This window comes from Photorhabdus australis DSM 17609, assembly GCF_000711895.1.
Lineage (GTDB): Bacteria > Pseudomonadota > Gammaproteobacteria > Enterobacterales > Enterobacteriaceae > Photorhabdus > Photorhabdus australis.
The window spans coordinates 1-57671 of the sequence record NZ_JONO01000033.1; the positions used below are offsets into that span (position 1 = coordinate 1).

Annotated in this window: 15 protein-coding genes (1 of these 15 running past the window's edge); 6 read left to right on the plus strand and 9 right to left on the minus strand. The window is 46.7% G+C overall.

Going from position 1 to position 57671, the window contains the following annotated elements:
* Nucleotides 1-367: 367 nt before the first annotated feature.
* Together BO26_RS10855 and BO26_RS10865 are read right to left on the minus strand one after the other, a co-directional pair.
* Nucleotides 368-20770: a non-ribosomal peptide synthase/polyketide synthase gene (locus BO26_RS10855; protein WP_036771309.1), complete on the minus strand. Its 20403-nt coding sequence runs from the start codon at nt 20768-20770 to the stop codon at nt 368-370.
* Between the two features lie 1229 nt (nt 20771-21999).
* The gene (locus tag BO26_RS10865; RefSeq protein WP_036771311.1) at nt 22000-23016 is read right to left on the minus strand and encodes a formamidase; all 1017 of its coding nucleotides are present in this window, start codon (nt 23014-23016) and stop codon (nt 22000-22002) included.
* 449 nt (nt 23017-23465) lie between these two features.
* Here BO26_RS10865 and vapB point away from each other — a divergent pair, with 449 nt between their 5' ends.
* A complete protein-coding gene (gene vapB, locus BO26_RS10870; protein WP_036771313.1) occupies nt 23466-23708 on the plus strand; it encodes a type II toxin-antitoxin system VapB family antitoxin in 243 nt (80 codons plus the stop codon).
* A complete protein-coding gene (vapC, locus tag BO26_RS10875; protein WP_036771315.1) occupies nt 23701-24105 on the plus strand; it encodes a type II toxin-antitoxin system tRNA(fMet)-specific endonuclease VapC in 405 nt (134 codons plus the stop codon). Before vapB ends, vapC begins: the two co-directional genes overlap by 8 nt.
* A gap of 352 nt (nt 24106-24457) precedes the next feature.
* Here vapC and rtxA read toward each other — a convergent pair whose 3' ends face one another.
* A complete protein-coding gene (rtxA, locus tag BO26_RS10880) occupies nt 24458-35068 on the minus strand; it encodes an MARTX multifunctional-autoprocessing repeats-in-toxin holotoxin RtxA (protein ID WP_036771317.1) in 10611 nt (3536 codons plus the stop codon).
* 1298 nt (nt 35069-36366) lie between these two features.
* Entirely contained in the window at nt 36367-37047 is a 681-nt protein-coding gene (locus BO26_RS10885; protein WP_036771319.1) for a helix-turn-helix transcriptional regulator, read from the minus strand.
* A 740-nt stretch (nt 37048-37787) separates the two neighbouring features.
* Between BO26_RS10885 and BO26_RS10890 the strand changes: the two genes are divergently transcribed.
* The gene (locus tag BO26_RS10890; RefSeq protein WP_036771320.1) at nt 37788-38000 is read left to right on the plus strand and encodes a helix-turn-helix domain-containing protein; all 213 of its coding nucleotides are present in this window, start codon (nt 37788-37790) and stop codon (nt 37998-38000) included.
* A gap of 148 nt (nt 38001-38148) precedes the next feature.
* Here BO26_RS10890 and BO26_RS10895 read toward each other — a convergent pair whose 3' ends face one another.
* The 4 genes from BO26_RS10895 to BO26_RS10910 all read right to left on the minus strand — a co-directional run bounded on the left by BO26_RS10895 (nt 38149) and on the right by BO26_RS10910 (nt 42803).
* A complete protein-coding gene (locus tag BO26_RS10895) occupies nt 38149-39327 on the minus strand; it encodes a MalY/PatB family protein (RefSeq protein WP_036771321.1) in 1179 nt (392 codons plus the stop codon).
* Nucleotides 39314-40768, minus strand: a complete 1455-nt coding sequence (nhaC, locus tag BO26_RS10900) for a Na+/H+ antiporter NhaC (RefSeq protein WP_036771322.1) — start codon at nt 40766-40768, stop codon at nt 39314-39316. The genes BO26_RS10895 and nhaC overlap by 14 nt, the downstream gene beginning before the upstream one ends.
* Nucleotides 40769-40928: 160 nt before the next feature.
* On the minus strand, nt 40929-41927 hold the full coding sequence (locus BO26_RS10905) for a LacI family DNA-binding transcriptional regulator (protein WP_036771323.1): 999 nt from the start codon (nt 41925-41927) through the stop codon (nt 40929-40931).
* 204 nt (nt 41928-42131) lie between these two features.
* A complete protein-coding gene (locus tag BO26_RS10910) occupies nt 42132-42803 on the minus strand; it encodes a helix-turn-helix transcriptional regulator (protein WP_036771324.1) in 672 nt (223 codons plus the stop codon).
* Between the two features lie 756 nt (nt 42804-43559).
* Here BO26_RS10910 and BO26_RS10920 point away from each other — a divergent pair.
* The gene (locus tag BO26_RS10920) at nt 43560-43943 is read left to right on the plus strand and encodes a hypothetical protein (RefSeq protein WP_036771327.1); all 384 of its coding nucleotides are present in this window, start codon (nt 43560-43562) and stop codon (nt 43941-43943) included.
* An 8-nt stretch (nt 43944-43951) separates the two neighbouring features.
* Nucleotides 43952-46897 (plus strand): ADP-ribosyltransferase domain-containing protein, encoded by a 2946-nt coding sequence (locus tag BO26_RS10925; protein WP_236637431.1) that lies wholly within the window; start codon nt 43952-43954, stop codon nt 46895-46897.
* Nucleotides 46898-47197: 300 nt separating this feature from the next.
* Here BO26_RS10925 and BO26_RS10935 read toward each other — a convergent pair whose 3' ends face one another.
* On the minus strand, nt 47198-56008 hold the full coding sequence (locus BO26_RS10935; protein WP_036771337.1) for a TcdA/TcdB pore-forming domain-containing protein: 8811 nt from the start codon (nt 56006-56008) through the stop codon (nt 47198-47200).
* Nucleotides 56009-57456: 1448 nt separating this feature from the next.
* Here BO26_RS10935 and BO26_RS10940 point away from each other — a divergent pair.
* Nucleotides 57457-57671: the 5' end (the start) of a PAS domain-containing protein gene (locus BO26_RS10940; protein WP_036771331.1), read on the plus strand. The gene runs 475 nt beyond the window's last position; 215 of the gene's 690 nt are visible here — the first part of the coding sequence; it begins with the start codon at nt 57457-57459; its stop codon lies off the right edge, out of view.

Sequence of the window (57671 nt, forward strand, 5' to 3'; positions counted from 1 at the left end):
CGACCTTCCTGCTTATACCTGTCGGCTTTACGTCACAGCGTTCCGTGTAAGTATTGGGCTTTGACGATACTAGCCGCCTCACCCCACTGTGCCGCCTAAACCGCTTCCTGTTCGTCAGGCCAGCATTTTGCTTTCGGTTTCCTTCAGATCCGCAGTCACCCACGGCACCCTTACCGTTCAGCTAACACTTCCCCTTACCGGGTGTGTAGAGGACTTTCACCTCCAAGTCACCGGTTTGGTCACCACAACCAACCCGGTTGCGCTCACGCGCAACGCGCCATGCCCAGCGCACTAGAAAAAATCCGGCATAAACCATTTATGCCGGATTATAAAATAAACACAGTATCGTTCACCCTCAATTAAACCATCACTGAACCTCTCCATCACCACTGATTGTCAGTGCCATATTTAAAGCTCGAATTAAAACGACCTTATCCTCGCCATCTTCCAGCAAACTGAAATGGTTACCCGAAATAGGAATTAGCCGCAGCAAAGGAGCCGGTACCACCTGCGCCCAACCTAATGACGGCTCCACACTGAAAGGCCGTGTGTTGTCATCCGTAACCAAAGCAACCGGTGGGGAGGGGTCCATTGCATAGAACTGATGAAGCGTTACCGTTAATACTTGCGGTTCATAATCCCTGACAATTTGTGCATAATTTTCTATCTGTTCCCAACGCTTCGCGATCAAATTAGGACTCAGATTTAACGGATATAACGCCAATTCCTGCGCCGCTGCAATAAATTGAACCAAATTCAGTTCGTCGATTTTTCGGTACAATGCGGCAATCTCTTCAATGCGTTCTTCCCCTAAATGCCTTGCCAATTCAATAAAGAACTGGAGTTTTGGTGCTATTAGCTGTCTTCTGGAATAGTGCGGTGCGGGCGTATCAATCAACCCCAGGAAATCGATCATCTCACCGGCATCCAAAAGTTGTTGAGCAATGGCATAAGCCAGTATACCGCCAGAAGAGTAACCGCATATTCGATACGGGCCTTCCGGTTGAATAGCCTTCATTAAGATGATCATTCTTGTCGCCTGCTGCTCCATCGTTGACATGGGTTCTTCACTGATGGACGGCCAGGGCAGCGCATAAATCGGATAGCCTGATTGAATATGCTGAGCCAGCCCAAAAACATAGGAATAATCACCCATCCCACTGGGAACAAAGAACAATGGTAGCCCTGTTCCGTCAGGTCGCACAGGTATGGCATGACTCCGTGGCTGAGACAGCCAATCTGAGGTCATTTTTGCTGCCAGTTCCGTCAGCACCGGGAATTGAAACAAATCATTCAATGTGCACACCAAATCATGACTTGCGGCAAGGTTTATCATCCGCATGGCAAGCAGTGAGTGACCACCCAACGCAAAGAAGTTGTCATGTCGGCTGATCTGCTCAATACCCAATAACTCACGCCAGATAGCCGCCAAGGTGATTTCAATTTCCCCTTGCGGTGCTTCGTAAATCTGGCGGGCAAAATCCCCTTCGTTTGGAACCGGTAACGCCCGACGATCCAACTTACCGTTAGCGGTCAGCGGGAAGGCATCCAGACACACAAACGCTGTCGGCACCATATAGTCAGGCAAAATTGTACTCAGGTAAGTACGCAGACTATTAACTAGCCCGTCCTCCGCGTCGGCCACCACATAAGCAACCAACTGCTTATCTTGTCCATCACTCAACGCCAGCACAGCCGCTTCACGCACTGCAAAATGTTCCGTCAACCGGGCTTCGATTTCTCCCGGCTCAATACGGAAGCCACGAATTTTAACCTGCTGATCATTACGACCAAGGAATTCCAAATTACCGTCAGGCAAATAGCGAGCTAGATCCCCGGTTCGGTACATGCGCGCATTCTGCACACCACTAAACGGATCTGTCAGAAAGCGTTCAGCCGTCAGTTCCGGGCGATTGAGGTAACCACAAGCAACCCCATCACCGCCAACATAAATCTCACCGGATACCCCCAACGGCACCGGCTGACCATCATCATCCAGCAAGTAAACACGCGTATTGGCTATCGGTCGGCCAATGGGGATCCTTGTCGCTCCCGGTGGTAACGCGGTAATACAGTACATGGTAGTAAAGGTGGTGCCTTCACTCGGGCCATAAGCCTGCAATAATTGTTGTGGCGGATTGTTGTCCAAAACCTCAGCAATCACATGCAGATCGGGGATATCTCCCCCGAAAATCAGAATTTTTATCTGCGGAAGAACCGGCGACAACGCTACGACCAGCCGGTTAAATAATCCAATAGTTAGCCACAGAATCGTGACTCGATGATCCTGTAACACCTGAACAAACGCCTGCGGTGTTAACAAAGTGGCATGGTCAATCACCACCAGCCCCCCACCATTGAGTAAAGGCGCCCAGACTTCAAAGGTACTGGCATCAAAAGCCGGGTTAGCGGTAAAAGATACCCGGTCATCTTGCCTGATTTCCGCATAGCCATTGTTAATGACCAGCCGAACCACCGCACGGTGAGGCACTACTACACCTTTTGGCATACCGGTCGAGCCGGAGGTATACATAACATAAGCGGGGTCTGAACTGCGGCCAGACCAATCAAGATTGGCACCTTCTTCCCTATTTGTGTCTGCCTCATCAGTAAGACGCAATAACGGAACCGCAAGGCCAAGCGGAACATCAAGCCATTCATTAATCAGCAACAATTTGGCTGAACAATCGTTTATCAACCAATTTTTCCGCTCATCCGGCACACTGGGATCAATAGGAACATAAACGGCACCTATTTTGAGAATAGCCAACTGTGCCACCACCAGCTCAATCGAACGCTCTAATAGCAGCGCAACATGGTTATTCGGGCAAATCCCCTGTGCAATCAATTGGCGGGCTAGCCGGTTAGCTTGAGTATTCAGTTCAACATAGCTAAGGGTTTTATCTCCTGCGATCAGTGCCGTGGCCGCCGGAGTTTTCTCCACCTGTTGTTCAAATAACTGATGAATACACAGTTGATCGGGATAGATTGCTTCAGTGGCGTTCCAGGTTTCCAGCAACAACCTGCGTTCAATCTCCGGCAGAATGTCTGGCATCCGCACAGATATTTCCGGGGTCTGTTCAAGTGCTCGCACCAAACTTTCCAATGCTTGTTGCATATAACCGCATATACGTTTCGGATCAAACGGCTGAACAATTTGAGCCGTCAGCCCCAGTGCATCACCAAAATCTTCCACCGACATGACAAACGGATAATTAGTACGCTCCTGTCCACTTAAGGATTTAACACCGCTCAACGTTTCATTCAGGGTTCTCAGAGATGCGTTATGTCGATAATTCAACAAAGTATTAAAGAGTGGTGTTCCACTCTGCACACCACTACAACGCTGAGCTAACGCCAGAGAAGCATGCTCGTGCTCCAGCAATCCAGCTAGTCGGGTGTGTACTATCTGTACACTATCCCGTACTGGCGTATCATCCACATCCAGCCGCAATGGCAGTGTATTGATAAACAATCCCATCCCACTATCAACCCCCTCCCCCGCTTGCATACGTCCAAGCAATACAGTACCGAACACCACCTGTTTTTGTCCGCTGGTGCGCGACAACACTTGCGCCCAGGCAAGATGACACAAAGCGGCCAGGCTCACACTCAAACGCCGAGCTTGACCCCGTAAGCGGTCATTGAGTTCAGCTGATAGCATCTGGCGTGATTCTGTGACTTGCGAACCATCATGATGCACTTCTGTCAAGCCAAATGGTAACGCCGGCTCATTTACTCCAGCCAACATGTCGGTAAAGAAGCGGGTATGTTCTTCCTGACTTATCCCCAATCGGGCCTGAGCCACCAGATTGCGGAAGGGAACCGGAACCGGCAAGTTGTCCCCTTGTCCGGCAAGATACGCCTGAACTTCACGATTCATCACGCCCAATGTTGTATGGTCACCAATCAGGTGGTGCAACAATTGCAGCACTATCCAGCGGCCATCATGCTCCTGCGCCACCGCAAAGCGCAGTAATGGCGCCTGTCCCAAGTCAATACGATGCTGACGTGTATCAAAACGTCGCATCAATTGATCACCAACCGGACCATCGTCCGGGTGCAAGGTCAATTCAGCCACTGACAAAGGTGCTTGACGCCAAACCACCTGAACCGGAACCGATAACCCTTGCCAGATAAAAGCGGTACGCAGAATATCGTGACGATTAACCATTTGTTGAACTGCGGCCAGATAACGATCCAGTAAGGCGCGATTAGCAAAAGCCATTTGACTGGCCAGTAGGTACGGGTCACCTTTATTTGCCAGCAGATGATGGAACAAAATACCATCCTGCAACGGTGACAAAGCATAGATGTCCTGAATATTCGTTATCCCACCCTGCACCTGTCCAACGATACGGTCAATTTCCCGCTGAGTCAGATCAATCAGCGGCAACATCTCCGGTGTCAGCATCGTCGCTGCCGGTGTAATAACATTAGGCGGTACTACCACCGCCCGGTACTGTCCCAGCGTTTGGGCAAGTTCGGACAACACCGGAAATTGGAACAAGTCACGCACGGCCAACATCAATCCAAGATTACGCAAGCGTTCAACCATCCGCACAGCAAGCAGCGAATGTCCTCCCAGTGTAAAGAAGTTATCGTGCCGACTGATATGTTCAATTCCCAGCAATTCGCGCCAGATAGCTGCCAGTACGGTTTCTGTCTCCCCCTGAGGTGCCGCATAAACCTGACGAGCAAAATCTTCCTCGCCCGGAATCGGCAGCGCCCGGCGATCCAGTTTACCGTTAGGCGTCAGCGGAAATGCATCCAGACGCACAAACGCCGCCGGCACCATATAATCAGGCAAAATTATGCTCAAGTGGCTCCGCAAGTTATTAGCTAACCCGTCATCCGCTTGCGCTACAACATAGGCAATTAGCCGTTTATCCTGCCTGTCTCCGGCGACTAACACGAGTGCTTCACGTACCGCAGAATGCTCCATCAGCCGAGCTTCTATTTCCCCTAATTCAATACGGAAACCGCGAATTTTAACCTGCTGATCATTACGACCAACAAACACCAGATTGCCATCCGGCAAGTAACGCGCCAAATCCCCGGTTCGGTACATGCGTGCATTTGGGACATCACTAAACGGATCTGTCAGAAAGCGTTCAGCTGTCAGTTCTGGCTGGTTTAAATAACCACGTGCTACACCAATACCGCCAATATACAACTCACCTACCGTCCCCAGCGGCACCGGCTGACCATAAGTATCCAGCAAATAAACGCGTGTATTCGCTGTCGGACGACCAATCGATATCAACTCATCCGTATAGTCTGGCGGGCAATGCCAGACAGTGGCGCAAACAGTGATTTCCGTCGGGCCATAAGCATTGAACAGATTTACCCGGCCACTCAGCGCCTGAAGCAACGCTGCACTGGGCGCTTCACCCCCCAATATTAATGTCGGTCTTATTGTCATCACCGGTAAACCTACCCCTTCCCGGAGCATAGCCGGCGTCAAACAGGCATGCGTCACTGCCTGTTCTTCCAGATAATGCCAGAATCGATGTGGCTCCCGGCGAACCATGTCAACAGGAATATCCAAAGTGGCACCACCACATAGTGCCATCATGATTTCCCAAACACTGGCATCGAAACCAAATGAGGCAAACTGCAACATTCGGCTACCTGAATGAATATCAAACTGAATAATTTTTTCCTGAATAAGGTTAACTAACCCACGATGTTCAATCATCACTCCTTTCGGTGTGCCAGTAGAACCAGAGGTATAAATCACATAGGCCAGATGGCAGGAAGTTAATGAAGATACCAGAGGGTTGCTGTCCGGTTGGTCAGGTAATGAATTCGGATCAAGTAAGGTCAATCCGGTTAACGCTTTCTTGCCTAACGCGTCACACCCGGCACTATCCGCCAGCAAAATCGCAGGCGCGGCATCGGTCAAAATATGCATTAAACGCTCACCCGGATAAGCCGGATCCAGAGGTACATAAGCTCCACCCGCTTTTAGTACTGCTAACAGTCCTACTACCGTTGCTGGTGAACGTGTCACGCAAATGGCTACTCGCTGATCAGGTACCACACCCAATGCAATAAGCTGATGAGCTAGCCGGTTAGCACAGATATTTAATTCGGCATAACTTAAACTCAGCCCTTCATGTACCAACGCAATAGCATCAGGATGCTTTTCAACTTGTTGCTCAAATAACTGATGAATACACAATTGGTCAGGATATCGGGCTTCTGTCGCATTCCAGATTTCCAGTAATAGCCTGCGTTCTGCTGGCGCCAAAATATCAATTTTTCCGACTAACTGCTGAGGATTAACGGCCATCTCTTGCAATATCGTATGCAGATAACCGACATGTCGTTCGATTGTCTGCTGCTCAAACAATGCGGTTGCATAATTCAGATAACCCACAATCCGACCATCCACTTCGGACAGATTCAGCTCGAGATCGAACTTAACCACATCAAAAGCTTGCTCAACGGGTGAAATGGTCAACCCCGGTAATTTCAATTCCACATTCTCATTGTTCTGCCAGGCAAACATCACTTGAAACAACGGGGTATGTGCCAATCGACGCGGTGGTTGGACAATTTCTACCACCTGTTCGAATGGCAAATCCTGGTGCTCCTGTGCCGCCAACGCGGTTTGCCGCACACGCGTAAGTAACTCGGTAATGTTCGGCGAACCTGATAAGTCAATACGTAAAGCTAACGTATTGACAAAGAAACCGATCAGCGATTCCACCTCTTGAAGACCACGGCCCGCACTCGGCGTACCGATAACCAGATCTTCTTGACCTGACAAGCGCGACAGGACTATAGCCCAGGCTGACAATAAGGTCATAAATAGCGTGACACCCTGCCGTTCACTCAAATGTTTAAGGGATTTCGTTAACTCTGCATCCAAATTAACAGGCAATACATGTCCGACAAACGACTGGTGAGATGGACGTAGCCGATCAGTTGGCAAATCTAACAGGACCGGCGAGTCAGCTAGCGCAGCACGCCAATAATCAGATTGGATTTGGACACGTTCAGCTGAAAGCCATTGACGTTGCCACGCGGCATAATCAGGGTATTGAATCGCCAACGGTGGCAACGGATCGGGTTGTCCTAGCAAGAAAGACGAATAGAGGGCATTCAGCTCACGCATTAACACGCTAACAGACCAGCCGTCTGAAATAATGTGATGCTGGGTCAACAAGAATACATAATCATTGTCAGCCCGTTGTATCAGACAGGCACGGATCAACGGGCCACGGGTCAAATCGAATGACGTCTCAGCTTCCTGTATACACAAATGTTCAAGTTGTTGATCCACATCAGGCACTTTACGCAGATCGTATTTTTTCATTGGCAAGCCAAATTCCACTGACAACAGTTTAACTTGAGGCTGACCATCAACAGAGATGAATACAGAACGTAACGCTTCATGACGAGCAAACAGGCGATTAAGCGCCTGCTGCCAGACAGCAATATCAAGCGGCCCCTGCAAACGCAGTGCTATGGGAATATGATAGGTATCACTGACTCCCTTAAATTGAGCCAGGAACCACAAACGCCGTTGCGCAAATGACAGGGGTAACTCACCCTCACGAGATATTGGCATAATGGCGGGTAGCTTACCGCCTTGTTCAGTCAATCGCGCACTCATCACCTCAGCAAAAGCGGCTAAAGAAGGAGATTTAAACAACGTGGTCAGCGGTAATTCGATACCTAAAGCAGCTATTCGGTTCATCATCCGCACAGCCAATAGCGAATGACCGCCCAGCGCGAAAAAGTTGTCATGGCGGCTAATCTGTTCAACCCCCAATAACTCGCACCAAATTGCGGCCAAAGCCGTTTCCATCTCCCCTTGCGGCGCGGCATAAACCTGATAAGCAAACGCTTCTTCTCCCGGCACGGGTAATGCCTGACGGTTCAATTTACCGCCAGATGTCAGCGGGAAGGTATCCAAACGCACAAAAGCCACCGGCATCATATAATCAGGCAAAATCATACTCAGATGGGTACGCAAACAGTTAACCAACCCGTCATCCGCCTCTGCCACCACATAAGCAACCAGCCGCTTCTCCTGTCCGTCACCCAGAGCTAACACTGCAGCTTCACGCACCGCAAAATGTTCCGTTAACCGGGCTTCGATTTCCCCCGGTTCAACGCGGAAACCACGAATTTTAACCTGTTGGTCATTACGGCCAAGGAATTCCAGATTACCGTCCGGCAGGTAGCGGGCCAAATCCCCGGTTCGGTACATTCGTGCATTTGGGACATCACTAAACGGATCTGTCAGAAAACGTTCAGCCGTCAGTGCCGGGCGATTGAGATAACCGCAAGCCACCCCATCTCCGCCAACATAAATCTCACCAGCTACCCCCAACGGTACTGGCTTGCCATCATCATCCAGCAAGTAAACACGCGTATTGGCTATCGGTCGGCCAATAGGAACCCTCATCGCTCCCTGTGGTAACGCTGCAATACGGTACATAGTGGTAAAGGTAGTTCCTTCAGTCGGGCCATAAGCTTGCAATAATTGCTGTGGCGGACTGTTGGCCAAAACCTCAGCAATCACATGCAGATCAGGGATATCTCCCCCAAAAATCAAGATTTTTATCTGCGGAAGAATGGGTAACAGCTCTGCTACCAGCCGGTTAAATAATCCGATAGTCAGCCACAGAATCGTGACTCGATGAGTCTGTAACACCTGCACAAGCTCCCGCGGCGTCAGCAAAGTGGCATAGTCAATCACCACCAGCGCCCCTCCATTAAGTAAAGGCGCCCAAACTTCAAAGGTACTGGCATCAAAGGCCGGGTTAGCGGTGAAAGCAACCTTGTCATCCGGTCCGATTTCGGTATAGCCATTATGAATAACCAACCGGACTACCGCACGATGGGGCACCACTACGCCTTTTGGGATACCTGTCGAACCGGAGGTATACATGACACAGGCTGAATCTGAACTACGACAAGGTAAGCCAGGATTAGCGCAATCTGCCGCTCTGATTGTCCCCATTTCACCGGCAAGACGAAACAACGGAACCGCAAAATCAGTTGGGATATCAAATTGTGAATCAGTGATCAGTAACCGTGCTGAACAATCGTTTATCAGCCAACTTTTCCGCTCGTCCGGTACGCTGGGATCTATCGGCACGTATACCGCATTGACCTTGAGAATCGCCAACTGGACTACTACCAGTTCAATCGAACGCTCTAACAGGATGGCAACATGGTCATCCGGACAAACTCCTTGCTCAATCAATTGACGGGCCAGCCGATTAGCACGGGCATTCAGTTCTGAGTAACAAAGCGCTTTACCTCCCGCTATCAGCGCGATGGCACCTGGGGTTTTCTCCGCCTGTTGTTCAAATAACTGGTGGATACACAACTGATCAGGATACCGTGTTTCGGTTGCATTCCAGGTTTTCAACAACAGCGTGCGCTCCGTTTCAGGCAGAATATTCAATGCCCTTACGGGTGTGTCAGGAGCCTGTTCAAGCGCTTCTACCAGACTTTCCAGCGCTTGCTGCATATAACCACATACCCTTTCGGGATCAAACGGCTGGACTATCTGTGCCGTCAGTCCCAACGCATCACCAAAATCTTCCACCGACAGCACAAATGGATAGTTGGTCCGCTCCTGCGCACCAAGGAACTTAATACCGTTTATCATTTCATGCGAAACTGCCAACGGCGCATTATGCCGATAGTTCAACAGAGTACTAAAGAGTGGAATTCCACCCTGTACACTACTGCAACGCTGCGCCAAGGCGAGTGAAGCGTGTTCATGCTCCAGCAATTCAGCCAGCCGGTTATGTACTGCCTGTATGCTGTCTCGTACCGGGGTATCATCGATATCCAACCGTAGCGGCAAGGTATTGATAAACAGTCCCATGCCATTGTCAGCGCCTTCGCCCGCCTGCATACGCCCAAATAGCACCGTGCCGAACACCACTTTCTTCTGGCCGCTGGTACGAGACAACACTTGCGCCCAAGCCAAATGACACAATGTGGCTAAACTTACCCCCAGACGCCGTGCCTGATCACGTAAACGGTCATTTAAGTCAGTCGTCATCATCCGATGCGATTGTGTTACCTGTGAACCACCATGGTGTACCTCTATCAACCCAAACGGTAACGTCGGTTCCTCCACCTCTGCCAACATGTCGGTAAAGAAGCAAGTATGCTCAATCTGACCAACACCCAATTGAACCTGAGCAATCAAATGACGGAAAGGTACCGGAACCGGCAATCTGTTCTCCTGCCCGGTAAGATACGCCTGAACCTCACGGTTCATGACTTCCATCGTAGTATGATCACCAATCAGGTGATGCAACAGTTGCAACACCACCCAACGGCCATCAGTATCCCGTGCCACCGCAAAGCGCAACAATGGTGCTTGCCCCAAATTAATACGATATCGACGTGGGTCAAAATGTTGAGCCAGCTGATCACTAATCGACCCATTAGTTGGGTCAAGTGTTAGCTCAGTAACCCGCAATTGAGCCTGACGACAAACCACCTGCACAGGCACAGATAATCCCTGCCAGATAAAGGCGGTTCGCAGAATATCATGACGATCAATCACCTGCTGAACCGCCGCCAGATAACGGTTGAGCAAAGGCCGGTCAGCAAAAACCATTTGGCTCGCTAACAGATATGGATCGCCTTCGTTCGCCAGCAGATGATGGAACAAAATACCATCCTGCAACGGCGACAAAGCATAGATATCCTGAATATTGTTGATCCCGCCGGGCACCTGCTCGACGATGTGATCAATCTCTGACTGAGTTAGCGCAATCAACGGCAACATCTCCGGCGTCAATGCCGTGGTTACCGACGTAATGATATTAGGCGGCGCCACCGCGGCCCGATATTGTGCCAACGTTTGAGCCAGTTCAGACAACACCGGAGATTTAAATAGATCACGTACTGCCAACGTTAAACCCAGATTACGCAAACGCTCAACCATCTGCACAGCGAGCAACGAATGTCCTCCCAGCGTGAAGAAACTATCGTGCCGGCTAATCTGCTCAATTCCCAACAAATCACGCCAGATAGCGGCCAAAGCAACCTCAGTTTCTCCTTGTGGTGCTGCATAAATCTGACGAGCAAATGCTTCTCCGTCTGGCGCTGGCAACGCTCGGCGATCCAACTTACCGTTCGGTGTCAGCGGAAACGCATCCAGACACACAAAAGCTGCCGGAACCATGTAATCCGGCAAAATTGTCCCCAAATAAGTCCGTAAACGATTAACTAGTTCATCATTCGTGTCTGCCACCACATAGGCAACCAACCGCTTATCTTGCCCATCTCCCAACGCCAGTACAGCGGCTTCCCGTACCACCGGATATTCCATTAGCCGCGCTTCAATTTCCCGCGGTTCAATGCGGAAACCCCGAATTTTCACCTGTTGGTCATTACGGCCAAGGAACTCCAGATTACCGTCAGGCAAGAAGCGGGCCAGATCCCCGGTTCGATACATCCGCGCATTCGGTTGATCACTAAACGGATCTGTCAGAAAGCGTTCAGCCGTCAGTTCAGGCCGATTGAGGTAACCACAAGCCACCCCATCACCCCCCACATAAATCTCACCGATCACCCCCAGCGGTACCGGTTGACCATAACCATTCAGTAGATAAACACGAGTATTCGCTATCGGTCGGCCAATGGGGACCCTCACCGTTCTCAATGGTAATGTTGCGATACGGTACATCGTCGTAAAGGTGGTTCCTTCACTCGGACCGTAAGCCTGTAATAATTGTTGTGGCGGGCTGTTATCCAAAACCTCAGCAATTACATGTGGATCAGGGATATCTCCGCCGAAAATCAGAACTTTTATCTGCGGAAGAATGGGAGATAACCTTGCCACTAACCGGTTAAACAACCCGATAGTCAGCCACAGAATCGTGATTTGATGAACCTGTAACGCTTGTATAAATTCCTGTGGTGTCAGCAAAGTAACGCGATCAATAACCACCAATGTGCCACCGTTAAGCAAAGGCGCCCAGACTTCAAACGTACTGGCATCAAAAGCCGGGTTCGCCGTAAAAGCAACCTTGTCATCCAGCCCGATTGCGGCATAACCGTTATTAATAACCAGCCGAACCACCGCACGATGAGGCACCACCACGCCTTTTGGTGTGCCGGTCGAACCGGAGGTATACATGACATAAGCTGAATCTGAACTGAGACAAGGTACATTGAGATTGAAACACTCTTTCTCCCTGATGGTGTCCATCTCACTGGAGAGACGAAACAGCGGAACCGCAAGGTCAATCGGGATATCAAACTGCAAATCAGTGAGCAGCAATTTGGCTGAACAATCATTTATCAACCAGTTTTTCCGTTCGTCCGGCACGCTGGGATCTATCGGCACATAAACAGCACCAGCTTTAAGAATGGCCAATTGTGCCACCACCAATTCAACCGAGCGTTCTAACATAATCGCCACGTGGTCATCCGGGCAAACCCGCAGTTCAATCAGTCGATGGGCCAATCGGTTAGCATAAGCATTCAGTTCCGCATAACTGAGGATTTTATCTCCCGCTATCAGCGCTGTCGCTACCGGGGTTTTCTCTGCCTGTTGTTCAAATAACTGATGAATACACAACTGGTCAGGATACGGTGCTTTAGTCGCATTCCAGATTTCCAACAGCAACCTGCGCTCCGCCGACGTCAGAATATCGATCTCCCCGACTGATTGCTGAGGGTTAGTCACCATCTCTTGCAGCACCGTGTACAGATACCCCAAATGCCGCTCGATGGTTTGTTGATCAAACAGGGCCGTTGCATAACTCAAATAACCAACAATCTTGCCATCCTTCTCAGACAAGTTCAGTTCAAGATCAAACTTAGCGGTATCAAGGAATTGCTCGGCAGGTGAAACTGCCAGCCCCGGCAGTTTCCAATCTGGATTCTCATTGTTCTGCCAGGCAAACATCACCTGAAACAGGGGCGTATGCGCCAATCGGCGCGGCGGTTGCACTATTTCCACCACTTGTTCAAATGGCAGATCCTGATGCTCCTGAGCTGCCAATGCCGTCTGACGCACACGAGCAAGCAACTCAACCACATTTGGCGCACCCGATAAATCGATACGTAAGGCCAACGTATTAACAAAAAAGCCGATCAACGACTCCACTTCCTGGCGACTGCGACCCGCACTTGGTGTACCAATAACCAGATCTTCCTGACCTGACAGACGCGATAAGACCGTAGCCCAGGCTGACAGCAAGGTCATGAACAATGTGCCCCCCTGCTGCTCGCTCAAACGCTTCAAGGATTGGGTTAATTCGGCATCTAGATTGACAGGCAATAAATTCCCCGCAAATGATTGCTGGACAGGACGTGGTCGGTCAGTTGGCAAATCCAACAATACCGGCACATCAGCCAATATCGTGCGCCAATAGTCAGATTGGTTCTGAATACGCTCAGCCGAAAGCCACTGACGCTGCCAGGCGGCGTAATCAGGGTACTGAATCGGTAATGCAGGCAATGGATCAGGTTGACCAGTCAGAAAAGCCGTATAGAGAGTACTTAATTCACGCATCAGTATGCTGACAGACCAGCCATCGAAAACAATATGATGCAGGGTCAACAGGAATAGGTAATCATCGTTAGCCAGTTGTATCAAAGCAGAGCGGATTAACGGCCCACGAGCGAGATTAAACAGTGTTTCAGACTCCTGCATGCGCAGATATTTAAGTTGTTTCTCCACATCAGGTACTTTACGCAGATCGTATTTTTTCATCGGCAGGCCAAATTCCGTCGGCAACAGTTCGATCTGGGGATGACCATCAACTGTCACAAATATGGAACGTAAAGCCTCATGACGAGCAAATAGGTGATTAAGTGCGCGCTGCCAGGCAGCGATATCGAACTGACCACGCAAACTCAATGCTACCGGGATATGATAGGTATTACTGACCTCGTCAAATTGGGCGAGGAACCACAGACGCTGTTGCGCAAATGACAGAGGTAACTCGCTATCGCGAGATATCGGCATGATTGCGGGTAATATGCTATCTGGTTCACCAAACTGAACACTCATCTTCTCGGCAAAAGCTGACAATGAAGGAAATTCAAATAGCGTGCTCAACGGCAGTTTGATGCCTAAAGCGGCTATCCGGTTCATCATCCGAACAGCCAATAGTGAATGACCACCCAGCGCGAAAAAGTTGTCATGCCGACTTATCTGTCCAATTCCCAGCAATTCATGCCAGATAGTAGCCAAAGCAATCTCAGTTTCCCCTTGCGGCGCTTCATAGATCTGACGGGCAAAATCCTCTTCCCCCGGAGCCGGTAGCGCCCGGAGATCCCGTTTGTCGTTAGGTGTGAGCGGAAAGGCATCCAGACGCACAAAAGCCGCTGGCACCATATAGTCAGGTAAAATTGTACTTAAATGCTCACGCAGACTAACCACTAACCCGTCATCTGGCTCGGCCACCACATAAGCAACCAGCCGTTTATCTTGTCCATCACTTACCGCTAATACCAGTGCTTCACGCACCGCCGGATGTTCAGTCAAACGCGCTTCGATTTCCCCCGGTTCAATCCGAAAACCACGGATTTTAACCTGTTGGTCATTACGACCAACAAACACCAGATTGCCATCCGGCAGGTAGCGGGCCAAATCCCCGGTTTGATACATGCGTGCATTTGGTACATCACTAAATGGATCTGTCAGAAAGCGTTCAGCAGTCAATTCCGGGCGATTAAAGTAACCACAGGCAACCCCATTGCCACCAACATAAATCTCACCGGTCGCACCTAGTGGCACCGGTTGCCTATATGCGTCTAACAGATAGAGGCGCGTGTTAGCAATTGGCCGGCCAATAGGGATCTTTGCTACTCCCGGCGGTAACGCCGTAATGGGATATATCGTGGTAAAAGTGGTGCCTTCACTTGGGCCATAAGCTTGTAATAATTGTTGCGGCGGATTCTTGTCCAAAACCTGAGCGATCACATGCGGATCGAGGACCTCTCCGCCGAAAATCAAAATCTTGATCTGAGCAAGCACCGGAGACAACTCCGCCACCAACCGGTGAAGCAAGCCAACACTCATCCACAGAATAGTGATTCGATAAGCCTGTAAAGCTCGTACAAAATCCGATGGCGTCAGTAAAGTAGCATAGTCGATAACCACCAGTGTTCCACCGTTGAGCAACGGCGCCCAAACTTCAAATGTGCTGGCATCAAAAGCGGGATTAGCTGTAAAGGCAACCCGATCATCCTGTCCGATTTCCGCATAGCCATTATTAATCACCAGTCGGACCACAGCACGATGAGGCACTACCACCCCTTTTGGTGTACCGGTCGAACCGGAGGTATACATAATATACGCTGACTTGGCGCTGGAACCGGGTAAGTCAAGATTGCAACAATCCTCTTCCCTGTCCGTAATGGTATCGCTGGAGAGATGAAATAACGGCACAGCAAGGCCAGCCGGGATATCAGCCTGTTCATCAGTGAACAGCAATTTGGCTGAACAATCGTTTATCAGCCAATTTTTCCGCTTATCCGGCATTCTGGGATCGACGGGAACATAAACGGCACCAACTTTAAGAATAGCCAGTTGTACCACCACCAGCTCAACAGAGCGTTCTAATAAGATCGCCACATGGTCATCAGGTAAGATGCCCTGTTCAATCAGCTGACGAGCCAGCCGATTCGCACCAACATTCAGTTCCGCGTAACTGAAAGTCTTATCTCCTGCTATCAGCGCTATGGCCTCTGGGGTTTTCTCCACCTGCTGTTCAAACAACTGATGAATGCATAGCTGGTCAGGATACGGCGCCTCGGTGGCATTCCAGATTTTCAGCAACAGCTGTTGCTCTGCTTCTGGCAAGATGTTCAATCTGCGTACCGGTGTTTCTGGCGCCTGTTCAAGCACTTCCACCAGACTTTCTAATGCCTGTTGCATATAACCACATACCCGTTCTGGATCAAACGGCTGCACCACTTGGGCGATCAACCCCAAAGTGGAACCACCGTCCTCCACCGACAGCACAAACGGATAGTTAGTACGTTCTTCTTCGCTAAGGAATTCAATACCCGGCACAACCTTATCCGGCGTCATCGGCTGATCGTTATGCAGATAGTTCAATAAGGAACTAAAAAGTGGCGTTTCGCCCTGTACACCACTGCAACGCTGAGCCAGCGCTAACGATGCATGTTCATGATCCAACAAGGCTGCTAATCGGGTATGTGCGGCCTGTACGCTGTCCCGTACCGAAGTGTCATCAATATCCAACCGCAACGGCAAGGTATTGATAAACAGCCCCATGCCGCTATCAGCCCCGTCACCTACCTGCATACGCCCAAACAATACCGTGCCAAACACCACCTGTTGCTGCCCGCTGGTACGCGACAATACCTGCGCCCAAGCCAGATGACACAAAGCAGCCAGACTGACGCCCAGACGCCTCGCCTGATTGCGCAAGCGGTCATTCAGCGTGGCAGTCAGCATTCGGTGCGATTGGGTGACTTGTGAACCATCACGATGGACCTCCACCAATCCAAACGGTAACGTCGGTTCCTCCACCTCAGCCAGCATGTCAGTAAAGAAGCGGATATGCTCTTCCTGACTTACCCCCAATCGGGCTTGAGCCACTAAATTGCGGAAAGGTAGCGGTGCAGGCAGACTGCCCTCCTGCCCGGACAAATACGCCTGAACCTCGTGGTTCATGACTTCCATCGTGGTATGGTCACCAGTTAAATGATGCTGCAATTGCAGTACTATCCAGCGATCATCCGTTTCCTGTGTCACTATAAAGCGCAGCAACGGTGCCTGGCTCAAATCGAGGTGATGCTGACGTAAGTCAAAACGCTGGGTTAACTGGTCAATAATTGGGCCATCAGCGGGATTCAGCATCAATTCAGTCACTGACAAAGGTGCCTTACGCCAAACTACCTGAGCCGGAACTGACAATCCTTCCCAGAGAAAAGCAGTACGCAAAATATCGTGACGATCAACCACTTGTTGAACCACTGACAGATAACGGTCCAACAAAGGCCGATCATTGAAGGCCATCATATAAGCCAACAGATACGGGTCACCTTCATTTGTGAGTAAATGGTGGAACAAAATACCGTCCTGTAGCGGCGACAGGGCATAGATATCCTGAATATTGGCAATCCCTCCTGGCACCTGTCCGACGATACGGTCAATATCAAGCTGAGTTAGATCAATCAGTGGCAGCATCTCCGGCGTCAATGCTTTCGTTGCCGGTGTAATCACATTAGGAGGTACCACTATAGCCTGATGCTGCCCCAACATATGAGCAAGCTCAGACAATACTGGATATCGGAATAAATCGCGGGCAACCAACGTTAACCCAAGGTTACGCAGGCGCTCAATCATCCGTAAGGCAAAGAGAGAATGACCACCCAACGCAAAAAAGTTGTCATGTCGGCTAATCTGCTCAATACCCAACAATTCACGCCAGATAGTCGCCAACGTGGCTTCTATTTCCCCCAGCGGTGCTGCATAAATCTGACGAGCAAAAGCCTCCTCACCCGGAGCAGGCAACGCCCGGCGATCTAACTTACCATTAGGTGTCAGCGGGAAGGCATCCAGACGCACAAAAGCCGCTGGCACCATGTAGTCAGGTAAAACTGTACTCAGGTAGGTACGCAGATTATTAACCAACTCCTCATCCGCGTCTGCCACCACGTAGGCAACCAACCGCTTATCTTGTCCATCGTCCTGAACCAGCACGGCAGCCTCACGTATCGCAGGATATTCCGTTAGTCGGGCTTCGATTTCTCCCGGTTCAATGCGGAAACCACGAATTTTAACCTGCTGGTCATTACGGCCAAGGAATTCCAAATTACCGTCCGACAAATAGCGAGCTAAATCCCCGGTTCGATACATACGCGCATTCGTCTTATGACTAAACGGATCGACCAGAAAGCGTTCAGCCGTCAATTCCGGGCGATTGAGATAACCACAAGCAACCCCATCACCGCCAACATAAATCTCACCGACGCCACCCAACGGCACCGGCTGACCATAATCATCCAGCAAGTAAACACATGTATTGGCTATCGGTCGGCCAATGGGAACCTTCGCCATCCCCGGAGGTAACAACGCGATACGGTACATCGTGGTAAACGTCGTTCCTTCTGTCGGACCATAGGCTTGCAATAACTGTTGAGGCGAATTTTTGTCCAAAACCTTAGCAATTACATGCCGATCGGGGATATCCCCCCCGAAAATCAGCATTTTTATCTGTGGAAGCACCGAGGACAACTCAGCGGCCAGTCGGTTAAATAACCCGATAGTTAACCACAAAACCGTGATGTGATGAACTTGTAACTCCTGCATAAACGCCTGCGGCGTCAGCAACGTGGCATGATCAATCACCACCAACGCTCCACCATTAAGCAAAGGCGCCCAGATTTCAAAGGTACTGGCATCGAAAGCCGGGTTAGCGGTGAAAGCAACCCGATCATCCTGCCCGATTTCCGCATAGCCATTATTAATAACCAGCCGAATTACCGCACGATGAGACACGATGACGCCTTTGGGTGTACCCGTCGAACCGGAGGTATACATGACATAAGCAGCGTCTGAACTGCGACAAGGTAAATCAAGATTGAAATCCGTCTCTTCTTGCCCGTGCGTATCTACCTCCACAGAAACACACAATAACGGAACAGTCAGGCCAATCGGGATATCAGACTGTGCATCAGTGATTAATAACCGAGCTGAGCAATCGTTTATCAACCTGTTTTTCCGCTCGTCCGGCACACTGGGATCGATAGGAACATAAACGGCCCCCGCTTTGAGGATAGCCAACTGGGCTACCACCAGTTCAATCGAACGCTCTAACAGGGTTACAATGTGATCACCCGGGCGAATCCCCAGAGCAATCAATTGACGAGCCAGTCGGTTAACACCCGCATTGAGTTCAGCATAGCTAAGGGTCTTATCTCCTGCTATCAATGCCGTGGTCGCCGGAGTTTTCTCCACCTGTTGTTCAAATAACTGATGAATACACAGCTGGTCAGGATAGATTGTTTCAGTGGCGTTCCAGGTTTCCAGCAGTAGTGTGCGTTCGGATTCAGGTAATAAATTAAGCTGCCAAACTGGTATTTCATCACCCACTTTTTCCGATGATGCCAACACCTGTAAATGTTCACTCATCCGCTGAATATCTTCTACGTGCAAACGGTTTGCATCGTAGAGCCAGCGAAAACCACCCTGTGCATTAATCTGCAATGTCAGTAATTCACCTAATGCCCCCTCCGCCCACGGTCTGTCATCCTTTATGACCGAGACAGCAATCCGCCATGGCTGGTGGGTTGTTAACGCTGGGATCGCACTTAATGCAGGGGAACGGGAAAGGAGATCACAACAAAATGTGCGGTGTTGCGCCAAGCATGTAAGTTCGTTACCAATCCAGTCGGCTACCACACTCCACGGCTTATCAAATGCTACCTCAATCTCCATAGGAACCACCGGTGCCAAACCAGCCAATAAACCCAGTTCATCTTTTGCTTCATCCACATACCAACCGATTTGGAACTTGGTCTGATGAGTCAAACGCGCCAGATAAATGGCGAATGTCTGCAACAACATCTGCAATGGATCTGTTTCACTGTTTTTCGGCAACGGAGGTTGCCAGACACTCATTGCCCATCTGGGTTCTACCTGCTCCCCGGCAATTTCGAAAGGTAATTGGCATGGCTGCCAAGAGGCAAGACGCTCACACCAGAATGATTCACTGGGTGCCAATGACTGGAGAGTATTTTTTACATTCTGTGCTTGTTGTGGAGAAAGCAAAGGTAATGATTTACCCGGCCTGAGTTCTGATATAGCAGCCAGTTCACCAGCAGATAATAATTTGCCTTCAAGAGTGGTAAAACCACCAATCCGCACATCTCCACTGCCCGTCGTGACTTGCCAGGCGTTCTCTTCTACATCAATCAACGTACCTGGTGCCGCCTGAGAACAACAGTTCAACCGTTGAAGCCAGGAAATCCGCACGGTGCCCTGCTTAAGCAATACTTTCGGACAGCCCAGTGGATTTAGATAATTCTCTCCAAAATCTAAGGCCCGTACCAACGCTGACAATACTTCACCCGACTGCTCCCAACACAGATATCCCCCGCCATCGGGCCGACGTGACTGGGCATAAAAACTCCGTTGCGAGAGATCTTGTGGATGGGTCACCAACGTACCTTGACCAAGATCTCGCAATAACTGAATAAATCCTTCCTGAGCAGCCTGATAACATTTCAGATTCAATGAAAATGCACTATCGTGTTCCTCAATAGATACCGGCCATTGCACAGCAATATCGCAAGTATCCACATCAGCTTCAATGCAATGCCAGGAAATAGCGTAATGTGCCTCCTGCGCTAACAGCGCCCAAGAAGTGGCATGACAACCCGCATAACGGGGTAAGGGGCTATCGTGATAGTTAAAAGCGCCGCCGCGAATCTGTTTAATCAGCGACATAGGCAGAATGATCGGACTGGCGATGGAGAAAAGCCAATCGACAGGGTGTAGCATGATTTGCTGTTGTAATGCTTCAACAGAACTCACACAAACGATTCCTTGCCGAATAGCCCAGGTTTGCAAAACATCATCATCAGTTAGCACCGCTTGTATTGTATGCCCAGCCGACTGAATTTGCTCGGCACAGAATACCGCAAGAGTTGTCCCTCCCACCACGACGCAGGTACGTGATGAAGCAGGGGTATTATTTACGTTATTGATTATATTTTTTGACGTCTGAGAGAGGAGTTCTGCTTTAAGGATATTTTCCGCGTTAGCAATGCTATCTTTCATTTACAACCTCAACAATTCTGTTAGATATTTGAAAACTGCCTTTCTCGACAGTCATCAAAGTGCTTTCTTTTATTTTTCCTCGTTTTACCTTTGGAGGAATAAAGACGGACTCGCCGGACATCAATCAAGATGCTCAGGCAACACTTTCTCTCTGGCGTTGGATGTAAATAACCACCAAATTAACCATGCTATGGTGATAATTTTTCTGACAATGGAATAAATGGTTCATTCTATGAACCGTAAACAAACACTCTGTTTCGTCCTTTTTTATATATACCTGTTATCTTTCAAGTTGCCTCTTTGTTGGCTGCACTCGCTCACCCCGGTCACAGAGTTATCTATTATGCTCCCGGGGATTCACTCCCTTGCCGTCGCGATGCATCTTGAAATCTATTGGGTATAAATGTCTATGATTAGTTGACGTTTAATTCCATGACTTAAAACGGATTTATAGACTACTATTGGCATGAATTGACTTCGATCACGCGCTAAAAAACAAAGATTACCATTCTAATAATGAACGGGTAAAACTCCCTGCCAAAGCAACTTATTAAATATTTACAAAGACATTCTGTATATTTAATTACTTAAGGATATAAATTCAGGTGAAAATAAACTTCACCACATGTTATTTAACAATAATAAAACCCTATAATTAATGTAAAAGTTAATTACATTTAACTCCGTAAAGAAATAATTTCAAATAATTATCAATCTTATTATATATTATTTAATTATAATATAACTAATATCAACATTGACGCAATGCTATATTGATTATTAGAAAAAACATTCTAAGAGAGTCATTCTTCGATGTAATTTGTTGGATATTAAACAATATCCAACAAAGCAAACTTTAGTTTTATATCATTTAGTTTGCTAAAACTCGTTTGTATATATAATAAAACTATCTTACGCCACAATCATTATTTTTTATTCCCGTATTCATCACAGTTTCAGAACAGTCCCTTCACAATTACAAATATTATCGTATATACCTCAACTAAATTAAACAAAGATTTTATACCCGTCATCTTTCAAGTTGCTTCTTTGTTGGCTGCACTCACTCCCCCCGGTCACTTGGTTATCTATGCTCCCGGGGATTCAATAATTAACCGATAAATGATTCGTAATAATTCCAATTTAAAATTAAAAAAATTACCTTCACCGCAGGATGGAAAAGATAACAGCACCACAAACCCTGCGATGCCGAGTTATTATCGTCCAGATTATTTATCGATTTTCGGTAATGGCCCCAATTTCACCCCTTCTGGATAGTATTTCCATCCGTCACGAATACGGATGTTCTCTTCCCAAGGCAGTTTATATTCACCGTTTGCCAGGTCACGTACCCAAGTCAGATAATTAGCTCTCTCACCACCGGGTTTACCAACATATCCCCGACAACCGAGATTAAAAATACTGTTTTCCAGTGCCCAGTTCTCACGTGCCTTATCCACCAGGCGCGGGAACAATTCCGCGGTAACAATTTCCCACGGGTTACGCTGCCCTTGTTGAATAACATTACCATCGTAGTTACAAATTGTACCTTCACCGAAATAATAGAAAACCTCATCGTAACCAGCCAGATTGACCGATACGGTATACATCAGGTTTTGCCAAGCATTAGTACGATTAGTCCAGATCCACTGGTCATTAACTTGAGTAGAATAACCGGAAATACGAATAAAGACGTTACAACCTTTATAAGCTGCCTCACGTGCCAATTCAGGAAACATACCATCATGACAAATACAAACCGCCAGTTTTGAACCTTTAGGCCCCTCACAGACCGGCATCCCCATATTGCCCGGCATCCAGGGTTCAATTGGCACCCAAGGCTGCAATTTACGGTAATGCAATACAATCTCACCTTTATTGTTAATAATAATAGCGGTGTTATAAGGCGACAGTGACGAATCTTCATTACGCTCTATTACCGAGAATACACCCCAAATATCATTGCGAATACAGGCCGAACGAAAACAATCCACTTCCGAGCCGACCAACAATAACAACATCTCATCATAGGTCCAGATCTTCGTATTTAATCCCTGCGTGGAATATTCCGGGAATACGATAATATCCAGATCAGGATAACCCGCTTTCGTTGAATCCATCGTTTTACAAATCTGTTGCACCTGAACCTGAATATCTTCAGGTCCCTTAATTATAGGAACAGGATATTGAATAGCCGCAATTAATAACGCTTCATCCCATGCACTTACACTGCCAGTACTGCCCATAGTGAACCTCTAAATAAATCATAGTGATAAATTAAATGACAAATTTCATCGTTATACTGACCAAATAGGCCACGACTTTATTTTCATCTGCCGTTAAGCGATCTTACTAACGCATAATAACGCCGCTTTTCATCACCAAAATGCGATCCATAACATCAAATAAAAAAATTAATAACTTTGTAGTAGAAAAATACGGTTATTAAGCTAGATTCATTGAATCATCGTCTTATCTTTTTGACCTTTACAACATGTTAACCGTTAGTCATCGTCTACACCTCAGACGTGGCGCCTCGCACACTTAATCTACCTAACAATATGAGTATGGTGATCATCAAGGGAAGAATTCCCTGTAAAATTATCAGGAGAAAGTAATTTGTTTTTAGACCTTGCCCGTATTCGACTTCATGCTATATACTCATGATATATAGCAATAATCAAAGAGGTGTGCCATGATATATCAAAGTAAAGTTTTTATGAGCAACCGAACTCAGAATGTGAGGTTACCCGCAGATCTCCGTTTCCCTGATAATGTTAAAGAAGTTACTGTTAGGTCAAGAGGCAAGGAGCGGATTATTGCGCCCGTACAAAACACATGGGATAGTTTTTTTCTGTCTGATCAATCTGTGACTGATGATTTTTTACCTGAACGCCCTGAGCAAGTGACAAGTAAAAGAGAATCTTTCGATGATTAAGTATCTGCTCGACACTAATATCGTGATTTTCGCGATAAAAAAACGCCCTGAATCCATGCTACCTAAATTCAACAAGAATACAGACCACATGGCTATTTCTACGATCACATTGGCAGAACTGATTTTTGGAGCTGAAAAAAGTAGAAATCCTGAAAGAAACCTGGCGATTATAGAAGATTTTGTTTCTCGATTAACTATTCTTCCTTATGACGAACAAGCTGCATTTCACTATGGGAATATTCGTGCATCACTAGAAAAAAGCGGAAAACGGATCGGAGATAACGATCTGCATATTGCAGGGCATGCAAGAAGCAAGGGGTTGATAGTTGTTACCAATAACACAAAGGAATTCAATAGGGTTGATGGATTGAGAGTGGAAGATTGGACACTAGATTGATAACACTAAGCAAAATCTGTCCCTATTAGTTGAAGTCGAGAGCATTCAGAATTCTGTATCACGATAAATTAATCTTTATAACTTTATTGACCCTGTAAAAGATCCGATAGTTCACCGAGTTTTCTTCTTATTAATCCGCTCAGGTTATTTACTCACTGACTCTTCTTTTACTGATAATTGCTTCACAGAATCCAAAAGTTGAAATTCAAATCCTCGCAGGTAACCTTGATTAACACAAACATTAACAAATAAGACTCAGAAATCGTTGCCAAAATAAAAATTCACAAAAAATGGCCCACATTGCTGTGAGCCATGTTTATTTTTATGACAACTAATTACAATGAATTAATATTTAAGCAAATTTTCCCTTGCCAATGGTTACATCAGTCCATGCTGTGGTAACAGCCATTCTCGCCTTGCTGTCCAGATTCTCAATAAAGCCATTATCGCCCGCTGTCGGGGAAAAACTACTCATTGCCTGAATCAATGAATCAACCGCATTGTCAGACAGCGCTGTAAATTCACGCTCACCTGATTTGTCTTTATCCCCCATCTGTGTCACTAATTTGGCCCGATGACCATTAAAGTAATCATTAAAGGTGACTGTACCCACCGATTCAAAGAGTCCCTGAGCGGTGTGAACGGTGTTGCCCTCGGTATAACGGTTCACCGACAGCACCAAATCATAGCCACTGCGTTGGAACCACAGATTTTTCCAGTCAACACCGTTAAACAAGATCATATCTTCTGCGTTGATATCGTTAACCCGGTTATCAATCACCTCTCCGCTGACCACAAAACTATCTACACCCGCTCCACCCTGGAAGCTGTTCTGATAACCGCCCAACACCAACAAATCCTGACCATCGCCGCCGTCAAATTGGCTGAACTTCGAAATCGCGGTAGCTATCAGGTGATCATCGCCTTCTCCGCCATTAATCACCGCATGGTAGCCCATCAGTTTAATCGTATCATTGCCGGAATAACCGTCGATCCGATTGTCATTACCAAACACTCTGGCAAAATCATTGCCTTCACCTAAATCAACCCGGTTGTTATTGCCGATGGTCACCGCATAGTCCTGACCGGCCCCGGTATCCACCCGGTTGTAGTTACCAGAAGTGACGACGTAATCCTGTCCATTACCCGCATCAATAAAACCACCTTCACCAAAGACAAAAGACTGATCATTACCTTCGCCCATAAACACATGGTTAATGCGTCCGGCCACCACGGCGGTATCATCACCCTTACCGCCAAACATCCAGTTTTCACGCCCCATCAGGACGCCCATATCATTACCTTCTCCACCAGCAAAGATGTTGGATGTCCCTAGTGAGTAGTAAACATCATCACCGCGACCACCCCAGAAGTTGTTGTTATCGCCCAGATAAGCACCGAGATCTTTTCCGTCACCACCCCAGTTGAAGTTATAGTTGCCCAGCGATACATGGATATCACCATCTCCTTGCAAATGACCACTGTTACGCAGGAAATCAAACGTCTTTTGCTTCATATTGAGCAAATCTGCGGTTAGATTCTCTCTCAAATTGGTCACTAATGATTTCATCTCTTGTTGTTTATCTTCGCTGAACATCGTCGCAAATAGGTTAGGTAAGTTCAGCGAATTAAAGCCAAATGCACGTTCTGCTTTACTATTAGCTTGAGCGCTATCACCGTTGATGTTAACTACAGAGCCTTGTTCCTGACTTTCATCAGGTGCTTTCTCTTTCAAACCATGACTTTCCGCAAATGTTCTGACCCCATCTTCCCCCGCATTGATGCCAGCCTTCAAACTATCCACTAATTTTTCTGGATTGGTGAAGGCTTCCAGTTGATCACCGCCAAATTCCTTTATCACTTCCAGCATTTCTTTTAGCATAGCTTCGCCATCAACAGGCTCTCCCGTCCGGGAAACAATACGTCCATCTGCGGTGTAATCCACACCAAAGATATCCGCTAAGGTAGTTTCTTCATTCACACTAGCTAATCGGCCAAGCAGCCTATTCTGAAGCTGACGCGGTAAATCCTGCGGGTTGTAGGTAAAGGTTGTTTTCGCCATGCCCGTTGCTGAGTATTGCTGAGTCATCAGACCAAACAGTGAACCCAGATTGGTATCCAAAATTGACTGGATATTGTCACCGAACGTAAAGTTCCAGTTACCGGTCGTAACCTGAATATCAGCGCCACGCCCGCCAACAGCAAAGTTGAAAGCCAGCTGCTGATTAGCCTTACGGAATTTATCTGCCCGGCTCATTTTGCCTGCATCGATACTATTGCCATTTTCGCCTAACCACTGATTAAGTTTCTTATTCAGTGCTAATTCAGCATCATATTTTAAACCACGGCTGCTCCGCTCATGCTGAGAATCCAGATCAACCAGTGTGTTGTAGTCCACACTGCTGGTTTGATCTAAGCCAGAAATATCCTGCACAAATTTCTTCGCACCGGCGATTGTCCACTGCTGATCTTGTGCCGCTAACCAATCCTGCCCTTCACCGGAACGGGCAATACCTTTCAATACGCCAGCAACCCGGGCAGCACCATCAAATGGATTAACCAGCGGCGGCGTTGGGATGGATTTATCCATCATCACAATCAGGTCATTACTACGATCTTGGTTGAAGCTGACGTTACGGTTACCAATAAACATCTGCATCCCTTCAAGCGCCTGATAGCCGCCAATATCAAAGCTATGTTTACTATCACCATCACCGATGTGCACCATCACATTGTTATCACCGAAAGCCAGCGATTTAAAACCGCCAATTCCCACTTTGATGCCTACGTTCGATGTTCCCCAATTGAGCGCGGTAAACTCTCCGTCACCGACATCCACCTGGATATTACCGGAGTAACTGAGCTGATTATGCGAGCTATCGTTGGCATTAACTTTTTCACGCTTCTGTGGCTTAATGAAAACTTCAGCATTATCGGCAATCGCCCCTTTGGTCACCATATCAGTCTCTGTGTGCCCCACTCTGGCGAGGTTGATATCACTTTCAGCAATGCCACGACGAACCTGTTCTGTATGATCGATCAGCTTATTTTGTTCATCCCAACTCAATACGATTTTGTTATCAGGCAAGTTGTTGACCCATTGGTTATTTTTATCACGGGTAAATTTACGGCCCGTTGCATCAACTGCAACTTCGCTACTACGGGCGGAAACTTCACTACGAATCCCTTGTTTATCCAATTCAGTAATAAAGTGACGAGCAAAGCCATCCCGCTTATCATCACTAATCAGTGAACAACCCACCAGACTAATGTGATCGGGTTTGCTAATAGCCTGTTCTCCCAGCTTAGCATCCTGATAAAACTGCTTTAGTTTCGTTGCCAATTCATCCGCGCTGTAACCACTCAGACGAATGTTATTCTGTTCTGATGTATCACGACCATGACCGACAACCTGCCAGCGTAGTTTGTTTGATAATTTAGATAGATCGCCATAAACAACACGATATTTACCGTTGGCATCGAGTTGAATAACTACACTGGAGTCTGGATGTTTACCCGCCAGATTAGCAGCTGCTCTGGCAGCTATCAGGTCATCTTCCATCTGAAGAATGATTTGACCCTCAAAACGAGTTTCACGACCATCAATCTGTGGCACTACGTCCACCGTCTGCCAGCCATCGACTGGCTTGTTCAGATGACTATCGTCGATAATCGTCGGCTCTATCCCTTTATTGTTGCCAGATAATCCGTCTAAATCTCCTTCCGCAGGGCGACTTTGCGGTTTTACCACCGCATACTTCTGATAAAACTCCTGAGTTTCTTTAAAAGCATTATCCAGCGCCTGATTTACCCACGCCTTGCCATTTTCCCCGGCAATCTCTGCCAGATCCTGATAATTGGCCGTGTAGCTGTTCAGTTTCTGCTGACGCTGATCACCGGTTTCCTGCAATGCTTTGTAAACCGCCAGACTTTCATTGACAGAGTGACCACCATCAAATACCAAAAATGCCAGCGTATTGAGATAGCTTTGCCCGGTTGGGAAGTCAGGCTGCTTACTGGCAATATAGTTATTGAGGTGAACCATGATATTGGTCGAGCCAGACGCGCCTGTCACCACAGACTGGCCTTGCGCTAATGCATTACTCTCAAATGTAGTTTCGCGTCCAGGGGTCAAAATCCGGCCTGCCGCGACTTTTCGTCCATACAAAAAGTCGTCATGTTTATTATTTGCAGGTTGGTAGGGCAGCGCCGTGCCATAATCATTGGTCTGCTTTTCCGTGATAACGACTTCGTGCGTAACACCCGTCCCGGTAGTCAGTTTAGTACCGGTTGAACGGGCTTTAGTAATCACATTCTGATAGAAAGAATCCCCTTTTCTCTTCCAGTCAGCACTATCCATCCCCATTCCCGGAGTGGTCGCCATTTTTACCGCCAGAAACGGCACCTTAATCACAGAAAAACCATCATCAACCTTAGTCATCATGGTCTTGAAATTGGTAAAAGTTGGATCGTTCAGGAATGTCGTTACCTCAGGCACCCGGCAGAACCAAGGGCGAAAATCCTTATCAATCGCCTTAGCAAAAGCTTGCATCTTGCCGGCAATTTTCTGGTCACGTTCCGCACCTTCGGGATAAAAACCACTTATCCACTGTTCAAAATCCTGTACCAGGAAGTTACCTGTTCGTTCAGCGGTATCTTTCGCCTCCGGTGATGCCGTTTTCACCAGTTCATAGGCCAGTTCAGAATCAAAATGGCGGCCAAACAGGTTATCAATATATTGTCCGGTGGCCTTCTCTTTGTTGGCATCGGCCAACAGCTGTTGAGCCAGCGTGTGCAATTCAGGATGCGTTTTCAACTGGGTAACAGCATCCTCAAATAATTCTTTGGTTTTCTGAGGTGTTACTTGCCCGGTAAGCCAAAGTTCTCTAGCGCGTTCAATCAAAGGCTTACCTTCTGGGATAGCTTCTTGTTGTAATCGGCTGACGAAAACGATAAGGCTTTCGCTTTCGGTCTTAGGTGCATCCCGCTCCGCAGTGGAGTTAATCTGGGTTAATGGCTTAATTTGCCAATCAATGAGACGATTAATTTCGCTTTGCGCAATATCGTCTTTCAGGCCCACTACACGCCCGAAACCGTCAAAGGATACCTGCTGACCAAACTGTGGCACTTGCTCAGGTGGCACAGTGATACCCAAAATCCCGGCTGACTCCGCTCTCCGGGCCTGAAGATGAGCAACCAGCTGCCCCATCTCAAAACGCAAGCTTTTCACCAGCTTACTACGCTGAGCGAATTCCTTAGGATCATGCTGCTGCCAATGAGCCAGTGCTTGTTCAAGCTGCAATACATGCTGTTCATCGGGTTGTTCGACAGTGCTGTTAAAAGCCTCACGCACGGCCACCAGCGCCTTACCAGGCCGATCGGTATTTATCGAACCAAGACGTCTTTTAGTCGAATCAATAAACCGTTTGTCTCCCTTATTCAGTAAGACAAGTTCTAATTCTTTAAGAACAGAAGAACGAGATTGATGGTTATTTCCTCCCAATCCTTGCAGATCAATACCCGAAATCGTTGGTGCTTTTCTGGTTAACTCTCTGGGCTGATTTAAGGTTGGTTCCACCGTGCCACCAGATGATGTTTCGGCAAACGATGATGTTTCACTAAACATTGAAATAACCGAAGCACCGGTATTTTCTGAACGGATACCCTTATTAAGCTGTAACCGATTGACCGCTTGCTGTGCATTATTGAAAGCAGCCAAATCTTCTGCTGTTAATGTTAAATCTTCACTAATCCAACCGTCAGATTCTGTCTTTGATTTAGGATCAATATGGCTTTTCGATTTCGCCATCTCAATTGATGTATAAGCTTCTCCAGACAAACCGCTACCCGTTGCCCCGATACGTTCTGGTTTAGCATCATCAGCCTGTTTAGCGTCTTTTGCATTCTTCTGCGCCTGAGCCGCTTTATTTTGCGCCGCTGTACTGTCACTTTCACCACGCTGTTTCGCCTTTTCATACTCGGTATTAGCGTCACTCTCAGCTTTTTTGGCCCGTTGTTTCTGTAATAATGCTTCTTCTTTTCTCTGTTCTGCTTTTTTCTCAGCATCTACAATATCTTCGTCGGCATTATCTATATTTTCGAGACTTTTCTCTAAACCTGCCTCTGATTTCTCAATTGCTGTTTTTACTGTTTCTTGTTTATCAATAAAGTGCTGCTGTGCATCAGCTAATTTTTTCTGTGCAGTAAGTTTGGCCTTATTTAATTCATTCTGGATATTATCCAGATATCCAACAGCAAACCGATTACGCCACTCATCACCTGATTTACCATCATAATTCCCATAGTTATTAAGCGCATCCATACCCTGAGTCATGGAGAATAGCTCTTGTGTGACTACCCCGGACTCTTTATTTATTGCATCACGCTGTACTTCACCATTGGTATTCAGTTCATCCTGATTGGTTGATTCTAGTTGGAATTGTGATTTTGAAATCGCTTTAAGCTGTTTATCTTTCTCTTGTTCCAGGCGCTGACGATTCATCTCAGCGTTTTCTTTATCCCTTAACGCATTTCGTGCAGCTTTATCCTGCTTCGCATGTCCGGTAACCGCATCAGCTTGTGGGGATGCCTGATCATGAGCTGAACCAACATTATCGCCAATCTGCAAGGCATTCTGAATAACCTCAGTATCAGGCGTTTCTACCTGGGTGATTGTGCCACTCAAGTTGTTAGCCAGATCAGAGCTAACTTGATCAATTTTATCCATCTGGAAACCATCAATGGCGGAAACTTCGGTTAAATTAATCGCTCCTCTACCTTTATTGATTCCAGATGTATTAGCCTCATTGCCATGGATCAGATAATTAATCGCATGGCTACCTCCCACATTTAATACAGTTTGTTTAATATTCTTAAACAGATAAGAAAGATTGTTGCTTTTTGTGTTACTTTCCGCAATAGAAAGGCTGTAAAAATCGCCATTGCCAACCTTAATCGCCACATTATTGCGAGCATAAGAGGCATTGAAACCCAGACCATCCCCAATATGAATATTGGCATTGCCTTTGCCTTTCATAATCGCAACATTAAGACCATTGCCAACTTTGGTATTGACGTTATATTCACCCCATACGGCATTGACTGAAACGCCGTTACCCACCCTGGTATTTACATTCAGGTCACCATGCGTCGCAGTTACACTTAAGCCATCCCCCACGGTAGTCGTGATATTAGCTTTGCCTTTCGCAGCAGTAACCTGCGTACCGTCACCCACTTTAGTAACGACATTGCCTTCACTCCACAAGGCATTAAAGCTGTCGCCGTTACCGACTTGAGTCACAACGTTGGCATCAGCTTTGGCAAGTACTACATTATTTCCGTCGCCTACTTTCGTAATGACGTTAGCTTTGCCCCAGGCTCCCGTGTAATCATCACCGTTACCAACATGGGTAATAATGTTGGCATCACCCTGAACGACCGTGACTTCTCGCATTCCTCCCACTTTGGTAATGACATTCAATTTACCTTTGGCGAAATTGTAACGGTCGCCATTACCAACATGAGTCAGGATATTAGCTTCACCCCAGACAGCGTTAACCCCTGTACCTTCCCCCACTTTAGTAATGATATTGGCTTTACCTTTCGCGAAACCAACGGTTGTGCCATCACCAACGTGTGTCATGATGTTACCCACATCGGAAACAAGCAGACCGACCGTTGTACCATTACCTACTTTCGTCAGAATATTGCCTTTACCTAATAGTACGGCAGCCGTCGTTGATGCACCCACATGAGTCACAACATTAGCCTCAGCCCCCGCCACAACTCCCATAAAACCATCACCCACTTTGGTGACGATATTCGCCTCACCCAGTGCCAGTACACCTGTTAAGCCTTTACCAGAATGTGTCATGATATTAGCTTCACCAAACATTGCCGCCAGCGTTGTACCATCACCCACTCTGGTCATCACGTTCAATTCACCGGCAAACAAGCCAATACTGGTCCCTCCACCATCGTGAGTGTAGATATTGACATCACCCACCATCAAACCGACCGTCAAATCATTACCCACTTTCGTCAGGATATTGGCTTCCCCGATCATAGCGGCAAATGTTTGACCATTACCGACATGGGTCATCACATTGGCCTCGCCTATCATTGCTGCCAAAGTCACACCATTACCCACTTTGGTTGCAACATTACCTTCCGCTAGCATCAGGGCAACGCTCATCCCATCCCCAACGTGGGTAAACACATTGCCTTCGGCTACCATCAGTGCCAGCGCCTTACCATCCCCTACTTTGGTAAAGACATTACCCAGACCACCCATCAATGCCCATGCATCACCCTGACCAACATGGGTAAAGATATTGCCAGCACCAATCATGGCCGCAATTGCGGTTCCATCTCCCACTTTAGTAAAGATGTTACCTGCTGCTCCCATGACCCCCAGAGTCTGATCATCACCAACATGAGTCAGCACATTACCAATCCCAAGCATAATGCCCGTGGTGTCACCATTGCCTACTTTGGTCAGGATATTGGCTCCACCCAACATCACCCCCGTCGTACTCCCATTACCAATGTGAGTCAGAACGTTTGCACCACCGCCCATCAGTGCAACAGCATCACCTCTTCCTTTTTTGGTGAGGATATTGGCTCCACCCAATGCAATTGCCGTGGTGTCTGATATTTCATTATCACTACTGATATGCGTGATAATGTTGGCCCCCCCAAGCATGCCAGAAACCAGATCACCTGCGCCAAGCTTGGTTAATACATTAGCGCCACCCAAAAGTACTGAGGAAATACTTCCTTTACCTTTTTGGGTCATGACATTAAAACCACCGGCACCTAACCAATTCGCGCCGCCATTACCTATTTGGGTATGGGTGTTATATCCCCCCAACATAATAACCCGACTGTCGCCATTACCCTGGTGGATTGAGATATTACCAATCGCCAGAAGATGCACCAGATATCGCCCATCACCGACACGAACCAGAACGTTTACCGCACCGCCAGCGTAAACATCCATGTTTCCATACTGATTTTGGTGGACAAGGACATTTGCCAGACCTGCGCCACGAAAAGTCAAATCACCTTGTTCACCACTTTTCACAATGACGTTGGCAGCACCTGCACCTTCAAAATGCGTATTACCGAATCTCGAACTATGAAGAATGACATTAGCAGCACCTGCACCTTCAAAATTAACATTGCCATTTATTACACTGGATTTAATAACGTTTCCGCCACCCATACCGCTGAAATTAACATCACCGGAGCTATCACCGATGTCCGTAGATGATTTCACCAGTTCTTGATGACTATATTCTTCAATATGTTCTAAATGCTCAGAAACACGGCGTACTGTATTGACTTGATATTGAAGCTTAGTGAGCGAGTATCCTCCCGCCTCCATCGAGCGATAATCATTTTTAATTGAAAAATCTTCATTGGCCAAATCACCTGTATGGTCGCCTGCTTTGTACCACGCACTGGCATAATATTTCAGCTCTCCGGTTTTAGGATCATTTGCCAATTCCACCTTGACCACTTTGGTATATGACTCGACATATTTGGCATAGATATACGTATTTGGCTGACGATTCGATTTCACCGCTGAAATATCTAATATCAAACCATCAGAATAGATTGAACGCCCATGCATTTTTGCATCAACCAATGTGATATCTTCTGCTTTAGCGGTGGTTCCACTGGCATAAGTCACCCACTGATTTTCCTGCAGATCTTCTTCAACAGTATGCTGAATAGTGACGGGTTGATGATGTTCAAAGATTAAATTGGAAAGACGATAATTATCATCATTGCTTATATCATCAAATCCATTCTCTAAAGAGATATTTTCCGTAGCAAGATTTTCAAGTTGATTACCATTTTTACGCCATGAAGTCGCGTAGTAATTAAGTTTACCGGTTCCGGGATCATTTCTCAGTTGAACTTTGCTGATCTTAGTCTCTTTTTCGTCAGCAAACGCAAAGAGATAAGTATTAGGCTCAGTTGTTGATTTAATACCTGTTACTTGCTGAGGTTTCTGGATCCCCATCTTCACTGTTGTTAATACAATTTCTTCTGCTTTAGTGTATTCCAACGCTTTATCATATGAATCACCATCTCCACCTATTCTCGATATTTTATTGTAACCCCCAGCACCGGAGAAACTGATATTACCATGAGCTATATCAGAATAAATTTGGTTATAACCACCTGCGCCTTCAAATTCGATATTACCGCGAGTCTGTTCATATTTATCTTTACTATCTCGTAAACGTTGAATGCGATTTGATGCTCCTGCACCATGCAAGATAATATCGCCTTCTCTCCCTTTACGAATAATGTGGTTATCAATCCCTGCACCAGTGAACTCAATATTACCGTTTTCAACCCGTGAGCTGATGCTATTTGCTGCCCCTCCACCGTTAAATATCACATCTCCGTGGCTTTCTTCATAACGGTCATACCAGGTACGGTCAATTTTGTTGCCAGCACCGGCTCCGATAAAGTTTAAATTACCCTGATTAGTTTCATGCCATAACTCGTTATAACCGCCAACACCTTCAAACGTCACATTACCGGATTGACCTTTACGACTGAGGTTGTTATAAGCAGCGGCGCCGGCAAAATCCAGGTTACCGTGACTTCCTCGGTGATCCATAGAAACGCCACCCGCCGCACCAGCAAATGAAATATTACCATTACCGTTTTTATCAATACTTGCGTAACCTGCGGCGCCATGTACATTCAGATCACCGTCAATATTCACTATTTTTAAATATCCGGCACCACCATCTACTGTCTTATCACCAGAACTGGCATAGATTGTCGCCCCTAGCGAACCAACGATAATATGATCATTCCCTCCTTTGGCATAAATCTCCCCTCCCACTCCAATGGCAACAATATTATTCCCATCATCATCATCGTAATATTTTCCAGTGAAGAAATATTCTGTACTACGGTTTGATGATTTCCCCATAAACAATCCCTTAATTTAGTTGAGGTTAAATAGAAAACCACTGCATCTGACAGATACAACAGTTGTTTTGAAAATCTCATTTACCGCGGATGAGGCAAATCCTCTGACCTTCCCACGGTAAAAAGCACAATGACAACAACCAATCAGTTTTTTTTATATAATTTGCTTTCATTCAGACTGATTACTGTTTTTAGCCACTATTTTATTTATCCGATTGTTCTTTTTATAATCAAATAAGTAAGAGAAAAAATGCTTTTGTTGTCACGAATATCAAAGATAACTTGTTCGAATTTTTTAAACATATTCCTCCACCAAAAAGAAATTTATTCACAAAGACGACTCAATATAACGGAAAATAAAAATATCAAGCCCATAGATATAATGAGCTTATATACCCTTCATCTTTCAAGCTGCTGTTTTGTTGGCTGCGTTCAATTACCCCAGTCACATAGTTATCTATGCTCCTGGGGATGCGTTCTCTTGCCGCCGCACTGCAACTTGAAATCTATTGGGTATATATCTATAAGTATGGAAAATGAATAAGTAGCATAAAATAATATAGAGCAAAAAATCAAAATCAATATTTACCCATAAGAAAGTCTGTTTACCCCCCATATATTGCCCCATATCCCCACGTTGATGCAAAAAACGCAAATAAAATAATAAAAATAAAATTAAATCATAATACAAATTTCTATATAACCAATTGTTTACATTGACATTATTAAATAATTTTCCCATAAATCAAATTAATAAAGTTAAATTATTAATATTGTTATTAAAGCATCTATAGTAAATAAAAATAACAGATCATCTGCCAGGATATTGTCTAACAATAATAGCCTGATTTTTTTATAAAAATAAAACGAAATAAAGACAAATCATTAAAACATAATATTAACAAAGAAAATACAAAAATGTATCATAATAAATATTTATAGAAAATAGAATTAAAAACACATTAACTACCTATCCATCATATAAAGCTGGTACAAAAGCTCTATCCATTATAAAAAGCAGGGAGATTTTATATAAGAATTTACGGCTCAAAGTGGAAAAGTGGAAAAGTGGAAAAGTGGAAAAGTGGAAATTTTAATTTTCTGTTCAAATATTTCCACTGCTCCAGGAAAACAAACTAGTATATTAATCTCATAAAAGTATGAACATTATTTTCTATAAGATTTGTGGAGACTGTGACTCTCTTTTTCATTCCTCAACTCAGTCATTCCCTGCGGTGAGCATTGCTGAACAGGAAATACTATAAAACCCTTGACAAAAAATACACAATTAATTGATATTTAAATAAAAATCCTGCTTCCTGGATGCAAGAATCTTTCCGGTACATAGAGATCAAAATCATTTAGACGACAATATTCTTTCAATTGCTGCCCGGAGTTAATACCAATTTTTTTATATATCCATGCTGTATAGTTCTCAACTGTACGATGGGAAATATTCAATAGTCGACCCATTTGCTTACTAGTATAATTGTGCAAAGAGAGGAAAATGATATCCCATTCCCGTTGGGTAAATAAATCAGTAGGCGGCTGGAATATAATAGAAGAAGGAAGTTTTCCATGGTATAGACGGGTCAATGAATAATCTTGAGCTTTCCATAAGTGATATATGATGCCAATACAATCACCATTTTCATGGTAAAGAGGTGATTTTTCACAAAAATAAGATGATAATGTTTTTTCTTCTCCCCAAATATGGGTTTCAAGTGAAACATATGATTTCTCTTCTCGCATTACCTTTCTATCGTGATCAATATATTCCTTTGCAAACTCAGCGCCATCCCAGGGGAGTTCATCATCATAAAATCCTTCAAAATCAAATGAATCAGAAAAATTCTTAATCGCATTCAATGCTTTATTACCGTAAATGAAGCATGAATTTTTATCTTTTATTCCCCAGGGCTCATTACTTGCTGCTAATGTATTAATTATTTGCGGTGAAATAATCACTTTTTTACTCATATCATCGTCTCTGTATTCTCTTAATTTAAATCATATAATAAGTTAGTCAAAGGATATATATTTGTCAATTTAATTATAAACATAAAAAATACAAATACCAAATATTATTTTGCATAAAAACCATTTAAATGGTTCATTTGATTTTCTAAAGATTGAACATATACGGCATTGTATCATATTGATGCTTTCTTACGAAAATTGCAGTGCAGTAGAATTAATGGATTATATTTCTAATGAGCTATATATTGATATCAGAAACATAGAATGTGGCACAAAAGATTCTCACATTTGATATTACATTGGAACTCGATTTGACTTATCGGTTTAACCGGCACTATCATTTCTGTCCTGACTCATTAGACCAGAGTTTTTCTTAAGCAGTTCATTAAAGTATTTCATACGCTTCCAATATTTCTAAAGATAACTAAAATTTTGAACATCCTGACGACCAAAAAGCGCTTTTATGAATATTTGTAGTTTGTATCTGAACTAATATGATTCTTTAGTGCACTTTTGGTAATTAGATGTAACATTTCAAACAATAATCATCTCTCTTCCTAATATCAGAGAATTTGCTGTGTCTGGAGAGAATTAACGTCTCAGCACAGCTATTTTTTAGTACTCCGCATCAATGCGGACCCAGGGGAAAAGCTGTAACAATATAAAAACATGAGTCTGATAGACAGGAAGCAGATATGAGCATAGTACCTTGAATAACTAACCTGAGGAGGGAAGCAGGAATGATCGAGAGATCTGATTGGCATAAAGCTGATATCATTGCAGCACTTAAAAAGCGAGGAACGTCATTGTCTGCAATTTCAAGAGAAGCGGGGCTAGCATCATCCACTTTATCAAACGCTTTACATCGTCCATGGCCAAAGGGTGAACGGATCATTGCCACCTTTTTAAATTGTGAACCCTCTGAAATATGGCCAAGCAGATATTTTAAATAAATTATTATCCTCAAAAATTAACTTTAACTTCTCGCAAGAAAATCAGAGAAGGAAACATATGAAAAGTCATTTCTAAGGATCCAATCGGATAAGTGTGGTCTGGTAACCTTACACTTATCCGACTCTTTACCAATATAATATTGTATTTTTATAGAGTTAACTGAGTTAAACCGGAAATGACCTTTTCAAGATATTGACGAGGACAACCTAAGTTTACCCGGATAAACCCTTTACCCTTATTACCAAAGTTCCATCCCATTGAAACCGCTATTTTGGCTTTCTGTAACAAGGCCAGCTGGAGAGCATCATCATTCAGACCTAAAGCACGACAATCTAACCAAGCAAGATATGTCCCTTCTGCTTTGGTCATTCGGCACCAGGGAATGGCAGACGTTAACGCCTGCTCGAACCAACGGCGGTTCTCTGCCAGATAGTTTTGTAGCCCATCAAGCCATAAATCGCCATGTTGATATGCTGCGGTGGCTGCGGTCATCGATAAGGCATTAAAGACATCCAGCCCATGGGCGTTTAATCGATCATTAAAGGCACGCCGAAGTTCAAGATCTGGAATGAGAAAATTAGATATCCGAAGCGACGAGAGTCCAAATGTTTTACTTGCTGAGGTAGCGGCAATGACATTGCTATGCCATTCACTTCCCAGATGCAAGACCGATGTAAATATTTTCCCAGGTAAAACCAAATCTGCCCAAATTTCGTCAGAAATCACCGTCGTACCGTACTGTTTGCAGAGCATTAATAACCGAGTCAATTCGTTACTATCCCAGCATCTGCCTGTCGGATTGTGGGGATTACATAACAATAACAACGGTGGTCTGTGCTGCTCTAACACTTGCTCTAAATGAGCATAGTCAATTTCATAACCGGCCAGGCTTTCCAATAGCGGGTTTTCAATAACTACCCTGTCGTTCATGGTGATAATTTTAGCGAACGAACCATAATAAGGCCCTTGTATAATGACGCCCTCACCCGGTTTACTCAACATTTGTATCAGTAACGCCAACCCAGGTATGACACCCTCTATTGAAGTAAACCAATCCCGGTGTAAGGTCAATTGATGACGTCTTGAAAACCAGTCTATTGCTGCCTGGTAATAGTGATCGTCGCGTTCGCTATAACCGAAAATACCGTGACCGACTCGTGTGTGTAATGCTTGCAAAACTTCTTCCGGGCATTGGAAATCAAAATCAGAAATCCACATTGGGAGAAGATCTGTCTGCTCCAATTGCAGGTAACGACCGACAAAGTCCCACTTAACAGACCCCGTATTGTGGCGATCGATTATTTGATTAAAATCATGCGGTTTCACGTTGTATTTCCTCATTTCTTAAGGAACTTTCCGGTGTAACTCTTGCAATACCGAAACCAGTAAACCCATAAATGAGCGCAAAAAAGACAGCAGCGTAGCACTGGATAGCCCAGGGCAGCAGATCAAGCGTACTCACCCCCAGAGTCGTCGCCATGTAAATACCGGCAGAAGTCCACGGAATTAATGGTTCAACAACGGTACAAGCATCCTCTATCGTCCGTGACAGATTTTTATTATCCAGCCCCATGCGGCGATAAGCCCCTTTGAACAGTTCTGCCGGGATGAGGAGGGCCAGTTTTCCATCACAGGTAGCGCCGGTTACAAGAATGGTTGTGGCTACCGTTGCCGCGATAAGCTGCCCGGTTGTGTGAACAGCTTGCAGAAGTCGATTGATGATGATGTTCAGGGCGCCGGTGAGCGCCAAAGCACCCGCAAACGCGAATGCACAAAATACCAGCAGGATTGTCCCCATCATTGAGAACATACCACCCCGATTCAGCAGACGAGGGACGTCGCTAACAACCCCAGTGATGTTGTACCCCTGTTCAGAAAACATGGAGAGATTGAAGCCGTCTATTAACGAATTAAGCCCCTGTTTTAACGTGAATCCCTGAAGACCTACGCCTATCGCAATAGCCAATACACATGCAGCCAACATAACCGGTATCACAGGACGTTTTGTTATTGCTCCCCATAAAACCAGCACTGGTGGCAAAATCAGTAATAAATTGAAGCGATAAAGGCTTTCAAGAGATTGAATGATTTCTGTAACTTTTTCAGGCGTTGCTACGCTACCTACTGAGCTTGTATGACCTGCGATAAGATAAACCACTGCCGCTAAAACAAAGCCTGGGATAGTGGTATACATCAGGTGTTGAATATGGCTATAGAGATCGGTATCGGCGACAATCGCCGCGAAATTAGTTGAATCAGATAACGGTGAAATTTTATCGCCAAAATACGCCCCTGAAACAACCGCACCGGCTGCAGCGGCCAAAGGCACATCAAGACCCGCGGCGACCCCCATTAGAGCAACACCGACCGTTCCAGCCGAACCCCATGATGTACCAGTACAAACTGAAATAACACTTGTGATAAAGAAAGCGGCAATGAGTATATATTGCGGACTTATCAGCTTTAATCCCCAGTAAACCATATAAGGAATAGTTCCACTGATCATCCAGGTTCCAATCAAACCGCCTACACAAACCAATATCATGATCACTGGCATCGCTTTGGCCAGTTTTGCCACAATAGCATCGATAATGTCATTCCAACGGTAACCTTGCCAATACGCTAAAGCAGCCGCTATTCCCGCTGATGCGAGCAATAAGGACTCAATGCGCAGTCCCAATTGACCATAGCCAATAATCAGAAGTAAAAGCATTGCTACAATAGGTAATAGGGCAAGCCCGAAATTAAGCTTTTTCTTGTTATCCATTTAAAATCCCTGTTGCGGATAGGTTATTGAGACAGAATAATAAATTTGCTCCAAATGAGATGTGAGAGGTGTTACTCGTTCATGTAATTAGTTTCATGAAGTATGAATATGTGATCTGTGTGGCATTTTCACGCTTATTTTGTCTGACACACTTTCTTATTTATATTGAAAAAACAGAATCTCTGATCACGAGTTCAGCTGAAAACATATTCATTTGTGGGGTTAATTTTTCCTGAGCATTGAGCTGCAACGCTAGATTAGCCGCCCGCCGAGCCATCTTTTCTATTGGATAGTGTACCGTGGTTAAAGATGGATAAAGGTATCGTGCCGGAACAACATCATCAAACCCAACAATTGACAATTGTTTTGGTAAGTTGATTTTCCGTTGATGCAGGTATCTCATCATGCCGGCAGCCATAACATCGTTAAATGTCACAGCAGCAGTAAAGTTAATGCCACTATTCAAGAGTTTTTCTGCCGCCAGTTCTCCGCCTTCTTCGTTAAATGGAACACTGATAATCCAATCACCGGGAACTGTGATACCCGCATTAGTCATTGCAGAATGATATCCCGCCAGACGGAGTCTTCTATCATCAATAGGCAAATCTGCCGTTATACAAGCAATTTTTCGATGACCATTTTGGAGAAGATAGTGGGTAGCCGCCTGAGAGGCGCTCACATTATCTAACCAGATGCATCGGTTGGCGATTGCGGGTAAATATCGATTAATAATCACTAAAGCTGGCATATGAGCGGCATAACGCAATATGTCTATGTCACTCATCCGACTGGTATGCGCGACTATCGCTTCACATCCTTGATTAATTAAAAAATCTAAAGAAGATTTCTCAAGTTCGGCCTGATGTCCACCACTACAAACCATCAGTTTTACGCCTTCCTTTCGGGCTATTTCTTCAACCCCACGAGCTAAACGAGAAAAAAAAGGATCGGCTAAATTACCGGTGAGTAAACCCAACATATTCCCGCATCTTTTTGCTAATGCAAGCGCTGCTGAATTTCTGTGGTAGTTAAATTCACGCATTGCTCTCTCTACACGTTCACGAGTACCTGGTTCGACATAAGCCGTATTATTAATGACTCGGCTTACGGTGGCGACAGATACTCCAGCTTTATGTGCTACGTCTTTCATTGTAGCCATATTTCCTTCCTCAACAGCTATGCATGATAAATGTGGAGCGGCATCATATATCAATTTATTCAGATTATCTTGAAAGGATTTGTATTCCTCATTTCAAGTAAATAATCGCTTTTTAGCATGATTAAAAATGACTCATTCTCTCTGTCACTTTATCAAGGAAGGCTGATCAAGTGACAGAGTGTATGGAAACACAAGTACAATCCTTTATAGTAAAAAATGGCCTATAGATTGAAAGTATTCAGGTGGGATATAGAGATCATAACTATTTCTTCTGCACAATTGTCTTAATTCAATCATTGAATTGATTGATAATTTTTCATAGATATTTTTAAAATACCTCTCCAGGGTACGACATGAAATATTCATTTCATCAGCAATTGATTTATTGCTAATACCACGACAGAATAAAAAAATCATTACCCATTCTTTCTCTGTCAATATATTATTAGGAGGTCTAAGTTTCACAGAAATAGAACTATCTTTTTTAATATAATTATATACTGAAAAATGGTTTATTTCTCTGGTATGACAAATTATTCCAATACATTGACTATTTTCATCCATTAATGGATATTTTTCACAATGATAGGATTTAAGTTGCTGACTATCATCCTGAAGATAAGTCCCAATAGATGAAACTTTCTGCATAGATTGTAATACCTTACGATCATGCTCTTCAAAAAAGTGAATAAAATGATTAAACGGTGCAGGTAATTCTTTATCAGTATATCCTGTAACATTGAAATTTTCAGGCAACTGATTTACTTTCATAAACACTGGGTTTGCATATATAAACCGGAATTCTTTATCTTTTACAAACCATGACTCATGACTTTTATCCCACATATGTGTTAACTGAGGGGTAATTTGACTCATATGCAACCTTAAAAAAATTATCAAAATATAAATAAAAAAATATTCCAGTAGTAATGAACAAAAACAGTGATTCGCTCGATAGAGAACTACCCAATAATCAAAAATAATGACTTTGCTACGATTGGCAATATGCCTGGTGCCAGAATTAGTCACCCATTTTATTTAACCTTCAGTTTCATATAAATCATTGCGATAAGATAATGAATTTGTTGCTGATGAAATGTGAGGGAAGTTTGCCGTTCATGTAATCGGTTTCATGAAGCATAAATATGTGATCTATGTAACAATTTTTGCTCTTACTTTACGTACGATGCTCTTCCTTACGCTACAGGGCAGGCCCAACCTGGAAGGAAAATTTACGTTCCGGGATTATGTAGCTCTGACATTACTAATTCCGGGAACACATACTCTATCATGGGCGGTTACGTTTCCAACCAATATGACTGGTTATTTGATTTTATTATCTGGCATTGATATACCCTTATTTAAAGCCCCAAATCAGATTATGAAATCATATAGAATGGAGGTTTTATTTTATTACATTAATTCCGCATGACCCTATCATTTTTATTTTTTCTGCTTACGGTTATCTCCAGCTTTAATTGTGAATGCACAATTTGTTTAAAACGCAAATTGCGCCATTAGCAATGTACTTTATTGGATATTACTTGCAAATTTAATGTTGAAGTCTGGTTGTATACGTAAATTAAGTCGGGCTTATATTGGACTAAATCTACCAGGAGATAGGGCCGTGCCATGAATAAAGAAGAGATTATCAATACCTGGCTGACAGATTTGTCTGGTGGGCAGTGGCAGTTGCTGAATAATGAGTGCAACCTGATTGGCGAGGACAGTTTGCATTATGCTTCCATCATCAATTACCCAAAACGTATGGTAGCAATGTTTCCGCTTCCTCCCTCGCCACAGTCGAAATCGACTTCACTGCATACCAGGCTTTTGCAGCTGAATGCGCATCCTGATGTAGTCGGTATCGCCTCTTTTTCTCTGGCCGCAGACAACGCGACTGTGGTTCTGAACCTGTCACTTCCCGATCATGCGTTATTCAACTGTGATCTGGATGAGTTCTGGCAAAGCGCGCTGAGTTTACGAAACGCGCTGTTTCAAGCCATTAGCGAGTAGGGGGAAATATGTTTGGGGCTAATCAATCATGCACGACTTCCCAGCAGCCAGCCGCGAGCATTGTAACGCAGATGGAACAGGTACCTTCGGTTACCACGTCACAGGGCAGTCACCAGCCGACACTCGTTAACCAGCCAGCAAAAATGCCACCGTTGCAGCAGGCTATCGAGGAATTTAACAAAGCCGTGATGCGGGCGGCTGAATATGAAGGCAGTGTCGAAAATATTATCCGCGATAAGGTCAATCGCCTTTTCCCAACAGCAGATAAGGCGTTGAAAGAAAAAGTAGTCGCTCAGTCGGTTGAAAAAGTAGCGGAAGCCAATCAGGCATTTGAGTTTAACCATCTCGGTAACGATTTACTCGAGTTCCCGGCGGTGGAATATATGTCCAGATCTTTTGTCCGCCGAGTTTTGGAGCATCTGGCAATAGCCCAGGATAAAGATCCGTCTCTGACAGTTCCCAAGACCAATGAAGATGCCGGGATCGGTTTTCTACGGGGGTGGAGCAATGACAATGCAGAATGGGCAGAGCAGCTGAAGGCGGTGTTGAACGAAAGCAAAATCAACGCCCGCGTACTGACCACGCTGGCTTACAGTCACATCAGGCCATTTCGCGATCCCGCTCTCCTGCGCAAGATGGGAAACGCTATCAATCAGCAGTTGTTGATCGATAAAGAATCGCACCCACGGCTAGATATCTTTCAAGGACACTCAGCTAATTCTGAGCCTAAGTTTGCAGAACCGATAACCACCCAGCCTCACGGTTGGCCCTGGCTAAAATACGCCGACTGGAATGTAGCGGAAGTATTCGGTAAGAAAACCCGCCTTGATTTTATCGGCAACAGGCAAAATGGCGACCCGCATAAAGGAACCGGTTTCAAGTTTCAAAGGATGCAGCAGGCGATCAAACCAGCACCGTATCGCCGGGATTCGCCTTTTCTCAGTGAACGGTCTGAGCATGAATCTGGCTATGGCGGTTTTGTTATCCGTGACGAATCCCTGACCTCGATAAACGATCAATTGAAGTCAGTGAACTGGCGCCAGCAGAATATGGATAAAAAACTGCCGATGTTCTCCGGCCCGTCGAGCACCACCTCTTATATGTATGAAATTGCCCGGTTACTGAATCTGCCCGCTTATGAAGCTCAGTTATTCAGGGCACTTTTGCTGGGCTGGATGATCCAGGCGAGGGATCACAGTTTTACCGAGATTATGGGAGCACTGGATGCGTATGCCATGGAATTTAATGAGCATGGACCCGCAGTGGTGGACAGCGATGAGAAGATGGCCTGGCGTGCGAGGCAGACCGGCGACTGGCTGAGCGCCTACGAAGGTTTGGTGACCGAGGATATCGACCTTCCCGCCATGGAAGCTAAGACCATCATCCTCAATGGGCAAGAGATCCATCTGCCCGCACTGGAGCCGGTTAAAATTGATCAGAAAACATTTGACCAGTTTATTACCCAGGGCAAAGGCTATCCGTCTCAATATGGCTCAGACGACTATCTGCGGAAACTGGAGCAGGCGATACAACGCGGTCAGGAAGCAGAAGATGAGGCTGGGCTAGCTTCAGAAAAGATCCTGTATGCGCCACAAGATATGGAAACCCTAAAACTCTACAATCCCCAAAAGCGGGTATTACCCGTGCGGCCTGAGCGCACTGAACCCGGCACAACCTTGCTTGACGCAACCAAAGATGAGAAGGTTACGAAATGGCTCGATGAGCTGCCACCAGAAAGACGCGCATCCCTGTTGAACAGCGCCGCCTCTTTGCTGGCTGAATCAACCCAGCAAGATTCACTCAGTAATGTGTTCCATTATGGCGGCCGTAATGATGTGTGGGAGACGTTCCTGACGGTAAAAGAGACCAATATGCTGGCCAAAAAGCTGAAGCTGGATTCGCTTCAAAGCGGCGAGGATCCGTTTATTCATCTGCTCGATTTGGCGGCAGCGAAAAATACACCTCAAGAGCGCAAAGCAACGATCCTAACGGCTATTGGTGACCTCAAAGACAACCAAGATATGTTGATCAAAGGAATGATGCTGGCGGTGACTCGCTTCTATACTGCCAATGGAGCCAATGTGATCAACCCAGGTTATGGCGACTTTGCGCCTCCGAAAAATGATGAAGAGATGGAGATCCGGTTACAATCCTTACTTAAGAGAAATCAGTACCGCACTTCTGCCCAGCGTGCTCAGGCTAAAAATGAATATAACCAGACGGTCGAACTGCTGCGGTCAGCACTTGAGTCGCCTATGTTTGAGCGCTATCCCGGCAAGGTCTGGCATGGCTCTCACGTTGCAGTGGCGGACGCCATACTGCAGAAGAGAACCGGCACCAAGTTTCCGGGCTTTATGAGTACCACTTACGATCCCAGTGTTGCGCAAAGTTATATGGACAAAGGGGCGCTGCTTGTGGTGAAAGCCTCTGAAGTGAACGGTTCTATTGTGGAAGGGATCAGTAATGCTCCCAGTGAAAAGGAGGTCCTGTTTCCAGCCGACACACTGTTCCAGGTCGAACAGAGTTATACCATGCATCTTAAAAAAGATTACCCGCCGACCCACCAGTCAATGATGAAACGGAAGATGTTTGATCTGGAGGTTGCCAAAGGCCAGCGTAAGCCTTATGTCACGATACGAGTAACAACGCCGGAGATGGGCCAATTAGATCAGAGTGACCCTGCGGGAGAGCATGAGTTGAGAGAGCTAATCGAACTTATCAAAAAGAACGGCACCAAAATGGATACAGAATCCGAGAGCGAGAGCAAAATAAAAGTAGTAGTAATGATCCCGGAAAACAGGACTGAGCCACAGAAAAAACGGGTTTCTGACAGAGCGATTCACGCCGGGTTTGATTACCAAGAGAAAGGGTTAGCAGTAGAAGAGACAGAAGAGAATGAGAAGCAGGCTCAAAGGATGACCAAGAAGCCGCAGGCTCTACTGGCCGCCCGCTAACCGGGTAAGCACCCCATGAAAATCCATGAAGATTTAAATATGATGACTAGAACCTGCCCCTGCCTTACGCCGGGGTAGTTATTTTTACCCCACTCCGTCTGCATCAGCCCACCCGGATAATACTTTCTCCAATCAATAGCGGCACTGAGGTTAAATAAGGAATGTTTCGACGGAGCCAAAAATCAGGAAGGGCTTTACGCCCCTCCTGTGGTTTCTCCTGCCAGTCCAGGACAGAGATGTTACCAGTACCGCTTATGCAGTCTGATAGTTTTGCGGCAAGTGCGCAAACGCTGTCACCGGTTACTGGATGGCCCAGGACAGTTCAAACAAACCATCCTTAGCCATTCCCATCCTGGTAAAACACTTGACCAAATGATCAACGCTGATCACCGACGAGGAACCTTTTAGCTCGATTTGCAGATGCCGGTGCGTCATCGCTTGACTACCAAACACTTTGCGCATCACCAGAGCTGTGCCATTGGCCGAGTCGGTCAATATCAGGTCATCTTCGTGACGGCTGACGAGGATTTTTTCCGCATCGGCCATCGGTATGATCAAGCGGTCCAGAGCTTGTTTCGGGTCATCGTTGTCAATGACGATTATGCGGTAATGCGACCACATCGCCTGACTGAAACGGTAGGTATCGTTATCAGCTCCACCATACAGCACCACGCTGTCGACACCAGCGATCAACGGCGGAGTCAGCTCGTCCTGACGACCACTCATCTCCCCACCCTGAAGCAACAATGACGAACCAATACGCTCAACACCGGTGTAATGCACACCACCGCCCTGAACCCGGTACAGCGCCTGGTCCGTTGGGCTGTACACGTACGCGCCCTTCTTCCCGGCATCCACTCCAACGAAACGCAGGTTGTCCGTAGCAGGGATACCATCGCTGGAGAACACCTGGCCGCTACCAATATCAAACCATCCTCGAATTGCATCACCTTGCAAGGTCAACACGCCTTTGGTAGGCCACTGACCGGCAACCTCAGCAAGTGCCTGTGGCAGACGGGTGAAGTTGTCCTGCTGCCAAGCTTTGTCGACGGCAACCAACTGCAATTTGCCGTCATTGGTTCGCAGCAAGATCTCGCCCTTGATGGTGGTCAAGCGCAGACCGGCATCAACTTGCTCCGCCGCCTTGAGGTGCAGTTCAGGCGTCAGTTCACTGGCAGCGGGAAGCTGCGCCGAGGCTTCAAGCACCGCGCCGGTACCGAACGCGGCAACCAGCGCATCGGCAGTCATAGGCGGCTGACGATATAACTTACCGCTGGCGGGTTCGAACAGTCGTGCGTTGGAACCGTCCGCTTCGAAACCCAAGAACTGTAGATGCTTGTCTTGCAGGGGAGCCGAAGCCACCACCACTTGGCCGTTGTGGTACCACACCGGCAGCAAGTTGTCATTGGTGCCTTTGACCCCGAACACCGCCAGAGTGGCTCTGAAGCCGGTAACATCAGCCAAGTCCTTCCACCAGTGGGTACGTTCCTTGAGCCAATGCTCGTTAACCGCTGCGTAGCTAAGCTGTCCCAGTGCATCAAGCCGGGCAACACGCCCATCCTCAGTCATCACAATCAGGTGACCGTTCACATTGATCACGTTAGCCAAGGCCGGCGTGGTGACCCGTAATGCGCTCGGCTGGTTAGCATCGAGTACCTCCTGCCCCGGTCCTTCTTGGCGGAACAGAACCTTTTGCTCCTTGCTGTAGAAGAAAAATACTTCCTCGCCACCGGGGCCTCCGAGCTGTGGCATGCTCCCCGCCAACACTAGGTCGGCGGGGATCTTCCAAGCACTGCGAATCTGTTCGTGCGCTTCGAAGTGCAAGTTCTGATCCGCCTGTGGTGCCAGATTTGGTTTGATTAGCATCCCGTCGCGGGTACGTATCCAGTAGCGATGCGGCACGCGAGCCGCATCCACGCCAAACACAGTGACCAGCTCCGCACTGGTTGGCTGGATCAGCCGTGCGCCCCGAAAATACGTCGGAGTCTTGCGCGAGGTACTACTGCTCCTATAACTCTGGAGTATGACCTGGAGCGTATCATCATGCCGGCCAGTCCGTGCCGAAAGCTGGAGCAGCTCATCATCACCCACCGCACTCACCAACTCCATTTGGTCACCGAGGATCTGATAGCTCAGTTCAGCCGTATCCCTCTCCTTTAGTCGATAATGGCGCGCCAGGTAGACCGCATTTCCTTCCTGCCACAGCCGACTGATCTCACCGTCATACTCGTTGAACAATGGTTCAAACTGCGCATTGACCTTTCCGGTGGCAATGTCTACCCGCCATACCGCCACGTTATTGGCATCGTAGAAATAGGCATAGTCGTCTATCACCGCACCCAATTGGGCATGTCTGGCCTGCTCCTGGCCGGTGTCGGTGTCGGTGTCGGTAAACAGCATGCGGTCCTTGACCACATCGTAGAACGCTCGACCAACATCTCGCCCATTGTGGCGGTAGTTCTCAACCACCACGTACTGCCCATGCAACTGATGCGCCTTATTCAGTTCTCTTAGATGCTGCTCGATTTGCTGGCCAGGCCCCTGCCATTCGCTCGCATTGGTGCTTACTAAATCAACAGTCAGCTTCGAGTTGGAGAAAACGACTGCATGTACTTCCCCCTTGCCACTGACCACCGATACCGGTCTGTTCTGAGCCGGGTCAAGCTCTACCACAACCCCACCAACTACCAACTGGTTCTGCGACACGCTGATGCTGTCACTGGCTAGCTGACTGCGGTCAATGATCCATTCACTGGCAACAACGTTGGTGAGCTTAACTCGGGTGCCTTCGTTGAGGCCAATCTGGTACTTACCACCTGCACCCTTGATCTCGTAACGCAGGTAACCATGCAGCTCTTTGGGCAGTTCAGGCACCACCAGTTGCCGATCACGCTGATCGAGCACCACCTCAATCGGGGTGTCAACGTACTCATGATGAATCCTGCGGATTGTCTGCTCCCCCGGAAAGATGTAGAAATCGTAGTCAAACCGCTTGTCTTCCTCAAGCCTGCGGATCACGTCAAAACCGGCGTCGTGGCGTGTGGTAGCACCGGGAAGCAGCATATATTCATATCTGATGTAGGACTTAGGCGTACCCGGCAGGATCACTACACTGTCGCCGTACTCAAGGCTGGAAGACTCCGGGTAACCAATGCCGCTGCGCACCTCAATCGCCTCACCTCGGTCGTGGACCATTCGCGGAAAATCAGCGACCCAGAAGAAGTAATTAATTGCCCCCGAACCGGTAGGGCCGGAATGGGTACGGTAAATGTACTGGCTGTCGAAAACTATCCGATCTTTTTTCAGGTCAAGGCGCTTGACTACCGCCCCAGGCAAGGGCACCAGCACCTTCTTCTCGTTTTCGACTTTATGATCATAGCCATTGTTACTGTAGGCATGGTCAACCGCGTAGAAGTAACGGCCCACTGCCTTGGCATCCTCGGCAACCGCCCCAAAAGCCTGCGCCAGTGCCGTAAAGCCCACGGCGAGCCCGCCAAGGATCACCCCTGCCCCACCGAGTACTGCCGCAGTCGTTGAAGCACCGATCAACCCGGCCCCCACCCCAGCAGCGCCAGTGACGAAGCTGGCCGAGTCGAACGCCAGCTGGGTACCGAACACGGCCTTCTGTACATCGTTCTCGGCATGGGCCAATTCATAGGCATCCAGACCGATCATGCCTACGCCAAACAACACGCCGACGCCTTCATTGACGGTGTGGCCCAGACTCAAGGCAAAGTCCTTAAACGAGGTTTCGGCGGCTTCCACTTCGCCGCGCAGCGCCGTACTTACCAGCTCAGTGACCTTAGCCACATCCTGGAGACTACCGTGGGCCATCTGGGCCAGACCAAGATAGCTGTGAACCTTGAGCGCAGTAGCGAGATTAGGCGAAGCCACCCCGCTTGCAGCATCACGGCGGTTCTTGTCAGCAAACCACTGGATCAGCGTCTGGACCGTAAACGCGGCGTTCAACCCATCCACCGGCGCGGCCTCGCCAACCCCGCCGCGAGGCTGCATCCGGCCATGCTCCAGAGTAAAATGCTCGTTCAGCACGCTCATGTGCTCATCGACGAAACCCCGGAATTCGACAAAGGTACTATCGTCAGTGGCTAGCCAGCGAGTTTGCTCGGGTTGTGGTTGTTCACGATTGATGAACTGGACCCGGTAACGACCTTTTCCCTGGTCTTCGGTCGTGGCGATGATCGGTAACCAGCGGCTATCCAGTTGGTGTTCTTGCGCCAACCGGGTACTGGCAACTTCGAACCGTGCCCCCCACTGCTCGGCATCAAGGGTCTTCAGCAAGGTGCTTAGTCGCAAGTCTTCCTTGACCTGCTCTGGTACTCTCACCGCCTGCTCAACCTGACGCCGTTGCCCGATAACACTGGCCAGTTCCTCGGACCGGGTCAGATCGGCCACGTTCAGGCCATTGCCCACAGTTACCTCCGCCATCTTACCCGTATCGATCTCAACCAGGTTGAAAGTCGGCACCGACTTACTGCCGAATGAGCCATAGTGCACGGCCAGATTGCGCCCCACCAAGTGCTTCTCCATCGCCCTGGACAAATTATTCGGGTTGTCGAAAGCAAAGATTCCGACGTTCGGGTCGTAGAAGTAGTAGCGACGCCCTTCGGCTGTGACTGTGACCCCTACCATCATCGAGTGATTCTGAGTATTGAGCGCAAACATCGAAGCGCGGGGCGTTGTGTTCAGCCGCGACACCACCTCGGACAAGTTGAACAGATTCAACAAATTTGTAGATGCCTGAACGGCTTCAACATTGGAGTGCAACCTGATCAGGCTGTTCTTGAGTAGCGTGGAACTGCCCGCCTGCGGGTCGGCGGAAGCGAAGAACAACTTTTGCACCAGATTGTTGATGCCGGCCTCACCACCACTCGCCAATGCCACAGCCATGGCCCTGACCAAGGGGTAGCAACGCCCACCGGATCGGTCACCAACCAGCAACAGATAAAAATCCTGTGGGACCAGACGGTTGAAGACACTGCCGGCATCATGGAAGTCCTCACTGAACACCGCAGTCTGCCGCAGTACCTTATCGATGTACTCGGCCTGGCTGGCTTTGGCGATATGGCCGCTCAAGGCACCCCGTTGCTCGTGAGTGAGTTCTCCCTCAAGAAACAGGCGTTTCATGTCCAGAACCGACATTTTGTCATCCATACCGGGGATCTTAATCTCACGGAAGTTGCGTAAGCCATTGGTAAATGCGGTGCCAGCCGCACCACGCTGGTAAGCCTCGGCTATCGCATAACGCTCACCCATGCTGCTGGGGCGCTTTCCGCCCTGAATGGCCGTATCATCAATCCGTACCACCGCAGAGCTGCCATCTTTGGCCTTGATTTGCTGCCAGAGCCAAGTCTTTTCGACAAGGTCAGCTTCACGCAATACTGACTCGTACTGCGCCCTGTAGTAGTCCTGCGTCAGATTGAGTTGTTTGATCTGCAGGTCGATCAAGGTCGTATCGCTTGAGGTACGTCGTGCTTCCTGAAGCTGGTAGCGTTTTTCCACCACCTGGTCAATGTCGGCAGAAACCTTAGCTTGAACGGCTTCGCGCAACCGGGTCCATGCAGCAATGGCTGGATGTTCGGGAGAAAACTCGCCCTCGGTGTAGACACCATCGGCAATCCCTTCGACCGATACGCCAAACTGCTTCGCTACCTTCTTCAGTTGTTGGTGAATCTGCTCGCGGTAGGTGGCAAACTTGCCCTGATTGCGTTGTCCCACCTGACTGTCAGCGACCTGGATCAAGAGTGGCTCCCCATCACCGCGCAGCTTCGGCCAGACCATCTGCCCATCTCGTTGATATTCCTGACGCTGGAACACCAGCTGCCATTTTCCATTGACGTACTGCATGTACGCCGTAGCAAAACCCTCGGCGGTACCGGATACCTGGTAATCCTTGTAGTCGACCGCCATCACCACGTTGTCGTACAGCAGCGAGCTGTTGACCCGGCCATCGTGGTAAACCCGGAAGATATTGTCGTCAAGACTCGTCACCACCAGCGAGCTACCCGACAACGTACCAGTAAAAAGGAAGTGGCTCAGTGCCGCCTGCTTAGGAATGTCCACATAAGCGGGCACCGCATTGGTCTGGCTCGGACCGTTGTAGCCAAGGAAATACGCCAATACACTGTTTGCCGATATATCATTGGCGCTTTGCTCGGTGTATTCAAGCTCATACAGGTTATGGGCCACCTTCACCAACTGAGCATTACCCTCTGCCGGCAGGTGGCCCGACCTGACCAGCGCCTCGGCACTGATGACATGGGTTTTGGCGAACTGTATAGGATCGGAGACAAACTTATAGATGGATATGCTGCCCTGACGAGGTTCCCATCCATCACCTACAGACGCCAATCCGGCCTTGAGTTCGAGATCCTTCACCGCCTGCCCTAACAGCGCCGGCCTTGGCCCGGTACGGGTAAAACGAGGTGGGTGAAATTCATTATCCTTCGACAAACCCTGATTGACGACTGGCAAAACTCGCGCCATTACGCCATCATACAATTCACCCTGCAATGCTTCACCCTGCAACGCCATCCTGCTACCTTCAGCGCGGTACTTGTCGAACATCTGCAAGATGTCCTTACCGATACTGCCCGCACCCTCCGGTTCATAACGCGCAGCAACGTAGAAGGTTTCGAAGAACGAATGATAGCCGTTACGGATCATGAAGGCCGCATTAGCCATCTGGAACTGCCAGTACTGCTTGATGCTCAACGAGCCACCGAACAATTCCGGCAAGGCGTTGCTGACAGTCTGGGTAGTCCCGGAGATCCCTCCTACGAACGGGGTATCCAGGTCATTCATGTAACGTGTGGCATTATTATTAGGGTCTGGACGGAATTGGTTGTAGCTGCGGTACTTATCATCCTTAATCAGGTACTGACCATCATGATACGCCAGCTCTTCAGAGTTAGTATTGAGGATCAGATACGGGTCTGGCTTATTCAACCGGTTATTGATCACAACCTTGTCGGCACCCAGTTCAGCGTGGAGATTGACCGGAACTGCAGCTTTGGAAATACCATCAGCTACCGGACGCAAAACATGGAACAAGACCTGTTTGCGCAAGCTTCTGCCCTCATGGCTCAACAGCGCCTCTTTAGCCGTCAAACGCAGCTGCACATTGTCGCTCACAAGGCCCTCAGGACCGGCCAACAACAGGGTGAGCAACTTGCCATCCAGCGAGCGCTCTACCGCAACCTGATCGAAAACCTGTATTTTCGGGTTGTTCGGATGCTGTGCTGCATTGGCGCTGGCGACCCGCTGGGTTTCCGCTTCGACAGCCTGAATGCGCCACTGTTCGTACAGTGGCTCCAGCAGTTTCTTGGCCTGGGCAATGTCACCTTGCACATATCCACTTTGCAGAACCTTAACCACGGCTGGGTTTTTTACCAAACTCGCCGCCAACCCGAACAACAACGGGTCATTATCGACACTCTGCCACACCGAAGCGGCAAACGCCTGCTCCCACAGTACCTTGTTCAGGTTATTACCCTTGATATCACGCATTCTGTTATAGGTGTATTTCGGCTCCAACACTCCTGCAGGGGTGATGTGGTTACGTTCAAGCAAACGCACCAGTTGCTGCTCAAACGTGGTGCGTTCACTGCTACCTTTAAACAAACGGCTGGCCTCCACACCATAGTCTCGTAACTGATCTACCTTCTCGAAAAATGCGGCGTTGTATTGATACAACTCAGCGGTCTGTGCCTTACTCAAGTGACTACTGCTGATCTTGTCGCCATCAACGCTCATCACCACGAAAGGCGTTGCCGACAGATAGGTTTCGCCCTGTGGCATTTCCAGCAAGTACTGACGACCGGCAAAACCGACTGAACGTTCCAGCTCATGGATATTGACGAAAAGCCCGTCACGGTCCGGGTGGTAACTGTTCTGGCGAAACCCTTCCAGGCCGATAGTCTGAAAGCTGGAAATATCAGCATTCTGGTTGATCAGGTCACTCAAGGCGCCTGGTAATGACACCTCACGGGGGATAGTGGTATTCAGAGCCTGACCAGACACCTGAATCCCAATCTGGTTCGGCACTTTGCGATCAACGTTGGTCAACAGCATCTTGTGACCGTTACTCAGCAACTGTGCCTTGAAACCTTCACGCAAGGTACTTTCCGAAACCAGATAGTTGGCAAAGTACTTCTCGACAAATGCAGTTTTGACCAGCACCGAGCGAATTGGCGCATAGGTCGGCGAGCGGAAGGATGGAGGCTCATTTTTGAGCCGGTATTGTTGTTGCCAGGCCAGAGAACGGGCTGCGGTACCGAAGGAGAAGTTGAGTACCCCATTCGTCGGCACGACCAACCTACCCTTCTCCAGGAAGAAGTCCTTGAAGCGGCCATCAGTGCTGGCATTGACCAGCGCAACATTCATGCGAATGTAGCCCGGACGTTCTTCCATCATCAGTAGTGAAATATTGACCGGCAGATCATCGGAGGCTTGAGGCACTTTGGTCAACGCGTCGAAGGCCGCCGCCTCTTCCGCAGGGGGTGCCTTGAGCAAAGCGCTGTAGCGGGCATTGACGTCCTTGTAAGCTTGTAGCTCGGAAAATAGTGTCACGTATTTTTGGCTGAATGTAGAATCGGCCGCTTGTGTAGTCAATTGCTGTTCCAGACGCCTGATCTCCGCATCCAGCCTGGCCTGCTTACCCGCTGCGTCCTCCTTTAGGGTCTTGGATCCGCCAGAATTCAGCATGCCCAGGACCTTGCTCCAGGTACTGTCAAAGTGCTCCATGGCTGTCTGTTGGCGGTCGTATAACTGGATATCGCGGTCCAGTTGCTGCTTGTAGGCGTTGATCGCCAGTGTGCCGGGCACATCATCCATTTGCTTGCGTCTTTGCTGTAGTGTCTGCAACTGGTCGCTGACAGAAACAGGGTTATCCTGCATCTGAAAATGCTGGGCAGCCAGCACACTCAGGGTACTCTGCTGCATTTCTTGCAGCCGTTCGTTTACCTGCCTGATGTAATCAGCTCGCTCGTCAGGGCTCATTTTGAACCATTCGGTTTGACGACCTGCTGCTTCGATCTGTCTATCGATCAGGGTATTAAGCAACTTCGTAAAATCTTTAGATATAAAAGCCATTGTAGTGATCCTTTGTCTGTTTTTGAGGGAAACCCTTCGCGCCGCGAAAGGCAGTCTGTCGATACGGATTGGTTATTAAGTACATTTACCGAGGGATTCCCACACATACAGCCGGGTAGAAGGTAAATGTCATTTTATATTCATTGATTTGAGAAATAATCGCAGACCATGTTTTTTAGGTTGGTGAATATTGGATAGTCACTAGTTACTTGCTCTGTAATTGTAGTCATCATTATTTCCTTTATTTTTCGTTTATATTGCAGATCATATGAATGATAACAATTAAATATAATCAACTATGCATATATTTAAATATCAATTATTAACAATTGAAATTATTTCTTAATATAATTATTCCATATGAGCATGATTTCTAATCATTTTGTTACGTTTTCTATAAAACGTTGAATAAATAATGACGAATTTCAGGCAGGTTATTTATTAGCGAATGGTTATATCTGATCATTTTAGGTTTGATATTTCAGGTGATTGGGCTTTAACAGAACAGCGAAATGCTCTCCCCCTAAATTATTATTGAGAACAAAGCGAACTTTCAGGATATAAGAGGAAAATCGAAGTCATAATAATCCGCCACAATAAATCACTTATGATTTATTGGTCGAATAACAAGAATAGCGTTGGAGGGATATATACCCAATAGATTTCAAGTTGCAAAGCGGCGGCAAGAGAACGCCTCCCCAGGAGCATAGATAACTAGGTGACTGGGGTAAATGAACGCAGCCAACAAAGCAGCAGCTTGAAAGATGAAGGGTATATACCCAATAGATTTCAAGATGCATCGCGGCGGCAAGGGAGCGAATCCCCGGGAGCATAGATAACTATGTGACCGGGGTGAGTGAGTGCAGCCAACAAAGAAGCAACTTGAAAGATGACGGGTATAGATAACTATATGACCGGGATAAGTGAGAATAGGGATGTTTTTGAGAATTCAAGTAATCTATTACCCTAACTACTGCACTAAAATAACACTCAAACGTCAATATTTTTACCAGAACATTGTCTAAACTTTCTCTTTAGTTAAAAAACAAAAGTAAATAAAATAATTAATATAATAAGCTATAAAGCATTAGAATAAATAATTATTTATAAATTAATAACAAATAAAATACTAAATTTCTGATATAGCCTACGCTCATTCACTATTTATCATACACATTATCTAACCCCAAATCATGAGCCAAACAGACACAACCGCTCATGACCACTGTTCTCTACAGACCATGAAAATAATTTTTATACAAAATAATCATTCTGGTTATATTCATTCAGGTTTAAAATTTCCCTATTGAATAGTAAAAAATCAATTAATAAATATATGCTTTTTGACGAGCAGGTTATTATATTCTATTATACAACTGGATCACTTGAAGTATAATTGGCCAACTAACCATCCAGATAATGACTTAAATAAAGATTCGGGAGTTGCTATGTCAAATATAAAAAACAAACCCAGTAATATCACTCCACAATTAATTCTCATGTGGGAGAGAAGTGATGATCCTTGGGGAGCCAAAGATCTCCAATCAAGATTTATCTATGCTAATCCCGCTTTTTATCAATTACTTAATCTACCTGAAGATTTCGATATTACAGGGCTTTCAACAGAGGAATTACCCTCACCTATTGCAGAATATGCTAAAGA

Excerpts from the sequence above, each read along its gene's own strand:
- BO26_RS10855 (WP_036771309.1), bottom strand. The coding sequence starts at position 20,770 with ATGAAAGATAGCATTGCTAACGCGGAAAATATCCTTAAAGCAGAACTC.
- BO26_RS10865 (WP_036771311.1), bottom strand. The coding sequence starts at position 23,016 with ATGGGCAGTACTGGCAGTGTAAGTGCATGGGATGAAGCGTTATTAATT.
- vapB (WP_036771313.1), top strand. The coding sequence starts at position 23,466 with ATGATATATCAAAGTAAAGTTTTTATGAGCAACCGAACTCAGAATGTG.
- vapC (WP_036771315.1), top strand. The coding sequence starts at position 23,701 with ATGATTAAGTATCTGCTCGACACTAATATCGTGATTTTCGCGATAAAA.
- rtxA (WP_036771317.1), bottom strand. The coding sequence starts at position 35,068 with ATGGGGAAATCATCAAACCGTAGTACAGAATATTTCTTCACTGGAAAA.
- BO26_RS10885 (WP_036771319.1), bottom strand. The coding sequence starts at position 37,047 with ATGAGTAAAAAAGTGATTATTTCACCGCAAATAATTAATACATTAGCA.
- BO26_RS10890 (WP_036771320.1), top strand. The coding sequence starts at position 37,788 with ATGATCGAGAGATCTGATTGGCATAAAGCTGATATCATTGCAGCACTT.
- nhaC (WP_036771322.1), bottom strand. The coding sequence starts at position 40,768 with ATGGATAACAAGAAAAAGCTTAATTTCGGGCTTGCCCTATTACCTATT.
- BO26_RS10905 (WP_036771323.1), bottom strand. The coding sequence starts at position 41,927 with ATGGCTACAATGAAAGACGTAGCACATAAAGCTGGAGTATCTGTCGCC.
- BO26_RS10910 (WP_036771324.1), bottom strand. The coding sequence starts at position 42,803 with ATGAGTCAAATTACCCCTCAGTTAACACATATGTGGGATAAAAGTCAT.
- BO26_RS10920 (WP_036771327.1), top strand. The coding sequence starts at position 43,560 with ATGAATAAAGAAGAGATTATCAATACCTGGCTGACAGATTTGTCTGGT.
- BO26_RS10925 (WP_236637431.1), top strand. The coding sequence starts at position 43,952 with ATGTTTGGGGCTAATCAATCATGCACGACTTCCCAGCAGCCAGCCGCG.
- BO26_RS10935 (WP_036771337.1), bottom strand. The coding sequence starts at position 56,008 with ATGGCTTTTATATCTAAAGATTTTACGAAGTTGCTTAATACCCTGATC.